Origin of the sequence: Pseudorhodoferax sp. Leaf274 (assembly GCF_001422445.1) — a bacterium.
GTDB lineage: Bacteria > Pseudomonadota > Gammaproteobacteria > Burkholderiales > Burkholderiaceae_C > Pseudorhodoferax.
On the sequence record NZ_LMNA01000030.1, the window covers coordinates 655,682 to 711,854 of the forward strand.

The window sequence follows — 56,173 nt, forward strand, 5'->3', positions numbered from 1 at the left end:
TTCTCGAGCTCGGCGCGGCGCGCTTCGAATTCGGCCTTGGCCGATTCGGTGGCGCGGCGGGCGCGGCCCGAAGGGATCAGGAAGTTGCGGGCGTAGCCATCCTTGACCTTGACGATTTCGCCGAGGTTGCCGAGGTTGACGACCTTGTCGAGCAGAATGATTTGCATGCTCGTGGCTCCTTAGATGCGGTGCTGGTCGCTGTACGGCAGCATCGCGAGGAAACGCGCACGCTTGATGGCCGTGTTCAGCTGACGCTGGAAGAAAGCGCGGGTGCCGGTCAGGCGCGCCGGGATGATCTTGCCGTTCTCGGCAATGAAATCGCGCAGCGTGTCGATGTCCTTGTAGTCGATGTGCTCGACACCGGTCACGGTGAAGCGGCAAAAGCGCTTGCGCTTGAACAGCAGCGATTGGGTGTTGCGCTTGGGACGCTTGTCCTTGTTGTTGAAACGCCTAGGTCCGGCCATGTTGGGCTCCTGATGAATCTGTTGAAACTGGTTGAAACTCTTGCACGTGCAGAACGAGACCCTTGCCAGCGCGCGGGTTGGTGACGAAGCCGGCGAAACGCCAGCTGCTGCCAACTACCTGCTTGCGCATCCGCTCGGCCACGGCACCAAAGGCCACAGCCCTGATGCTTGCCTTGATGTGCCGTGTCTGCCCCGCTTCCTCGACCTGCGACTCGTGTTCCAGCACCAGATCCTGGGCGGGCAAGCCGGCCGGGGTGTAGCGCAGGGCCTTGAGTTCGGCGATCGACGCGGTCAGCAGCAGGTGGTTCATGCCTGCCAGGCCTGCACGCGGCGGCGCGTTGCGTTCTGCTGCGGTGCCGTCCTCAATGCTGGCCGGCGGTCTCGGCCTGCTGGGTCTTGCGGGCTTCTTCGCGCTCGACCGTCTTCATCATGGAAGACGGGCCGGTCTCGGCCTTCTTCAGCTGGACGGTCAGGTGGCGCAGCACGGCGTCGTTGAACTTGAAGGCGTGCTCGAGCTCGCTCATCACGGCCTGGTCGGCCTCGATGTTGACGCACAGGTAGTGCGCCTTCGCCAGCTTGTTGATCATGTAGGCCAGTTGACGACGGCCCCAGTCTTCCACGCGGTGGATCTTGCCGCCGCCGTTGGTGATCATGGACTTGTAGCGCTCCAGCATGGCCGGAACCTGTTCGCTCTGATCCGGGTGGATCATGAGGATGATTTCATAGTGACGCATGGACTCTCCTTAAGAGTAAGAACCCCTCCCCTTGCGGACGACTTCCCCAAGGTTCGGGGCCAAAGCCACCTGCGGCGTCAACTGCAGTGTGGCAAGGCAAAGCCGAGCATTATAGCCCGGACTTGCGAGAGAGCAAACTGGCCGACACGATAGCAGCCGTAGCCGCAGCGACGCCGAACACGCCGGCGGCCGCCGGCTGGATGCCGAACCACAGGCCAGGCCCCGAAAATCCGGTCCAGCCTCGCACCACGGGGTGGTGTGCCAGCATGTAGCCCAGCGTCACGCCGGCACCGGCCAGCATGCCGGCCATCACGCCTGCGCGCGAGGTGCGGCGCCAGAAGATGCCAGCGACCAGCGCCGGAAAGAAGGTCGAGGCCGCCAGCGAGAACGAGGCCGTGACGAGGTACAGGATGTCGGCCGAGCGCCAGGCCGCCACGTACGCCGCCGCCAGCGCCACCATGAGCAGCGCGAACTTGGAGAACACCACGCTGTAGAGCGCGCCCACGCGCCGCCTGCCGCTTTGCAGGTACAGGTCGTGCGCGAAGGCGTTGCCCATGGTCAGCAGCAGGCCGTCGGCCGTGGACAGGGCTGCCGCCAGGCCGCCGGCAGCCACCAGGCCGGCGATGACGTAGGGCAGCCCGCCGATCTCGGGCGTGGCCAGCATGATGATGTCCGCGCCCAGGCGGATCTCGGCGAACTGCAGGATGCGGTCGCCGTTCACGTCGGCCACCGAGACCAGCGCAGGATCGACGCGCGCCCACTGCGCGATCCAGGCCGGCAGGTCGTCGAAGCTCCGGCCCACCAGCCCGCTGAGCACCTCGTGCTTGACCAGCACCGCCAATGCCGGTGCCGCGATGTAGAGCAAGGAGATGAACAGCAGCGACCAGGCCACCGAGCTGCGTGCGCCCGCGACCGATGGCGTGGTGAAGAAGCGCGTGAGCAGGTGCGGCAGGCCGGCCGTGCCCAGCATCAGGCACAGCATCAGCGCCAGGAAGTTCAGCCGTGCCGTGGAGAAGGCGGCGCGCTCGGCCGGCGTGCCATCGGGATGGCCGGCGAACGGTGTGGCCATGGGCGCCACCCCGCCCAGCGGACGCGAGCGTTCCTGCATCTCGGCCAGCGCGCGCGTCCATCGCTCGCGCGCAACCTGCTCGGTCGCAGGCAGGGCGTTGAGCACGCGGCTGGCTTCGCGCAGCGCGGCATCGGCAGCGCCCGCCGCGCGCAGCTGCTGCAAGCGCTGCTGGGCCTGCAGGCGCTCGCGTGCCAGCGCGGCCGGCACGTCGCGCAGCATGGCTTCATAGGCCGCGGCACGGCGCGCGAACTCGGCCACCACGGCCTGCTCGGCCGGCGCGGCAGCCAGCTCGGCCTCGCGCACGGCGATCTGGCCCAGCTGCGGCCCGTAGACGAAGGGCGCGGCCGGATTGCCGAGCTGCTTGTAGGCCAGCCAGGACACCGGGATCAAAAAGGCCAGGATCAGGATCACGTACTGCGCCACCTGGGTCCAGGTCACGGCCCGCATGCCGCCCAGGAAGCTGCACACCAGCACGCCACCCAGGCCGAGCAGGATGCCGATCTCGAACTGCACGCCGGTCAGGCGCGAGGCGATCAGGCCCACGCCGTAGATCTGGGCCACGACGTACGTGAAGGAGCACAGCACCGCCGCCAGCGCCGCCAGCACGCGTGGCCAGCGGCCGCCGAAGCGCTGCGCAAAGTAGTCGGGCACGGTGTAGATCTCGGCGCGGCGCAGGGCCGGCGCGATCAGCAGCGCCAACAGGCAGAAGCCGCCGGTCCAGCCCAGGATGTAGGCCAGGCCGCCGGCCTGGTTGGGCAGCCCCGAGAAGCCCTGCAGGTACAGCCCGCCGGCCAAGCTGATGAACGACGCCGCGCTCATCCAGTCGGCCGCCGTCGCCATGCCGTTGTAGACGGGCGGCACGCTGCGGCCGGCCACGTAGTACTCGCGCGCGTCAGATGTGCGGCAAAAGATGCCGATGCCGGCATACAGCGCCAGGCTGGAGAACAGGAAGATGGCGCCGATCCAGGGGCGCGGCAGGCCGGCGCGCTCGGCCAGTGCCATGGCGGCCAGGAATGCCAGCAGGCACAGCACGTACAGCGCGAAGATGCGGTGCAGCCGGCCATGGGCGGCTGGCGCGGCGGCATCGCGGCCTCGCCGGGCCCACGCATAGACCGCGACGATGGCGATGAAGCCGAACACCGCGCCCTGCGCGCAGAGCCAGTAGTTCAGCGGCCAGCCGGCGACGGTGGTGTCGAGATCGCGGGCGAACCAGGCCGGCCCGAAGGACAGCAGCGCCCACAGCAGCAACAGCAGACCTCGCAGCAATCCGTCTCCTTGCCGCCGCGTGGCATCGCGGCTGTTCTCATCGAAAAAGGGGCGCCCGAAGGCGCCCCGATGGTGCAGCTTGGCGGCCTGACCGTGTCAGCGCGCCAGTTGCTGCCAGGTCGCAACCACCGTGTCCGGGTTCAACGAAATCGACTCGATGCCCTGGTCCGCCAGCCACTGCGCGAAGTCCGGATGGTCGCTGGGGCCCTGGCCGCAGATGCCCACGTACTTGCCCTTGGACTTGCAGGCCTGGATGGCGCGCTGGAGCATGGCCTGCACGGCGGGATCGCGCTCGTCGAAGTCGGCCGCCAGCAGCTCCAGGCCCGAGTCGCGGTCCAGGCCCAGCGTGAGCTGGGTCAGGTCGTTGGAGCCGATCGAGAAGCCGTCGAAGTACTCGAGGAACTCGTCGGCCAGGATGGCGTTGCTGGGCACCTCGCACATCATGATGACCTTGAGGTCGTCCTGCCCGCGCTTGAGCCCATGCACCGCCAGCAGCTCGGTCACGCGGGCGGCCTGCTTCAGGGTGCGCACGAAGGGCACCATGACCTGCACATTGGTCAGCCCCATGTCCAGGCGCACGCGCTTCATGGCCTGGCACTCCATGGCGAACGCCTCCCCGAACTCGGCGCTGATGTAGCGTGCCGCGCCACGGAAGCCCAGCATCGGGTTCTCTTCCTCGGGCTCGTAGCGGCTGCCGCCGATCAGCTTGCGGTACTCGTTGGACTTGAAATCGGACAAGCGCACGATCACCGGCTTGGGCCAGAAGGCCGCGGCGATGGTCGCCACGCCCTCGGCCACCTTGTCGACATAGAACGCCCGCGGCGAGGCGTGGCCGCGGGCCACCGACTCGACCGCCTTCTTGAGGTCGGCATCGACGTTCGGATAGTCGAGGATGGCCTTGGGGTGCACCCCGATGTTGTTGTTGATGATGAACTCCAGGCGCGCCAGACCGACACCCTGGTTGGGCAACTGGCAGAAGTCGAAAGCCAGTTGCGGGTTGCCCACGTTCATCATGATCTTGGTCTTGATCTCGGGCATGGCGCCGCGCTCGACCTCGGTGATCTCGGTTTCCAGCAGACCGTCGTAGATGCGGCCGGTGTCGCCCTCGGCGCAGCTGACCGTCACCAGCGTGTCGCTTTTCAGCCGTTCGGTCGCGTCGCCGCAGCCGACCACGGCGGGGATGCCCAGCTCGCGCGCGATGATGGCCGCGTGGCAGGTGCGGCCACCGCGGTTGGTCACGATGGCGCTGGCGCGCTTCATCACGGGTTCCCAGTTCGGGTCGGTCATGTCGGTGACCAACACGTCGCCAGGCTGCACCTCGTCCATCTGGCTGATGTTGTGGACCAGGCGGACCGGGCCGGTGCCGATCTTCTGGCCGATGGCACGGCCTTCGGCCAGCACGGCGCTGCGGCCCTTGAGCTTGTAGCGCTGCTCGGCCTTGCCGGCCTGCTGGCTCTTCACGGTCTCGGGGCGGGCCTGCAGGATGTAGAGCTGGCCGTCGGTGCCGTCCTTGCCCCACTCGATGTCCATCGGACGGCCGTAGTGCTCCTCGATCACCAGCGCGTACCGCGCCAGTTGCTCGACCTCGGCATCGGTCAGCGAATAGCGGTTGCGCAGCTCGGTCGGCACGTCCACGGTCTTGACCAGCTTGCCGCTGGATTTTTTCTCCTCGGGCGTGGCGAACACCATCTGGATCAGCTTGCTGCCCAGGTTGCGGCGGATCACGGCCTTCTTGCCGGCCTTGAGCATGGGCTTGTGGGCATAGAACTCGTCCGGGTTCACGGCGCCCTGGACCACGGTCTCGCCCAGACCATAGCTGGAGGTGATGAAGACCACCTGGTCGAAGCCGGACTCGGTGTCGATCGTGAACATCACGCCGGCCGCGCCCTGGTCGGAACGCACCATGCGTTGCACGCCAGCCGACAACGCGACCACGTCGTGCGCGAAGCCCTTGTGCACGCGGTAGCTGATGGCGCGGTCGTTGTAGAGGGAGGCGAATACCTCCTTCATCTTGTGCAGCACGTCCTCGATGCCGACGACGTTCAGGAAGGTCTCCTGCTGGCCCGCGAACGAGGCGTCGGGCAGGTCTTCGGCGGTGGCCGAGGAACGCACGGCGAAGCTGGCCTGGGCATTGCCGGCGGACAGTTCGGCGAACGCGTCGCGCACGCCTTTTTCCAGGTCTGCCGGGAATGGCTGGGCCTCGATCCAGTGGCGGATCTCGGCGCCCGCGGCTGCCAGCGCGCGCACGTCTTCGATGTCCAGGGTGGCCAGGCGCTGGGCGATGCGCTGCGTCAGGCCTTCGTGCGCGAGGAATTCGCGGAAAGCATGGGCAGTGGTCGCGAAGCCCGTGGGCACGCGGACGCCCTGGGGCAGCTGGGAGATCATCTCGCCGAGGCTGGCGTTCTTGCCGCCGACCGACTCGACGTCGGTCATTCTCAGGTTCTCAAACGGTACGACCAGGGCGGTCGCCTCAAAGAGTGCAGACATGGGAAAGCTCCAAAGGTTGAAAAACCGTCTGCACGCCGCCCGCAGGACGCCCCGCCGTCAGCAACGTCGTCCATGCCGGCGGCGCAACGTGGTTGTCGTTGCTGTGTGTGCGCGCGCCACATGGTGAAAATCTGGGACATTGGGGCGGCATTGTAGGGGCCAGCCCGGGCATGGCGTGTAGGCCCGGTTCCTGCAAAATGGCCCCGCAGTTTTCTGGAGCACCTATGACGACCCGCACCGTATTCTTCATTTCCGACGGCACGGGCATCACGGCCGAAACCTTCGGCAACGCCATCCTGGCGCAGTTCGACATGAAGACGCGCCACGTGCGCCTGCCCTTCGTGGACACCATCGACAAGGCCCACCAGGCGGTGCGGCAGATCAACCATACGGCCGAGGTCGAGAACCGCAAGCCGCTGGTGTTCACCACCATCGTCAATGTGGAGGTGCTGCAGTTCTTCGAGCAGCACTGCCACGGCATGCTGCTGGACATGTTCGGCACCTTCGTGCGGCCGCTGGAGGTGGAGCTCGGCATCAAGTCGCACCACCGCGTGGGGCGCTTCTCCGACATCAGCAAGAGCCAGGCGTACAACGACCGCATCGCCGCGATCAACTTCTCGCTGGAGCACGACGACGGCCAGAGCGACCGCGACCTGCAGCAGTCCGACGTGATCCTGGTCGGCGTGAGCCGCAGTGGCAAGACGCCCACTTCGCTCTACCTGGCCATGCAATACGGGCTCAAGGCATCGAACTACCCGCTGATTCCGGAGGACTTCGAGCGCAACCACCTGCCGCCAGCGCTGGTGCCGCACCGCGCCAAGCTGTTCGGCCTGACCATCAACCCCGAGCGCCTTTCGGAGATCCGCAACGAACGCCGGCCCAACTCGCGCTATGCGGCGCTCGACAACTGCCGCATGGAGGTCGCCGCGGCCGAGTCGATGATGCGGCGCAGCGGCATCCGCTGGCTCAGCACCACGACCAAGTCGATCGAGGAAATCGCAACCACGATCCTGCAGGAAGTGCGGCCCGAACGGCTCACCTACTGAGCCGCACGCCCACTGGCCTGCCGCGCGAGCCGCTGCAAGGCATCACGTTCTTCCTCCAGAACAGTCTGCTCACGCGCGAGCAGCCAGCCACGCCAGGCCAGGCGGCGCGCCTCTTCCGCCAGCACGCCGCCCGTGGCCCCGGCGATGGCGCCGAGCAGCTTGGTGAAGCGCGTGTGCACTTCGACCAGTCCCGCAGCGTCGCGCTGCAGCGGTGCGAACGCATCGCGGACGAAGTCGGCATCGTCGAGGGCCGGCACGTAGACGCGGTCGCACCGATCGGCCGACGGCGGATCGGACGGCGGCCCGGCCCGGTGCTGCGCCCAGGCGTCGACCAGGACCCGCGTGATGGAGCCACCCACCTGGATGGCGGAGCCGGCGTCGTTCACGGCCGCAGACAACGCCCGCTGGCCGATCTCACTGAGCACCAGCAGCCCGAAACGTGGGTCCTGGAGGAAGCTGCGCTCCGCCCCGACCTCGATGGCACGGCGCAGCGCCGCCTCCTGCTCTGGCGCCAGCACCGCGGCCCGCCCTTGTGCGTCGGCGACCATGGCAAGCACCTGCCCTCGCACGACGAATGCGCCAGGCCGAAGGACCAGCCGGATTTCCCATTGCTGCGCCTGTGCCTGCGTCTGCATGGCCGGCACATCCAGATGTTGCACATAGCCGGTGGCCACCGCACGCAGCGGCATGCCGGGCAGGCCGTGCACCGTCTCCAGCGCCCTGCCGCCCAACGCCGGATCGCGCCAATGGTCGCGCAGGGCCGCACTCGCGGCGGCCTCCACCTGCTGGACCGTATGGCCCATGCGGCCAAGCTGGGAGAGCGTGCGGATCCATCGGATCAGCATCACGATGACCTGCACGACGACTGCGATGGTGACCAGCAGGAGCACGAACCTCCCGGTCGAACCGTAGTAGCCCAAGCCGAGCGCCAACAGCGCGATGACGGCATAGATGAACGCCGCGATGAAGGTGGCCACCGCCGTCTGCGCGTTGTCGTCGCCCATGATCACGCGCAGCGCACGCGGCGTTGCGCTGCCTGCTGCCGACGAGAACGCCTGTACCAGGATGGACAGGGAGAAGGTGCTGACGGTCAGCATGCTGGACGCGATGATGGTCAGCAGGCCTTGCAGGGTTTGCCGCTCCACGTCGGGCAGAACCCCATCGGGCAGTACACCGTTGGCGAGCACGGCCGCCAGGGCCACGAACGTGGCGACCACGCTCCACCACGCCGGCTTGAACCAGAGCTGTTCGCGCAGCCGGCCCCACAGGCGCCAGGGATGAGAAGACATGGTCCCTAGCCTACGACGCTCCAGGGCCCCCGGCTGTAGGAAGGCAGCCACCGCGCCCCTTCCGAGCGCGAGGCACCTGCCGCACTCAGGCGTGGGCCGCCGCCGGGCTGCGGATCAGGTGGTCGAACGCGCTGAGTGCCGCTTTCGCGCCCTCTCCCGCCGCGATCACGATCTGCTTGTACGGCGTGGTCGTCGCATCGCCAGCCGCGAACACGCCGGGCACCGAGGTCTGGCCGCGTGCGTCGACGATGATCTCGCCGTACTTGGACAACTCCACCGTGCCCTTGAGCCATTCGGTGTTGGGCACCAGGCCGATCTGCACGAACACCCCCTCCAGCGCCACCAGATGCTCGGCGCCGGTCGCGCGGTCCTTGTAGCGCAGGCCGTTGACCTTGCCCTCGGCCCCGGTGATCTCGGTGGTCTGCGCGTTGGTGTGCACCGTCACGTTGGGCAGGCTGTGCAGCTTGCGGACCAACACGGCATCGGCCTTGAGTTGGTCGGCGAACTCGACCAGCGTGACGTGGCTCACGATGCCGGCCAGGTCGATCGCGGCCTCCACACCCGAGTTGCCGCCGCCGATCACCGACACGCGCTTGCCCTTGAACAGCGGGCCATCGCAGTGCGGGCAATAGGCCACGCCCTTGTTGCGGTACTCGGCTTCGCCGGGCACGTTCACATTGCGCCAGCGTGCGCCGGTGGACAGGATCACGGTCTTGCCCTTGAGCACGCCGCCGTTGGCCAGTTGCACCTCGACCAGGCCGCCGGGCTCGGTCGCGGGCACCAGCTTGTCGGCGCGCTGCAGGTTCATGATCTCCACGTCGTAAGCACGCGTGTGGGCTTCCAGCGCGGCGGCGAACTTGGGGCCGTCGGTTTCGAGGACCGAGATGTAGTTCTCGATGGCCAGCGTGTCGTTGACCTGGCCGCCGAACCGCTCGGCCGCCACGCCCGTCCGGATGCCCTTGCGCGCCGCGTACACGGCGGCGGCGGCACCGGCCGGGCCACCGCCCACGATCAGCACGTCGTAGGGCGCCTTGGCCGACAGCTTGGCGGCATCGCGCGCTGCGGCACCGGTGTCCAGCTTGGCGACGATCTCCTGCAGCGTCATGTGGCCCGAGCCGAACACCTTGCCATTCAGGAACACCATGGGCACGGCCATGATCTCGCGGTCGTTCACTTCCTGCTGGAAGGCGCCGCCCTCAATGACGGTGGTCTTCACACGCGGGTTCAGCACAGCCATCAGCGCCAGGGCCTGCACCACGTCGGGGCAGTTGTGGCAGGTCAGGCTCATGTAGACCTCGAAGGCGTAGTCGCCGTCCAGCGCCTGCACCTGGTCGATCACGTCCTGTTCGACCTTGGGCGGGTGGCCGCCGGTCCACAGCAGTGCCAGCACCAGCGAGGTGAACTCGTGGCCCAGCGGCAGGCCGGCAAAGCGCAACTGCGTGTTCGTGCCGGTGCGCTGGACGCTGAACGAGGGCTTGCGCGCGTCGTTGCCGTCCAGGCGCAATGCGATCTTGTCGCTGCGCAGGCCTTGGACCGTTTCCAGCAGGCTGCGCATGTCGCGGGCAGTCTCGCTGTCGTCCAGGGAAGCCACCAGCTCGAACGGCTGCGTGACGCGCTCCAGGTAGGCGCCGAGCTGGGTCTTGAGTTGGTCGTCGAGCATGGTGAATTCCTTTGGATATGCGTTATTTGGGGATCGGACGGGCGAAAAAAAGCCGGACGGCATGGCGGATGGCCGCCATGACGCTGTCCGGCTCGTGGGCGCAGCGTGTGCGCCCTGCCGTTGCCGGCTGCTTAGATCTTGCCGACCAGGTCCAGCGAAGGCGTCAGGGTCTTGGCGCCTTCCTTCCACTTGGCCGGGCAGACCTGGCCGGGGTTGGCGGCGGTGAACTGGGCAGCCTTCAGCTTGCGCAGCGTTTCCGAGACGTCACGGGCGATCTCGTTGGAGTGGATCTCCAGCGTCTTGATCACGCCATCGGGATTGATCACGAAGGTGCCGCGCAGGGCCAGGCCTTCTTCGGGGATGTGCACGCCGAAGGCATTGCTCAGTTGGTGCGTCGGGTCGCCGACCAAGGGGAACTTGGCCTTGCCAACGGCGTCGGAGGTTTCGTGCCAGACCTTGTGCGAGAAGTGCGTGTCGGTCGTGACGATGTAGACCTCGGCGCCGGCCTTCTGGAATTCGGCGTAGTTCTCGGCTGCGTCCTCGATCTCAGTCGGGCAGTTGAACGTGAAGGCAGCCGGCATGAAGATCAGAACGGACCACTTGCCCTTCAGGTTCGCTTCCGTCACTTCGATGAACTCGCCCTTGCCGGTGCGGTTCACGAAGGCGGTGGTCTTGAAGGGTTGGACTGGCGTGTTGATCAAAGACATGTTGTTCCTATGAAGGCAGTTGGAAAATTCGCGAAGCCCGAACTTTAACCCTCGTCCCTGGGCCAGGACCAATCGTTTGCCGATATGGCCTGCATTGAAAAAGCCAATGCGCAGGCGCTGCCGGGCGCGCGCTGAGCAGGAACGCCTATCAATGTCACCCGCAGCCACACCACAAACACGGGGGCATTGGTTGGCGCAGTCGTCGCCGCCACAGGACAATGCGCGTCTTGATCCACACCACAGCACATAAGAAGGAACACCCCATGCAAGGCGACCCCCAAGTCATCGCACATCTGCAAGCGCAGCTCAAGAACGAGCTGACGGCCATCAACCAGTACTTCCTGCACTACCGCATGCTCAAGCACTGGGGCCTGACCAAGCTGGCCAAGAAGGAGTACGAGGAGTCCATCGGCGAGATGAAGCACGCCGACAAGCTCATGGACCGCATCTTCATGCTCGACGGCCTGCCCAACCTGCAGGACCTGGGCAAGCTCATGGTCGGCGAGGACGTGCCCGAACTGCTGAACTGCGACCTCAAGATGGAATACGGCGCCCAGGCGACCATCAAGGACGGCATCGCCCACTGCGAAACCGTGCGCGACTACGTCTCGCGCGACCTGCTGCAAGGCATCCTGGACGACACCGAAGAGCACATCGATTTCCTTGAAACCCAGATCGACCTGGTCCAGAAGGTCGGTCTGCAGAATTACCTGCAGAGCCAGATGGGCGAGTTGGACTGATCGCAAAGCATCACGGCCGACGGCGGCCGGATCGACAACGGCGGGTTCTCCCGCCGTTTTTTTTGGCGCTGCGCGGCGCAGCGCCCGCCCGGAGCCACCACCTTCACGCAGCAGCCACACCGTGGGGGTGGCTCTTTTGCGGGGGCCCAGTCGCCATGCTGGCCATCGGCGGTGTCCGCGTCCGACCAGGCGCGTGACGTTGTTGTCACACAACGTCACACTGGCCTTCAGGAATGAGAATAAATATCATCTGCGCGCCTTGTGCCGCCGGTGACCGGCGGCTGCAACTTCCCAGCCCGCCAACCGCTCCTTGCGTCCCCGCCACCGGGGCCGATCTGCGTCAGCCAGCCAGCTCACCACCGCAGATCCATCGGAGCATCCATGTCCTACATCACCAGCCGCAAGCACCCGCGTGCGAGCAGCGCGGCGGCGGCCACCCTGGTCGCCATCGCGCTGCCGGTTGCCGCCCAGAACACGCCGGCCAATACCGCCGGCACGCTGCGCGAAGTCCAGGTCCAGTCGACCACCGAGACCGAGTACAAGCCCGAGCGCGTCTCCTCGCCCAAGTTCACGCAGCCGCTGGTCGACACGCCGCAGACCGTCACGGTCATCAGGAAGGAGGTGCTGCGCGACCAGGCCGCCACCACGCTGACCGATGCGCTGCGCAACACGCCCGGCATCACCCTGCAGATGGGCGAGAACGGCAACACCGCCACCGGCGATGCGGTCTACCTGCGCGGCTTCGACGCGCAGGGCAGCATCTTCGTGGACGGCATCCGCGACGTAGGCACCATCACGCGCGACATGTTCAACATCGAGCAGGTCGAGGTCGTCAAGGGCCCGGCCGGCACCGACATCGGCCGCGGCTCGCCCAACGGCTACATCAACCTGCAGAGCAAGGTGCCGTTCGCCGAGAACGACGCCAATGCCACCGTGAGCCTGGGCAGCGGCAGCCTCAAGCGCAGCACGCTGGACCTGAACCGCAAGCTCAACGAGTCCGGCTCCGCCGCGTTCCGCCTGAACCTGATGGCACAGGACAGCGGCGTGGTCGACCGCGACGAGGTCAAGAACAAGGGCTGGGGCTTTGCACCCTCGCTGGCCCTGGGCCTGGGCACGCCGACGCGGACCTACTTCTCCTACCTGCACATGAACCGGCGCAACCGGCCCGATGGCGGCTTCGTGACGACGCGCCTGCCGGGCTGGTCAGTGACCTCCCTGGGCGGCACGCAGATCCCGGCGGTCGATGAAAGCAACTACTACGGTTGGGCCTCCGACCACGACGACGTGGATTCCGACATGTTCACGGCGCGCATCGAGCACGACCTGGCACCCGGCGTGACAGTGCGCAACATCACGCGCTGGGGCCGGACCAAGCAGGACTTGGTGTTGACCGCGCCGTTCTCCAGCACCGTGATCGCGCCGAACCTCGCCGATCCTTCTACCTGGTTGGTGCGCCTGCTGCCGCAGGGCAAGCTGCAGCGCAACGAAATCCTGGCCAACCAGACCAACATCACGGCAGATCTGAAGCTCGGCGGGCTGGAGCACAGCTTCAGCGGTGGGCTGGAGTTCGCGCGCGAGAAGCAACACAACGGCACCATGGCCGCCAACATCAATGCCAGCAATGGCAGATTGGTCGGCACGGCGTACCAGGCCTATACCAGCCTGTATGCGCCGGACATGGGCCGCCCTCTGGTCACCGTGACACCCAACGGCGCCAGTACCAATGGCGAGGTCACCACCACCGCCGCCTACCTGTTCGACACGGTCAAGCTCAGCCCGGCCTGGCAGGTCAACGCCGGCGTGCGCTGGGAGCACTACCGCACCGAGTACCTGAGCCTGCCCGCCACCGGCACGACCACGGCTCCCGTCAATCTGTCGGACTCCGGCGACCTGTTCACCGGCAAGGTCGGCGCGGTCTACAAGCCAGCGGCCAACGGCAGCATCTACGTTGCCTACGCCACGTCGGCCCGGCCGCCGGGCAGCGATTTCGCGCTCTCGGGCACGGCCGGCAACAGCAACAGTCCCAACATGGATCCGCAGAAGGCGCGTAGCGCGGAGATCGGCACCAAGTGGGATGTGCTGGACAAACGCCTCGCACTGACCGCCGCGCTGTTCCGCACCGACAACACCAACGAAGTCGGCACGCCGGACCCGGTGACCGGCGCGGTCGACCAGTACGGCAAGACCCGGGTCCAGGGCGTGGAATTCAGCGCCATCGGCCAGATCACGCCGGCCTGGCAACTGATCGCCGGCCTGGCCAATACCAGTGCCAAGGTCATCGAGGGCTCGCGGACGGCCACGACCACCGGGGCAGCCGTGCGTTACTCGCCCAAGCTGACCGCCACGCTGTGGAGCACCTACAAGCTACCCTTCGGCCTGACGGTGGGCGGTGGCGTGCGCTACGTCGACACCCAGGCCCGCTCGACCAACGCGGCGGCCGTGGCCTTCGTGCCCGAGGTCCCGAGCTACACCGTGCTGGACGCCATGCTGGGCTACGAGATCAACAAGAACTTCTCGCTGCAACTCAACGTGTTCAACCTGGCCGACAAGTTCTACATCGCGCGCATCAACAACGCCGGCAACCGCGCCACCATCGGCACGCCACGCTCGGCGGTGGTGACGGCCAAGCTGCAGTTCTGAGCCTGGAGCCCACCATGTTGCTGCACGTTCCCGAAGTGCTGGATGCCACCGCCGTGCAGGCCATGCGCGCCGCGTTGGCTGCCGCCGACTGGGAAGACGGCCGCAGCACGGCGGGCGCCCAGGGCGCTGCCGTCAAGCGCAACCTGCAGCTGCCGGCCGGCACGCCACTGGCGCGCCAGCTGGGCCAGCAGATTCTGGCGGCGCTGTCGCGCTCAGCGCTGTTCCACGCCGCCGCCCTGCCGCGGCGCTTCGAGCCGCCGCTGTTCAACCGCTACGAGGGCGGCGGCCAGTACGGCATGCATGTGGACAGCGCCATGCGCCACCTGCCCGACGGCAGCAGCCTGCGCACCGACCTGTCGTGCACGCTGTTCCTGACCGATCCCGATGACTACGACGGTGGCGAGCTCGTCGTGTCCGACACCTATGGCACGCACGAGGTCAAGCTGCCGGCTGGCGACCTGATCCTCTACCCATCCAGCAGCCTGCACCGGGTGGAGCCGGTCACGCGCGGCGCCCGCGTGGGTTCGTTCTTCTGGCTGCAGAGCTTGGTGCGCGACGACACCGAACGCCACATGCTGTTCGAACTGGACCAGACCATCCAGAAGCTCCGCGCACGCGGCGGCGACAGCGACGAGGTGCTGCGCCTGACCGCGCTGTACCACAACCTGGTGCGGCGCTGGGCAGAGACCTGAGCCGGCGCCGTTGCGATACTGGCGGCATGCCCGCAGCCCCACCGCCTGTTCCTGCCGTCGACCGCCTGCCCGCCGGCCTGGCCACCCTGGCCGACCATGAGGCCCACGCGCGCACCAGGCTGGGCGACAAGGCCTGGGCTTACTTCAGCGGCGGCGCGGGCGACGAGATCACGCTGCGTGCCAACCGCACCGCCTGGGACGCGCTGCAGTTGCATCCGCGCGTGCTGCGCCCGCTGCAAGGCGGGCACACGCGAGTGGAACTGCTGGGCCGCACACTGGCCCACCCCATCTTGGTGGCGCCGGTGGCGTTCCAGCGCATGGCGCATGCCGACGGCGAACTGGCCACGGCGCACGCGGCGTCCGCGCTGGGCGCCGGGCTGGTGCTGAGCACCCAGACCAGCACGCCGCTGGAAACCATTGCGGCAGCCATCGCGCACGAGCCGGGCCGCGGCCCGCTGTGGTTCCAGCTCTACCTGCAGCACGACCGCGGCTTCACGCGCGAGCTGGTGCAGCGTGCCGAGCGGGCCGGCTACGAGGCGTTGGTGCTGACCGTGGATGCCCCCACCAGCGGCGCGCGCGACCGCGAACGCCGCGCCGGCTTCCAGGTGCCACCCCATGCCGCCGCCGTGCATCTGGCGACGTTGCCGCCGGCGCCGCCTGTCACCCTGGCCCCAGGCCAGAGCGCAATGTTCGACGCCTTGCTGCAGTACGCCCCCACCTGGGACGACGTGCAGTGGCTGCAATCCATCAGCCGGCTGCCGGTGCTGCTCAAGGGCGTGACGCATGCCGACGATGCGCGCCAGGCGGCGGCGCTGCAGGTGGCCGGGCTCATCGTCTCCAACCACGGCGGCCGGACGCTGGACACGATGCCCCCGACGGCAGCGCTGCTGCCCCCCATCGTCGATGCCATCGGCACCAGCCTGCCCGTGCTGGTGGACGGTGGCATCCGCCGCGGCACCGATGTGCTGAAGGCCATGGCGCTGGGCGCCCGCGCCGTGCTGGTCGGGCGGCCAGTGGCCTGGGGCCTGGCCAATGCCGGCGCTGTGGGAGTGGCCCATGTGCTGCGCCTGCTGCGCGACGAACTGGAGATCGCCATGGCCTTGTGCGGCTGCGCCAGCCTGGGCGACTGCAGCCCGCACATGCTCTGGCGCCCCACCCGGTAGAGCCCCAAAGCCCCACACCGCACGCGCCTTCGCACCAATAAGTTTCACAAATGCGATGAATTCGTATTTATAATCGCGGGCAACACTTACCAGCCAGCCACCAACCCGCCTTCACCGCCATGATCGTCTGTGTGTGCAACCGGATCTCCGACCGCGAAATCGTCCGCCATGTGCGGGCCGGTCTGAGCTTCGACGACATCCAGCTCGAACTGGGCGTGGCCACGCAATGTGGTCGGTGCGAAGGATGCGCGCGCGAGGTCGTCGACCAATGCAGCCGCATGCATCCCGTCGCGGCCTTGCACAGCGCCACCGGGCCCGATGACCGCGGTCTCGACGCCCCGGTTCCCAAGCTCGCCAGCAGCATCACGGAAGGCGTTGCATGGAACTGTTCTCTCTCGGCGGCAGCCTGATCCTGGTCGTCGGCTCGGCCTGGTGGATCTTTCGCAGATAGGCCCTGGCCGCGACACTCCCTTCAGCGCGTTTTTCCATGAGGCGCCGGCTCGGCGCCTGCTTCGGCATTTGTCCTTTTCACTATGGCTTCCAGCACCTATCCCGAACGCAGTGGCCTGAGCCGCAACACGGTCATCGTCGGCAGCGTGATCGCCTTCCACGCAGCGGCCCTGTGGGCGCTGCAGAGCGGCCTGCTGGTCCGTGCCGTCGAGGTGATCGTGCCGGTGGAGATCCTGTCGCAGTTCGTCGAGCCGCCCAAGCCCACCCCGCCACCACCGCCCCCGCCGGCCCCGCCGACGCCGCCGAAGGTGCAAAAGCCCGTGGTCAAGCCCAAGGCGCCGACGCTGCCACCGCCGCCGCAACCCCAGGCGATCCAGGATCCCACACCGGCACCGGCGGCTCCCACCGGCGTGGTCGCGCCGCCGGCGCCGCTGCCGCCCATCGAGCAACCGGTCGCACCGGCCCCCGAGCCGCCGCCGCCCGCCCCTCCGGCCCCGCCCAAGATCCAGCTGCCTTCCAGCGACGCCAGCTACCTGCAGAACCCCAGCCCCGTGTACCCCGCCATCAGCCGGCGCCTGGGCGAGCAGGGCAAGGTGCTGGTGCGCGTGCTGATCGGCACCAATGGCCAGCCGGAGCGCGCGGAGATCAAGCGCTCCAGCGGCTTCGACCGGCTCGACCGCTCGGCCATCGACTACGTCATGAAGTGCCGCTATGTCCCCGGCAAGGTCAACGGCGTGGTCCAGGCCATGTGGTACGAAGCGCCGGTCAACTACGTCCTCGAATAACTTTCTTCTTTCCTTCTGGAGTAACGCATGGAATCGCATTTCGGCCTCGCCAACGTCTGGCAACAAGGCGACATCGTGACAAAGGGTGTGGCCATCATGCTGCTCGTCATGTCGCTGGCGTCCTGGGTCGTGATCCTGATCAAGACGCTGGACATCATCCGCTACAAGAAGATGGCCAACGCCTCCGACGGCTTCTGGCACAGCGAGGACTTCGCCACCGGCATGGCCAAGCTGGGCAAGGATCCAAGCAACCCCTTCCTGAGCCTGGCAGAGGAAGGCCGCGAAGCCACCGCCCACCACCGCAACACCAAGGCGCACCTGCACGACACGCTGGATGTCAGCGACTGGATCACGCGCACGTTGCGCAACAGCATCGACGCCACCACGGCCCGCATGCAATCCGGTTTGGCGATCCTGGCCTCGGTGGGCTCCACCGCCCCGTTCGTGGGCCTGTTCGGCACGGTGTGGGGCATCTACCACGCGCTGCTGGCCATCGGCCTGTCGGGCCAGTCGACCATCGACAAGGTGGCCGGCCCCATCGGCGAGGCGCTGATCATGACGGCGCTGGGCCTGGCAGTCGCCATTCCGGCCGTGCTGGGCTACAACGCGCTGGTGCGCGGCAACAAGTCGGTGCTGAACAAGCTCAACAGCTTCGCCCACGACCTGCACGCCTACTTCGTGACCGGCGCCCGCGTGGCAACGGGCGGCACGGCCAACGTGGTGGCCATGAAGAAGGGAGCCTGAGATGGCCTTCGGCACCCAGGACGACGCCGATGAGGTGATGAACGAGATCAACATGACGCCGCTGGTCGACGTCATGCTGGTGCTGCTCATCATCTTCATCATCACCATCCCGGTGATGAAGCACGCGGTGAACATCGACCTGCCCCGCGCCAGCAGCGAGCAGGAGGACGCCAAGCCGGAGACCGTTCGCCTCTCAGTGGCCGCCGATGGCGGCTACTACTGGAACGAGACGCGCATCACCGACGAGGAACTGCTACCCCGCCTGCAGGCCGAGGGCGCCAAGGAACCGCAGCCGGAGCTGCATATCCGCGGCGACCGCGAGGTGCGCTACGAGCGCGTGGCCCAGGCCATGTCGGCCGCGCGCCAGGCCAACGTGCGCAAGATCGGCTTCATCACCGAACCGAAACCCTGATGGCACGGGGGGCGAAAAATACTTCGCCCCATTTCTTGACTTCGAATTGCGAATTGTTATCATTAACTCCATCGCAAGTTGACCAAGGGACCGACACCATGCACGCAGCCACCCATACCCTGATGTCCGGCAACGCCGCCGCGCTCCAACGTTTTGCCGCTGCGGGCATGCCGCAAGTCAGCGCAGCCGATGCCCTGGCGGTCGACAGCCACGAGTTGCTGCGCGGCCACAAGGCCGTGGAGATCAAGCACAACGGCGCCATCTACCGCCTGCAGACGACCAAGCTCGGCAAGCTGATCTTGACCAAATAGGTTTCATCGTGGGGCGACTCCAAGACTGGCTTCCAGTCTCCAAGGGTCGTTTTTGCCAGCCACCGGGCTTTGCCCCGCCAGCCACGCATTTTTTTCCACGCACGAACGACAAAGCCGGCCACATGGGCCGGCTTTTGTTTTGGTGGCGGATGCGCTTACAGGCCGATGGCAGCAATGCCGGCGCGGGCGATCTGCGCGTCTTCGGTCGACTTCACGCCGCTTACGCCCACGGCACCGAGGCAGTTGCCGTCCTTCAAGATGGGTACGCCACCTTCCAGCAGGCCCTTGAGATCCGGCGCGCTCAGGAACGCGGTCCGCCCGCCGTTGACGATGTCCTCGTACACCTTGCTCTCACGGCGGCCCAGCGCGGCGGTATTGGCCTTGGCGGGGGCGATGTGGGCCGACACGGCGGGTGCCCCATCGAGGCGCTGCAGCCACAGCAGGTGGCCGCCATCGTCGACGATGGCGATCGTCACGGCCCAGTTGTTCTTGAGCGCCTCTGCCTCGGCGGCGGCTGCGATCGCCTTCAGGTCGGAGAGTTCGAGAAAGGACTTGGTTTTCATGGTGCTCTTTGCAAAGGAAAGACGGCGAGCATAAACAAAACCGGGTCCCCTGGAGGCGGGGCCGCGCCCCGGAAATTCCCCTCGGGCAATAAGGGTGGACCCCGCAGTGGTATTGCGGCCTGGCCCTTGAATCTCCCTAGAATTCCCGCAACTGCCGATCAAGGCAATGAGGAGTCCATTCATGACCAATCAAGTACGCACCTACGACGCCGGCTACGGCGGCTTTGAAGTTTCCCAGGAGCAGCGCAACAAGGTGCTGCGCAATACCTACTGGCTGCTGGCGCTGAGCCTGTTGCCGACGGTGCTGGGCGCCTGGGTCGGTGTGTCCACGGGCATCACGGCTTCGCTGACCGGCGGCCTGGGCCTGATCGTGTTCCTTGGTGGCGCATTCGGCTTCATGTTCGCGATCGAGAAGACCAAGAACTCGGCAGCCGGCGTACCGGTGCTGCTGGGCTTCACCTTCTTCATGGGCCTGATGCTGTCGCGCATGATTGCGATGGTGCTGGGCTTTTCGAACGGCGCCGAACTCGTCATGACGGCCTTCGGCGGCACCGCAGGCGTCTTCCTGGCGATGGCCAGCCTGGCCACGGTGATCAAGCGCGACCTGTCGTCCATGGGCAAGTGGCTGTTCGTCGGCGCCATCGTGCTGCTGGTCGGCGGCATCGTGAACGTGTTCGTGGGCTCCACGGCCGGCATGATGGCCTTGTCGGTCGCGGCCATCGGCATCTTCAGCGCCTTCATGCTGTATGACCTCAAGCGCATCATGGACGGCGGGGAGACCAACTACATCAGCGCCACGCTGGCCCTGTACCTCGACCTGTTCAACGTGTTCCAGAGCCTGCTGGCCCTGCTGGGCATCATGGGCGGCGAGCGCGACTGAGCCCCGCTCCTGCGTTCAGCGAAAGGCCCTTCGGGGCCTTTTTCTTTGGGGCGCAATTTGCATTCAATGTCAGGCGTACCTGTGCCGATAATGAACACATCCCTTGTCCGAGGCCGCCCATGTCTGCACGTCTTCTCGCCATCCTGAGCGTTGCCTTGTTGCTGGCGGGCTGTGAGATCCCGGGCGTCTATCCCGATCCCAAGGTGATGGCGCGCGAGGCCGACGCCAAGGCCACGGGCGGCGGCTGCCGGCATGCGCTGCGCTCGCTGGAAGACTGCTACACGCTCAACCCCAAGGCGCCGCGCGCGGCCATCTTCGCGGGCTGGCGGGAGATGGACCAGTACATGCGCGAGAACAAGATCGAGGGCGTGCAGGCCGTCATCCCCTCGCCCAAGGCCGAGACCACGGAGGAATCGGTGGCCAGTAGCCCGGAAGGCAAGGCAGAGCGCCGGGGCGCACGCGGCTCCTGATCCTTTGCCCTAGCGCGGCGCCAGTTCGAACTGCGCGATGCTTTCCACATGCGCGGTGTGCGGGAACATGTTCACCGCACCGGCCGCCGCACAGCGGTAGCCGGCCTCGTTCACCAGAATGCCGGCGTCGCGCGCCAGCGTGGCAGGGTTGCAGCTGACGTAGACGATGCGCTGCGGTGGCTGCCAGCCGGAGCGCTCGGGACCCTGCCGAAGCTGTGCCAGGGCCTGCACCAAGGCATGCGCGCCTTCACGCGGTGGATCGACCAGCCATTTCTGCGCAGTGCCATCGGCCACGAGTTGCTCGGGCGTCATTTCGAACAGGTTGCGCGCGGCAAACCGCGTCGGCGCAAGGGGGCCGTGGACGCCGCGCGCGGCCGCATTGCGCTGGTAGTTGTCGCGCGAACGGGCCACCAGGGCCTCGCTGCCTTCGATGCCGAGCACCTCCCGCGCCTGCGTGGCCAGCGGCAGGCTGAAGTTGCCCAGGCCGCAGAACCAGTCGATGACGCGTTCGTCACGCTGCACGGCCAGCAGGCTCAATGCCCGGTGCACCAGCACGCGGTTGATGTGGGCATTGACCTGCGTGAAGTCGGTGGGCCGGTATGGCATCTCGATGCCGTACTCGGGCAGGCGGTAGCTCAGTTGCGGCCCGTCGGCGTCCAGCAGGTGCACGGTGTCCGGCCCCTTGGGCTGCAGCCACCACTGCACGCCGTACGTTTGCGCGAACGCACGCAGCTGCGCAAGGTCGCCTGCGCTGAGCGGCTCCATGTGGCGCAGCACCAGTGCCGTCACATCCGCGCCGACGGCCAGTTCGATCTGCGGCAGCGTCTCGCGCGCATCCATGGCGCCGATCAGGGCACGCAGCGGCAGCAGCAGCGCGCTGACATGCGGGGGCAGCACGCGGCATTCGCGCATGTCGGCCACGTAGCGGCTCTTGCGCTCGTGGAATCCGACCAACACCTCGCCCTTCTTGCGCACATAGCGCACCGACAAGCGGCCGCGGTCGCGGTAGCCCCAGGCCGGGCCCTCGATCGGACGCAGCACGCGCTCGGGCCGCAGGCGGCCCAGATGCCACAGGTTGTCTTCGAGCACGCGCTGCTTGACGGCGACCTGCGCCGAAACATGCAGGTGCTGCATCTTGCAGCCGCCGCATGCGCCTGCGTGCAGGCCGAAGTGCGGGCAGGCCGGCTGCACGCGCTGTGCGGATTCGCGCAACACCGCCGTCAGGCTGGCATGCTCGAAATGGCTCTTCTTGCGGTGGACGTTGGCGAGCACGCGCTCGGTCGGCAAGGCCCCCTCGATGAACACCACCTTGCCGTCCGGGCGGCGTGCAACCCCCTGCGCCTCGAGATCCACCGCATGCACCTCCAGCCAGGGCGGTGGTGGGGCTGCATCGCTGGATGCGTCTGGGGCAGCGGCAAGATCGTGGGGAGAAGCGTCGGACATGGCCCGATTGTCTCAGGCCGTCCTCCCCGACCTGCAACTACAGCAGTGCGTCCTTGTCGACGCCGTTGCGCCCCAGGTGTTGCTTGAGCTTGCGCAGCGCTTCGTTCTGGATCTGGCGCACACGCTCGCGCGTGAGGTTCAGCCGCTCGCTGAGCGTGTCCAGCGTTTCCGGCTCGCGGTCGTGCAGCCCGAAACGCCCATCCAGCACCTCGCGCTCGCGCGCAGACAGGGCGCCGATCCAGGTCTCCAGCAGTTGCTCGACCTCGTGCGAATGGGTGATGCTGGACGGATCGGGGGCCTGGTCGTCGGTCAAGGTGTCGGCCAGCGTGCCGCCCTCGTCGGAGCGGTCCAGCGACGCGTCGAGCGAGCGTGGCGTCTCGGCCAGCGCCAGCAGATCGGCGACCTCCTGCACGTCGCGGCCGAGCAGCGAGGCCACGTCGTCCACGCGCACGCCTTCGGGACGGATCGCCTGGAAGGCCGCATCGTTCTCCAGGGTACGCCTTGCCCGCAGCACCTGCTGCAGCTCGCGCACCACATGCACAGGCAGGCGGATCACGCGGCCCTGGTTCATCACCGCACGCTCGACCGACTGGCGGATCCACCACGTCGCATAGGTCGAGAAGCGAAAGCCACGCTCGGGCTCGAACTTGTCGATGGCGTGCATGAGGCCCAGGTTGCCCTCCTCGATCAGGTCGCTCATGGGCACGCCGCGCCCCAGGTAGTTCTTGGCGATGCTGACGACCAGCCGCAGGTTGTGCTCGATCATCGACTGGCGCGCGTCGAAGTCGCCGGCGCGCGCGCGCGTTGCCGTGTCGAACTCTTCCTGCGGCGTGAACAGCGCGGTGCGCCGGACATCGCGCAGGTACATGGTCAGGATGTCGCTGGACTCGCCTTCGAGCGGCACGTCGTCCAGCAAGGCCGCCCGTTCGCCGGACGGCGGCATCTCCGACGCGGGGGACGACGCCTTCAACGCATCCGGCTCGGGGGCTGGGCTGGATGCGTTGCGCTTCTTCATGTCATGGAGCCGGGCGTGGCGGCAGGTACTTGAGCGGATCGACAGGCCGGCCCTGCCGCCGGATCTCGAAATGCAGCTTCACGCGGTCGGCGTCGCTGTTGCCCATTTCAGCCACCTTCTGGCCCTTGCGCACGGTCTGGTCTTCCTTGACCAGCAGCGCCTGGTTGTGGGCATAGGCCGTGAGGTAGGTGTTGTTGTGCTTGAGGATGATCAGGTTGCCGTAGCCGCGCAGGCCGGCACCGGCATAGACCACCTTGCCGTCGGCTGCGGCCAGTACGGCATCGCCGGCCTTGCCGGCCAGGTCCACACCCTTGTTCTTGGCTTCGTCGAAGCCTCCGATCATGGTGCCCGAGGCAGGCCAGATGAAGGCCATGTCGTCGCTGCCACCCGTCGAGGCCACGGCCGGCGGTGCAGCGGGAGCGGGTGCAGGCTCAACAGCCGCCGGTGCAGCCGGCGCCGCCGCCGTGCTCGCGGCCGGCCTCGGGGCGCTGGCCGACCCGGCCGGGCCCAATGGCGTCGCCTGCGCACTGCTGGTCGGCGCCACGGGCCGCGTGACCACACCGTTTTCGGCCACATGGGCGCCCGGCGGCACCACGCGGAACACCTGGCCCACCTCGATCAGGTTGGGGTTCTCGATGTTGTTCCAGCGCACGATGTCGCGCCAGTTCTGTCCGGTGTCCAGGCCGATGCGGATCAGCGTGTCGCCCGGCTTGACCGTGTAGTAACCCGGCTTGCCGGCATTCGGATCGACCGGCCTTGCGGGCGCCTCCGCCGGCGCCGTCGCGATCTGCTCGCCCGCGCTGGTGCCGCGGCTTTCCACCGGTGCGCCCCGCACAGGCACATTGCGGCTCGCGCACGCACTCAGGGCCAACGCCACCATCAGCGCCACCACCCCGTGCCATCGCCGCCCTTCGCCCACCACCATGAACACACTCCGTTTAAGCAACGCCGGATTTTAAAGGCACGAAATGAACGGCCTCCAGCAACTGCTGGCGCAGCCCCTGGGCCGTGCGGTCGATCACCACCAGCGCCTGCTGCCCACCCTGCCCCGCGACAGGCGCGACCAGGCGCCCGCCCACGGCCAGCTGGTCCAGCCACGCTTGCGGCACGGCCTCGCCGCCGGCCGCGGCGATGATGGCTGCATAGGGCGCACCCTTGGCATAGCCGGCCATGCCGTCGCCGAACAGCAGGTGCACGTTGGGCAGCCGGAACGGGCGCAGATTCTCGCGGGCTCTCTCGTGCAGACCGCGCAGTCGCTCGATGCTGTAGACCTCGCGTGCCAGCAGCGACAACACGGCCGCCTGGTAGCCGCAGCCCGTGCCGATCTCCAGCACGCGCGCGGGCTTGCCTTCGCGCGCGAGCTCGGCGCCCAGCAGCAGTTCGCACATGCGCGCGACCACGTTGGGCTTGGAGATGGTCTGGTTCAAGCCGATCGGCAGGCTGGTGTCCTCGTAGGCCTGGGCCACGAGCGCGCTGTCGATGAAGCGGTCGCGCTCGACCGTGCCCATGGCCGCCAGCACCGCTTGCGACTGCACGCCGCCCGTGGCCAGGCGGCGCACCATGCGCTGGCGCATGGCACTGAAATCGGCGCGGGCCGGCGGCAGGGGAGCGGATGGCAGCACGGCAGCGCGCGCGCGCGTGGGCGCAGCCGCTGGCGCCGGGCCGGTGTTCAAGCGTGCGGGAAAGCTCGGGCGCGTGGCCATCACACGGCGGAACGCGACCCGCCCGACACGCCGGCGAGCAGGTCCGCCCAGTGCGCCAGCCGCGGATGGTCGGTCAAGTCCACCTGCAAGGGCGTGATCGACACATGGCCCTGGGCCGTGGCGTGGAAGTCCGTGCCGTCGGCACCGTCCTTGGCTGCGCCGGCACCGCCGATCCAGTACATGGTCTCGCCGCGCGGGCTGTCCATCGTGATCACGCGTTCGGCGGCATGGCGGCGGCCGAGGCGGCAGACCTTGGCCGGCTTGAGCTGGTCCAGCGGCCGGTTGGGAATGTTGACGTTGAGCAGCCAGGGGGCGTCGTCCACGGCATGCCGCTGCATCAGCTGCAGCACCAGCGCTCGGGCCGTGGCGCCGGCAGCATCCAGGTGCTGCCAGCCCTTCTCGGTCTGCGAGAACGCCACGGCCGGAATGCCGAACAGGTAGGCCTCCATGGCCGCGCCCACCGTGCCCGAGTAAATGGTGTCGTCGCCCATGTTGGCACCGTTGTTGATGCCGGAGACCACCAGGTCGGGCCGGTACCCGAGCAGCCCGGTGAGCGCGATGTGCATGCAGTCGGCCGGCGTCCCGTTGACGTAGCGAAAGCCGTTGGCGCCCTGGTGCACGTAGAGCGGCGCGTTCAGCGTCAAGGCGTTCGACTTGGCGCTGTTGTTCTGTTCGGGTGCGATGACCTCGACCTCGGCGACATCCTTCAAGGCGTCGTACAGCGCGGCGACACCGGGCGCCTGGTAACCATCGTCGTTGCAGATCAGGATCTTCATGGGCATGGCTCGAAGTGCGCGCATTGTAGGGTTGCACGGGGCCGGCACCAGGCGTCTCCCGGGGGACAAACCACCGAGCAGCCCGCTGCACGCGCCGCCTATCATGCAGCCCCATCTGTCAAGGCTGAACCCAAGGAGACACGAGATGCAAGCATGGTTGTGCGAGAACCCAGTGGGCGTGGATGCATTGGTCTGGAAGGAACTGCCGACGCCGCAGCCCGGCCCTGGCCAGGTGCTGGTGCGCATCCATGCGGCCAGCCTGAACTTTCCCGATCTGCTGATCGTGCAGAACAAGTACCAGATGAAACCCGAGCTGCCTTTCGTGCCCGGCTCGGAGTTCGCGGGCGTGGTCGAGGCCGTGGGCGAAGGCGTGCGCAACGTGGCGGTCGGCCAGAACGTCGCCTGCCTGGCCGGCACCGGCGGCTTCGGCACCCATGCGCTGGCGCAGGCCGCCACCTGCATGCCGCTGCCGGCCGGTTTTCCGCATGTCGACGCAGCGGCTTTCATCATGATCTATGCCACCTCGCACCATGCGCTGGTGGACCGCGCGCAACTGAAGGCCGGCGAGACGGTGCTGGTGCTGGGTGCGGCCGGCGGCGTGGGCACCTCGGCGATCCAGATCGCCAAGGCCATGGGCGCGCGTGTGATCGCCGCGGCATCCAGCGAAGAGAAGTGCGCGCTGTGCCGTTCGCTGGGTGCGGACGCGACCATCAATTACAGCGAGGACACGCCTTCGGGTAGACTGCGCGAGGCCATCAAGAAGCTCACCGACGGCAAGGGTCCCGACGTCATCTACGACCCGGTGGGCGGCGACTTCGCCGAGCCGGCGTTCCGCTCCATCGCCTGGCGCGGCCGCTACCTCGTGGTCGGCTTCGCCTCGGGACCGATCCCGTCGCTGCCACTGAACCTGGCCTTGCTCAAGGGCGCGTCCATCGTCGGCGTGTTCTGGGGCGGCTTTGCCCGGCAGGAGCCCAAGGCCAGTGCCGCCGCACTGGCCGAACTGGCGCAGTGGTACGCACAGGGCAAGATCAAACCAGTGATCGACAGCACCATGCCCATGTCCGAACTGAAGGCCGCTTACGCCCACATGGGCTCGCGCGGCGTCAAGGGCAAGCTGGTGCTGGTGAACCCCGCAGCCTGAACGTTCAGGGCGCGCCGAGCCGCGCGCCGAAGGCCTCTGGCCGCAGCGGCCTGTCGAACAGGTAGCCCTGCGCAAAGGTGCACTGCAGGTGCCGCAAGCGCTGGGCGATGGCCTCGGTCTCCACGCCCTCGGCCAGCACCGACAGGCCCAGGCTCTGCGCCAGCGAGATGATGCCGCGCACGATCGCGGCGTTGTCCGGATCGTCGATCAGGTCGCAGACGAAAGAACGGTCGATCTTGATCTTGTCGAACTTGAAGCGGCGCAGGTAGGCCAGGCTGGAATACCCGGTGCCGAAGTCGTCCATCGACAGCTTGGTGCCCAGCGCCTTGAGCCGGCGCAGCGTGGCCATGACCGCGTCGCCATCGTGCAGCAGCACGGTCTCGGTCAGCTCCAGTTCGAGCCGGTCCGGCGCGATGCCCGAGGCCACCAACGCGTCCTCCACCTGCTGCAGCACCACGCCGCGCTGGAACTGCCGTGCCGACAGGTTCACCGCCATCATCATCTCGGTGTGGCCGGCGTCGTGCCATTGGCGCAGCTGCTGCGTGGCGGTCTTGAGCACCCAGCCGCCCAGCGCCTCGATCAGGCCGCAGTCCTCGGCAATCGGAATGAACAGGCCCGGCGGCACGGCGCCGCGCTCGGGATCGTCCCAGCGGCACAGCGCCTCGGCGCCAACGATGCGCCCGCTGGCGAGGTGCACCAGGGGTTGGTATTCCAGCCGCAGCGCCTGGTTGTCGATCGCGCGGCGCAGCGCGGCCTCGATCTGGAGCCGGTCGATGGCGGCCTCGTTCATCAGCGCGCTGGCGAACTGGTAGGCCGCGCGGCCCTTGCGCTTGGCGGCGAACATGGCGGCATCCGCCCGCCCGAACAGCGTGTCGAAGTCGCCCCCATCGCTGGGGAACATGGCGATGCCGGCAGAGACCGAGATGTTCACCGGCAGGTCGCCCAGCACCACCGGCTGGCCCAGCAGGTCCATCAGCGCGCGCACGGCGTGCGCCGCCTCGGTCGTGCCATGCACGCCGGGCAGCAACACCATGAACTCGTCGCCGCTCAGGCGGCCGACCATGGTGCGCTCACGCGCCTGGCCCAGCAGGCGCGCGCCGATCTCGCGCAGCAACTGGTCGCCCACGCTGTGGCCCAGCGAGTCGTTGAGGTTCTTGAAGTTGTCGACGTCGATGACGATCAGGGCCACGCGGTCGTTGTTGAGCTCGGCATGCTTGAGCGCCAGGCTGGCCTGCAGCGTGGCCTGGGCGCGGTTGGGCAGGCCGGTGATCACGTCCTTGCTGGAGAGGTAGGCGATCTTCTCCTCGGCCGCCTTGCGCGAGCTCAGGTCGGAGAAAGCCGCCACGTAGTGCGTGATCTCCTCGGTGCTGCGCTGGCGCAGCGCCGACAGGCTCAGCCACTGCGGATAGACCTCGCCATTGCTGCGCCTGTTCCAGATCTCGCCGCTCCAGCGGCCCTGCCCGGCCAGCACGGACCACATCTGCGCATAGAACGCCTTGTCGTGCTGCCCGGACGCCAGGAACTTCGGGTCGCGCCCCAGCACCTCTTCGGCCTGGTAACCGGTGATCTCGGAGAACGCCGCGTTGACCATGATGATGCGGTTGTCCGCGTCGGTGATGATGATGCCGTCGGTGCTCTGCTCCAGCACGCGGCCGGCCAGTTCCAGCTTGGTTGCCGCGATGCGCTGGTCGGTCACGTCGCGCCGCACCACCAGCAGATGCAGCCGCTGGCCGCGCCGGCCGAAGGTCGGCACACGGATGACGTCGTAGTAGCGCAGGTTGCCGTGGCCATCGTCGCTGGCCTCTTGCACATGCGAGATGCGGCCCGATTGCCAGGTCGCCTCTTCCGTCAGCGCGCTGTGGTCCATGTCGATGGCGGCCGGACGGCTGGGTTCGACCACCTCCAGGCTGCTCGAACTGCGGCCGTCCTGCTCCGCCAGGCCCAGCACGGCGCGCGCGGTCGGGTTGGCCAGCAGCCAACGGCCATCGCCATCCTTGAGATAGACCATGTCCGGCAGATGGCGGAACACCGATGTCAACAGCTTGTCGCGGTCGCGCAGCTGGCGGTGCGATTCCGAATGCGCGGTGATGTCCAGGCCCAGGCACCAGCGCTTGCCGTCCGGCCCTGCCAGGCCGTCGACCGAGGACCAGGCGATGCGCCGTTTGCCTTCGGCCTTGCTGGTCAAGGTCCACTCGAGCCCGCGGAAATGCGGGCCCTGGGCCACGATGTCGGCTGTCTTGCGGGCCAGGTACAGGGGTTCGGGATAAAGCAGCTGCAAGGCCCCCGGATTGCCCACGATCTCGGCTGCGCTGTAGCCGGAGCAGCGCTCGCATTCGCGGTTCCAGTACAGCACCGGCACCTCGGCACCGAAGTCCATGCAGCAGACCATGACGGGCAGGTTGTCGAACACCGAAACCAACTCGGCCGGCATGCCTTGCGCATCCGGCGCCTCTGCGCCTTCATCGACATAGAAGTGGTCCGCCGCCAACGCGCCCTCGATGGCAGGCTCGCCCAACGGATCCACGCTGCTGCTCACACTGGTTCTCCCCTGTGCCTGTGCGGCCACGGCCGATCGACCGCGAGGCACGCGAAACAACGGCACACCCTAGCACATCTGCACGCGGCGCAGGCCAAGTTGGCTGCTTGCTGTTGCAGCGAATGCGCGGTTGCTCGTCGCCATGGCCCCCAGAGCCGCCGGTCAGTCGGCCCCAAAGTGGGGCCCAGCGTTGTCTCAAGACAAGGCAAAAAAAATGCCTGACCCTTGAAAGGTCAGGCATCTGGCCGCTGGGCCTGCATCAAGCAGGCTTCCTGGCAATTCTGTGGGGTGACTGATGGGGCTCGAACCCACGACAACCAGAATCACAATCTGGGACTCTACCAACTGAGCTACAGCCACCACGGAAGCTCAGCATTATAGCCCAGCTTTCAACACTCACTGCGCCGGTGTTCCGGCCGGCGCGGCAACGTCCATGCGCACCTTCAGACGCTCCTTGAGCAGGTTGTAGTAGGCCATCGTCTCGGCCGCACCCCAGGTCTGGGCGTACTGCTGGCGTACCTGTTCCGCCGCCTCTGCCGGCAGGGGCCGCGACGGCGCGATCTTGTCCACGCGGACCACCGCGTAGCCCTGATCGCCCAGATCGACGCCCAGCAGTGCCGGCAGCGCAGCGGGGTCGGCGCGCAGGGCGGCGTCGATGAGCTTGGCCGGGAACTGGTGCGTGTCGTCACGGGCGATGGTCACGGCCGCCGGCAACTTGGCCTTCTCGCCCTGCGTCTTCCATTCGGCCAATTGGGCTTCGCCCTTCTGCTTGGCGAGCTCGGCCGCGCGCTGCGCGGTCCAGCGCGCCTTGACCTGCTCGTGCACCTCTGCCAGCGCCTGCGTGCGGGCCGGGCTGTACTCGACCACGCGCGCGGAAACCAACTGGTTGGTGCCGGTCTCGACGGCTTCGGTGTTGCGCTTTTGCTGCGTGGCGTCGGATGAGAACACGGCCTCTAGCAGGCGCGCATTCGCCAGAGGGCCAGTGGCACCGGCTGGTGGCACGGGCGAGACGGTGGCCGTCCGAATCTGAAGCTTGAGCTTGTCGGCCACGGGCTTCAGGCTGTCGGACTGCTCGTAGACCGTGTTGGTGAAGGCCTCCGCGGTCTCCGCGAATTGGCGCTGCGCCTGCTGGGACTTGAGGTCTGCCTCCAGCTGCGTGCGCATCTCGGCGAAGCTCGGCACCTTGGGCGCGCGGATGTCGGTCAGCTGGATCACGTGGTAGCCGAAGTCGGACTCCACCACGTCGCTGATGTCGCCCTTCTTGCTGAGGCCGAAGATCGCATCTGCGATGGGCTTGTCGATGGCGCTACGGGCCATGAAGTCCAGGTCGCCGCCGCTGGCCGCGGAACCGCTGTCCTCCGAATTCTTGCGTGCCACGTCGGCAAAGCCGGCCGGGTTCTTGCGGACCTCTGCCAGCAACTGCTCGGCGCGGGCCTTGGCCTTGGCGCGCTCTTCGGCCGGAGCGTTCCTCGACGCATTGACGAGGATGTGGCTGGCACGGCGTTCTTCCTTGCCGGCCAGTTGCGCGTTGTTCTGCTCGTAGAAGGTCTTGAGGTCGTCCTCGTTGACCACAGTGTTCTTCTTCACCGCGTCCAGGTCCAGCACCACGTACTCGATCTTGGCCTGCTCCGGCGCCTGGAACTGCGCGACATGGTCCTTGTACCAGGCTTCCAGTTCGGCCTCGGTCGGCTTGAGCCCGGCGCTGAAATCGCTGGCCGCGAACTGCGCCACCTGCACTTCACGCCGCTGCAGGAAAGCGCCGAAGGTCGCGTCCGCGGCAGCGGCCACACCGATCGCCGATTCGCCCACCCCAGCCATGACCTGGCGCGTGGAGATCTGCCGGCGCGCGTTGGCCTCGAACATCTCGGGCGTCATGCCCTGGGCCCCCACGAGCAGGCGGTAGCGCTCCACGTCCAGGCTGCCGTCCGGCTTGCGCAGGCTGGCGATGGCCGGGTCTTCCTGCAGCGCGCGCGCCAGGCGGCCGTCGGTGGTCACGAGCTTGGCGTCATCGGCCGCGGCAGCCAGCACGCGGTCGCGCACCAGCCGCTCCAGCGTGGCGTACTTGGCTTCGGGCGAATCCAGCAGGCGCGGATCCAGGTTGGGCGACTGCGCCAGCATGCGCTGCACCTCGTTGCGGTGCGCGTTGTCCCATTCGATCTGCTTGATCTCCGAGCCGGCCACGCGGGCCACCACATGCCCGCCTTCGTTCATCCGCGTATAGCCTTCCAGTCCGAAGAACACAAACGACGGGATGATCAGAAGGAACAGCAGCCCCATCATGATCTTGGTGTGCTGGCGGACGAAATCGAACATGAAAGTGGTCTCGCAGAAAAACGAAAGGCGAACGGATCGTTCGCCTTGGCCGAGATGGATGGTGGGTGCTGACGGTCTCGAACCGCCGACCTACGCCGTGTAAGAGCGCCGCTCTACCAACTGAGCTAAGCACCCCACCTGCAAACGGGTCCGATGGATCAGTTCAAGGCGTCCTTCAACGCCTTGCCCGGACGGAACTTGGGAACCTTGGCAGCCTTGATTTTAATCGCCGCACCGGTGCGGGGATTTCGGCCCGTGCGGGCAGCGCGCTTGCCAACGGCGAAGGTACCGAATCCCACCAGCGACACCGTGCCACCCTTTTTCAAGGTCTTCTTGACCGCCTCGATGGTCGACTCCAGCGCGCGCGTGGCGGCAGCCTTGGAGATGTCGGCGTTGTTGGCGATGTGTTCGATGAGTTCAGTCTTGTTCACGAAGTGTCCCTCACTTGGGTTGTGTGGTCGGATTCGACACGAAATGTTTCCACGGCCCGCACGAGAAGCGGCGCGCATCTGGCGGGGGGAGTGGACACGAATTGTTGCGGCGTCGGCGATGCCGCTACCGCCTCGAAACAGGCTCGCAAGCCCTGGTCTCTCAGGCGGCGCGGACGCGGATTCTAGACGCATTTGGGGTGGCGCCAAGATGCCCTGCGCTCACCCATATCCACCAAATTGCAAGCGTGCTCAGAGGGCCTGCGCGATGGCGCGGCCCAGGTCCGATGTCGAGGCCTTGCCACCGATGTCCGGCGTGCGGGGCGCCCCGCTACCAGGCTCCAGCGCGGCCTCGATGGCCTGGAGCACGGCGTCGTGCGCGTCCTTGTGACCCAGAAATTCCAGCATCATCGCGCCGCACCAGATCTGGCCGATCGGGTTGGCGATGCCCTGCCCCGCGATGTCCGGCGCAGAGCCATGCACGGGCTCGAACAGCGAGGGCGTGGTGCGGTCCGGGTTCAGGTTGGCGCTCGGTGCGATGCCGATGGTGCCGGTGCAGGCCGGACCCAGGTCGGACAGGATGTCGCCGAACAGGTTGGAGGCCACCACCACGTCGAAGAAGTCGGGCCGCTGCACGAAGTGCGCGGTCAGGATGTCGATGTGGAACTTGTCCAGCTTCACGCCCGGGTAGGACTTGGCCATCGCGGCCACGCGCTCATCCCAGTACGGCATGGTGATGGCGATGCCGTTGGACTTGGTCGCGCTGGTCAGGTGCTTCTTGGGCCGCGACTGGGCCAGCTCGAACGCGAACTTGAGCACGCGGTCCACGCCATGGCGCGACATCACGGTCTCCTGCATGACGATCTCGCGCGGCGTGCCCTCGTACATGCGCCCGCCGATGGAGGAGTACTCGCCCTCGGTGTTCTCGCGCACGATGTACATGTCGATCTCGCCGGGCGCGCGGGCGCTGCCGTCGCGCCGCACCACGGGCGCCACGATGCCGGGCATCAGGCGCGCGGGCCGCAGGTTGATGTACTGGTCGAACTCGCGGCGGAACAGCAGCAGCGAGCCCCACAGCGACACATGGTCGGCGATCTTCTCGGGCCAGCCGACGGCGCCGAAGTAGATCGCGTCGTGGCCGCCGATCTGGTCCTTCCAGTCGTCGGGCAGCATCTTGCCGTGCTTCTCGCAGTAGTCCCAGCTCGAGAAGTCGAAGTGGTCGAACTGCAGGTCGATGCCGAAGCGGCTCGCGGCCGCCTCCATCACGCGCAGCCCCTCGGGCATGACTTCCTTGCCGATGCCGTCGCCGGCGATCACGGCGATGCGTTGCTTGCTCATGTCGGTTCCTTGTGTCGTCGCGTCAGCGCGCGTGCGCCCGGATCTCGGGAATGGCCTTGCGCAGGTAGTAGCCCATGGACCAGGCCGTCAGCACGGCGGCGATCCAGATCAGCACGATGCCCCACAGCGCGGTGTCGATGAAGCCGAACAGCCGGCCGTCGTAGAGCAGGAAGGGGATGGCCACCATCTGCACCGTGGTCTTGAGCTTGCCGATCATGTGCACCGCCACGCTCTTGGACGCACCGATCTGCGCCATCCACTCGCGCAGCGCCGAGATCGCGATCTCGCGGCCGATGATGATCAGCGCGACGAACACGTCGGCCCGGTTCAGGTGCACCAGCACCAGCAGGCTGGCGCAGACGAGGAACTTGTCGGCCACCGGATCGAGAAACGCGCCGAAGGCCGAGGTCTGGTTGAGCTTGCGCGCGAGGTAGCCGTCCAGCCAGTCGGTGGCCGCGAACACCACGAACAGCACCGTGGCGATCAGGTTGCAGGTGGCCACCGGCAGTGGCAGGTAGAACACCCCCACGATGATGGGGATCGCGATGATGCGCGTCCACGTCATGATGGTGGGAATTGTCCAGAACATGGCGGGCATTGTGGCATGCGGCCGAACGCCCTTTTGGCGCCGGCCGCCTGCTCAGTGCAAGGCTTTGTAGATGCGTTCGGCAAGCTCGCGCGAGACGCCTTCGACGGTGGCGATGTCGTCCACGCTGGCCGCCGCCACGCCGCGCACGCCGCCGAAGCGCTGCAACAGCCGGGCCCGGCGCTTGGGGCCGATGCCGGGGATCTCCTCGATGCGGCTGCCGCCCGTGCGCACCTTGGCGCGCGCCGCGCGCATGCCGGTGATCGCGAAACGGTGGGCCTCGTCGCGGATCTGCGCGACCAGCATCAGCGCAGCCGAATCGCGCGCCAGCTGCGCCTTGGGCCGGCCGTCGGCGAACACGAGTTCTTCCAGGCCGACCTTGCGGCCTTCGCCCTTCTCCACGCCCACGATCAGGCCGATGTCCAGGCCCAGCGCCTGGAACACCTCGCGCGCCATCGACACCTGGCCACGGCCGCCATCGACCAGCACCAGGTCGGGCATGCGGGCCTTGGACGGCGGCGGGGCCGCCTCCTCGGCCTGCGGCTCGGCGGCCACGGCTTCGGCCGCAGCCTGCGCGATGGCCTGGGGCGAGAACTTGGCATAGCGCCGCGTGAGCACCTGGCGCATGGCGGCGTAGTCGTCGCCACCGGTGATGCCCTCGATCTTGAAACGCCGGTACTCCGAGCTCTGCATCCTGTGCTGCTGGAACACCACGCACGAGGCCTGCGTGGCCTCGCCTGCCGTGTGCGAGATGTCGAAGCACTCGATGCGGAACTGCTCCAGCGCATCCGGCGCCATGTCCAGCGCCTCGACCAACGCGCGCGTGCGCGCCTGCTGCGAGCCCTCTTCCGCGAGCAAGCGGGCCAGCTGCAGCGCTGCATTCTTCTCGGCCATCTCCAGCCACTGGCGGCGCTGCTCGCGGGGCTGGTGCTGGGCGGCCACGCGCTGGCCGCTGTCGGCCGAGAGAGCCGCAAGCAGGTCCTTGGACACGGCCTCGCTCGTGATCAGCAGCGGCGGCACCGCCACGCCCGTGTAGTGCTGGGCGATGAAGGCCTCGAGCACCTGCACCTCGACCGGCGCGGCGGCCTGGGCATCGCTCTCGGCCTCGGCCGCGTGCAGCGCCACGGCATCGTCCACATGGCTGGGGAAGTACGGCCGGTCGCCCAGGTGGCGGCCACCGCGCACCATGGCCAGGTTCACGCAGGCGCGCCCGCCGTGCACCTTGACGGCCAGGATGTCGGCGTCCTTGTCCGAGCCCGTGTCCACCGACTGCTGGTGCAGCACGCGCGACAGCGCGCCCATCTGGTTGCGCAGCTCGGCGGCCTGCTCGAACTCCAGCTTCTCGGCGTGCGCCATCATGCGCTGCTCCAGGCCCTGCAGCACCTGCTGGGTCTCGCCGTCGAGGAAGCGCTCGGCATTGCGCACGTCCTCGGCGTAGTCGCTGGGGGCGATGTAGTGCACGCAGGGGCCCGAGCAGCGCTTGATCTGGTAGAGCAGGCAGGGCCGCGTGCGGTTCATGAAGACCGTGTCCTCGCAGGTGCGCAGGCGGAACACCTTCTGCAGCAGCAGGATGGACTCCTTGACCGCCCAGGCATTCGGGAAGGGGCCAAAGTAGCGGTGCTTCTTGTCCACCGCGCCGCGGTAGTAGGCCACGCGCGGGAAGTCGGTGGGCGCGGTCTGGCGCGAGGTCGAGAGCTCGGTCGGTCCGGCCCCGGTGATCTTGAGGTAGGGGTAGCTCTTGTCGTCCCTGAACAGGATGTTGTACTTGGGGCCGAGCGCCTTGATCAGGTTGTTCTCGAGCAGCAGCGCCTCGGCCTCGGAGCGCACCACCGTGGTCTCCATGCGCACGATGCTGGCCACCATGTGGCCGATGCGCGTGCCGCCGTGGGTCTTCTGGAAATAGCTGGAGACGCGCTTCTTCAGGTCGCGCGCCTTGCCGACGTAGAGCAGCTGGTCGGCGGCGTCGAAATAGCGGTACACGCCCGGCAGCGCGGGCAGCGCGGCCACCTGGGCGAGCAGTTCATCGGAATGCATGGCCCTATTGTGGCCATGCACGGACATCGCCCCCCACGCTCCCCGCTGCGAGAGGTTCGCGGCCGCCCGAGGGGACGCGCGCTTGCTTGGGGCGGCCCGGCGCTGCGCTCACTCCGCTTCGATCCGGGCGCTCTTGACCACCTCGGCCCAGCCGGCCAGGTCGGCCTTGACCTTGGCGCCCAGCTGCGCCGGGTCCTGGAAGTCGGCCGTCGCGCCCTGCTCCTCGGCCTTCCTGCGGAACTCCGGGCTCTGCACCACCGCGCGCGCATCGGCGACGAGCTTGTCGACCACGGCCTTGGGCGTGGCGGCCGGCGCGAACAGCGCGAACCACGAGGTCGCGTCCACCTTGGGCAGGCCGGCTTCGGCCGTGGTCGGCACGTCGGGCAGGCTGGGCAGGCGCTGCTTGCCCGTGACCGCCAGCACGCGCAGCTTGCCGGCCTGGATGTGCGGCATGAAGGGCGGGGCCGTGCCGAAGGTCAGGTCCACCTGCCCTCCCAGAAGATCCTGCAGCGCCGGGCCCGTGCCCTTGTAGGGCACGTGGACCATCTTGACGCCGCCCTGCTGCTCCAGCATGGCGCCCGTCACATGCTGCAGCGAGCCGTTGCCCGACGAGGCGTAGTTGAGCTTGCCCGGGTTGGCCTTGGCATAGGAGATCAGCTCGGCCAGCGTCTTCACGGGCAGGCCCTCGCGCACCACGATGATCTGCGGCGCCGAGATCACGTTGGCCACCGGCTGGAAGTCGGCCTGCTCCCACTGGTGCACCCGGGTCAGGTGCGGAGAGATCACGTGGTAGCCCGAGTACTGCATGAGCAGCGTGTAGCCGTCGGCTGGCGCGCGCTTGACGATGCCGGCCGCGATGGCCCCATTGCCACCGCCCTTGTTGTCCACGATCACGGACTGGCCCAGCACCGGCGTGAGGGCCTGCGCCAGCATGCGCGCCGACAGGTCGGTCGTGCCGCCGGTGGCCGTGGGCACGACCATGGTGATGGGTTTGTGGGGATAGGCCTGTGCCAGCGCCGTGCCGGCGGTGAGGGTCAGCGCAGCCAGCGCGAGGAGCGAGCGACGAACGCAATGCATGGGGAACGGTCTCCTTGTCAACATTCAATCCACCTGGGCGCCGGTTTCCTTGACCACGCGCGCCCACTTGGGCAGGTCGGACTGCACCAGCGCCGCCAGCTGCTGGGCCGAGCCCTTGAACGGCTCGCAGCCCACGCCGGCGAGCTTGTCGACCGTCTCCTTCTGGTCCAGCGCGGCCGCCACGGCAGCCTGCAGCCGCGCGACGATGGGCGCGGGCGTGCCGGCCGGCGCGAACATGGCGTACCAGGGCGCCTGGCCGAAGCCCTTGAGCGTCTCGCCGATGGTGGGCACCTCGGGCAGCGCGGCCACGCGCTTCGCGTTGACCACGCCCAGCACCTTGAGCTTGCCGCTCTTCACGAGGCCGATGACCGAGGGCAGGCTCTGCACCGACAAGGGCACCTGGCCGCCCGCCACGTCGGTCGCCGCCGCGGCCGAGCCCTTGTAGGGCACGTGCTGCAGCTGGATGCCGGCGGCCTTCTGCAGCATTTCGCCGATCAGGTGGTTCAGCGTGCCGTTGCCGGCCGAGGCGATGCTGTACTTGCCCGGCGCGGCCTTGGCCAGCGCGATGAGTTCGGCCACGTTGTTGGCGGGGAAGGACGGGGTGGCCACCAGCGTGTAGCCGGCGGTGGCGATGGGCGCCACCGGCGTGAAGTCCTTGACCGGGTCGAAGCCCGGGCTCTTGTACAGCGCCGGGCCGATCACATGCGCACTGTCGGCCGTCACCAGCAGCGTGTAGCCATCGGGCTTGGCGCGCGCGGTGTTGGCCGTGGCCAGCGTGCCGCCGGCACCGGGTTTGTTGTCGACCAACACGCTCTGGCCCAGCTGCTCGGACAGGCGCTGCGCCAGCACGCGCGCGATGGCGTCGTTGGCGCCGCCGGCCGCCTGCGGCACGATCAGCGTGATGGGCTTGCTCGGGTAGGCGTCCGAAGCGTGCGCGCCGATCGCGCACAGCGCCAGGCCCGACAGCAGCAGCCGGCGGCTCAGGAAGGAAAGAGGCATGTTGGTCTCCTGGTGTTGTCAAAAACGTTCAGGCGCGTGCCAGGGCGCGGGCGCGTGTCGCCTCGAAGTCCGCCGGCACGGCGTGCAGGTCGAGCCGGCGGCCGGCCTTGACGATCTGGCCCGGCAGGTCGTGCCCGATCAGCGCGGGCAGGCGCTGGGCTGCCGCGATCAGCAGCGCCAGGTCCACGCCCGTGTCGTAGCCCATCAGTTGCAGCGCGTGCACGATCTCCTCGCTGCAGACGTTGCCAGACGCGCCGGGTGCGTAAGGGCAGCCACCCAGGCCGCCCAGCGAGGTGTCGTAGCACTGCACGTCCGCCGCGATGCCGGCCAGCACATTGGCCAGGCCCATGCCGCGCGTGTTGTGGAAGTGCAGCGTGAACAGCACGCCGGGCCAGCGCGCCCGCGCCTGCGCGGCCAATTGCCGCACCTGGGTGGGGTAGGCCATGCCCGTGGTGTCGCACAGCGTGATGCCGGCCACGCCCAGGTCGGCGAAGCGCTGCACCCAGCCGAACACGGCCTCGGGCGCCACATCGCCCTCCATCGGGCAGCCGAACACGCAGGACAGCGAGATGTTGACCGGCACGCCCGCCGCCTGCGCCGTGCCGATGACCTGGGCCAGCGCAGCGAAGGACTGTGCCTGTGTCATGCGCAGGTTGGCCAGGTTGTGCGTGGCGCTGGCCGACATGACCAGGTTCAACTCGTCGGTGCGGGCCTCGATGGCGCGCTCTGCCCCGCGCACGTTGGGCACCAGCGCGGTGTAGACCACGCCCGGCGCACGGGCGATCTCGCGCATCACGATCTCGGCATCGCGCAGCGCGGGGATGGCGCTGGGAGAAACGAAGGACGTGACCTCGATCTTCGACAGCCCCGCCGCCGACAGCACGTTCACCAACGCGATCTTGTCGGCGGTCGGCACGAAGGCCTGCTCCATCTGCAGGCCGTCGCGCATGCCGACCTCCTGGATGTGGATACGGCGGCCTGCGCCATGCCAGATGTCCTGAGGGCTCATGCAATCACTCCCTTGCTGCGCAGCAGCGCGATCTGCTCGACCGTCAGCCCGGCCTCGGCCAGCACCGCGTCGGTGTCGTCGCCCAGGCCTGGCGCGCTCGTGCGCACGCGGCCCGGCGTGGCCGACAGCTTGGGCACCACGCCCGGCACGGTGATGCGGTCGCCGCTGCGCGTGGTCTGCTCCAGCAGCATGCCGCGCGCGCGGTAGTGCGGGTCCTCCGCGATGTCGCGCGCGGTGTAGACCTTGCCGGCCGGTACGCGCGCCGCGCCCAACTGGTCCAGCACCAGCTGCACCGTGCGCCCGGCAGTCCAGGCGCCGATGGCTGCGTCGATCTCGGCGACGCGCGCCACGCGGCCCGCGTTGTCGGCCAGGTCGGGCGCCGTGGCCAGGTCGTCGCGGCCGATGGCGGCCATCAGGCGCTTGAAGATGCTGTCGCCGTTGCCGGCCACCAGCACCCAGCCGTCGGTGCAGGGGTAGGCATTGCTCGGCGCGATGCCGGGCAGCGCACTGCCAGCCGCCTCGCGCACGGCACCGAAGGCGCTGTACTCGGGGATCAGGCTCTCCATGCAATTGAACACGGCCTCGTGCAGGGCCACGTCGATGACCTGCCCCTGGCCGCCATTGACCTTGCGGTGGTACAGCGCCGTCAGCACGCCGATGGCGCCGTGCAGCGCGGCCAGGGTGTCGCCGATGGAGATGCCGCAGCGCACCGGCACGCGGCCCGGCTCGCCGGTCAGGTGGCGCAGCCCGCCCATGGCCTCGCCGACCACGCCGAAGCCGGGCATGTCGCGGTAGGGGCCGGTCTGGCCATAGCCCGAGATGCGCAGCATGACCAGGCCCGGGTTCAGGCGGTGCAGCTCCTCGGGCGACATGCCCCAGCCCTCCAGCGTGCCGGGGCGGAAGTTCTCGATCAGCACGTCGGCCTCGGCGATGAGCCTGCGCGCGATGTCCTGGCCTTCGGCCTGGCGCAGATCCAGCGCCAGCGAGCGCTTGTTGCGCGACTGCACCTGCCACCAGACGGACGTGCCGTTGCGCAGCATGCGCCAGTTGCGCAGCGGGTCGCCGCCGCCGGGCGCCTCGATCTTGACCACGTCGGCACCGAACTCGGCCAGTGTCTTGCCGCAGAAGGGGCCGGCGATCAGCTGCCCCATCTCGACCACGCGCACGCCGGCCAGCGCCAGCGGCGTCTGCGCATTCGTCTCCATCGATTCCTTCTCCTGCTGTTCCGGTGTCTGGACCGGCGCGCATCATCCGCCAAGCCCGCGCCGGCGCAAAACCCCGATGTGCGAAGCCGCCATCGCAATCCGGCATGGCGGCTACGATCGCGCCCCATGAAGCTGGACCCGGTCTCCTTGCGCCTGTTCGTCGCCGTGATGGAAGAAAGCGCCATTGCGCGGGCCGCTGCGCGCGAGCACATCGCCCCCTCGGCCGCGAGCCGGCGCCTGGCCGAACTGGAGCAGCAGCTGCGCGTGGAACTGTTCGCGCGCAGCAACCGCGGCATGCAGCCGACCGACGCCGCCTGGGCGCTGCTGAACCTGGCGCGCGGGGTGCTGCACGACCTGGACGGCATCGCGCTGCAGATGCGCGAGTACGGCAGCGGACTGCGCGGCCAGGTGCGGCTGGTGGCCAACATCTCGGCCATCACGCAGTTCCTGCCCGGCGAACTGCAGCGCTTCATGGCCAGGCACCCGGGCGTGCAGGTGCAGTTGCAGGAGCAGATCAGCACTGCCATCGCGCGCAGCGTGGCCGAGAACGCGGCCGACCTGGGCATCCTCAACGAGGGGCCTTACGGCGCCCACCTGCGGCTGCTGCCCTACCGCGAGGACGAGCTCGTGCTGGCCGTGCCGGCCGGCCATGCGCTGGCGCGACGCAAGTCGGTGCGGCTGGCCCAGGCACTGTCCTACGAGCTCGTGTCCACCCACCCGGGCAGCGCCATCCACCACCAGCTGCAGCGCGCGGCCGCCGAAGCCGGCCTGCCGCTCAAGCTGCGCATGCAGGTCTCGGGCTACGACGCGCTGTGCCTGATGGTCGCGGCCGGCATGGGCCTGGGCGTGCTGCCGCGCGGCAGTGCGCAGATCTACCAGAGCGCGCTGTCGATCCGGCTCGTGGCGCTCGACGAGGCCTGGGCCCGGCGCCGGCTGGTGCTGTGCCTGCGCGCGGACGAACAGCCCGCCGGCGCGGCGCGCTTGCTGGTCGAGCACCTGCAGGCCGGCGCGGGAGTGGTGCCATGAAGTGGGACATCCTGTGCCGCGTGATCGACAACCACGGCGACCTGGGCGTGTGCTGGCGGCTCGCGGCCGACCTGGCGCAGCGTGGCGAGCAGGTCCGCCTGTGGTGCGACGATGCCAGCGCACTGGCCTGGATGGCGCCGCAGGGCCAGGCGGGCATGCAGGTCCACCCCTGGCCCGACGCGGCCCCGCGCGACGGCCTGGGCGCGGTCGTCGTCGAGGCCTTCGGCTGCGAGCCGCCTGCGGCTTGGCTCGAAGCCTTCGGCCAAGGAGACCGGCCTCCCGTCTGGGTCAACCTGGAGTACCTGTCGGCCGAAGCCTATGTGGCGCGCTGCCACGCCCTGCCCTCGCCCTTGATGTCGGGGCCGGCGGCCGGCCGCACGCGCTGGTTCTACTACCCTGGCTTCACGCCCGGCACAGGCGGCCTGCTGCGCGAAGCGGACCTGCTGCGGCGCCAGGCGGACTTCGACGCGCAGGCCTGGCGCCGCCAGCAGGGCGTGGTGGACGACGGGCTCGTCGTCTCGCTGTTCTGCTACGAGCCTGCGGCGCTGCCGGCGCTGCTGCAGCGGGTCGCCGAGGCGGGCGGGCAGTTGCTGGTCACGCCCGGACGGGCGGCAGCTGCCGTGCGCGCCCTGCCCCTGCCGGCGGGCCTGCGCACGCACTGGCTGCCGCCACGGCCCCAGCCGGCATTCGACGCGCTGCTGTGGGGCTGCGACCTGAACGGCGTGCGCGGCGAGGATTCCCTGGTGCGCGCGCTGTGGGCCGGCCAGCCCTTCGTCTGGCAGATCTACCCGCAGGACGACGGCGCCCACCACGAGAAACTGCAGGCCTTCCTGGACTGGCTGCAGGCCCCGCCCTCGCTGCGCGCGTTCCATGCCGCATGGAACGGTCTGGCCGCGCCCGACCTGCCGCCACTGGTGCCCGCCTTGCTCGACGAATGGCGCGCCTGCGTACAGTCCGCCCGCCAAAGCCTGCTGGCACAGCCCGACCTCGTCGGCCAGTTGATCCCATTCGTCACCGAAAGGCGATAAAATCGCGGGCTTTGCGAAATTTCAAGAAGGAGTTTCGCAATGGAATTTCGCAATTTTCGACGCAGCCCACAGAGTTCAGGGTTGCGCCCCGGGGCCATATCGGGCCGGGCAACCAACCTCTCCGTAGAACGCTTATGAAGATCGCTCAAGAAATCCGCGCCGGCAACGTGATCATGCACGGCAAGGACCCGATGGTCGTGCTGAAGACCGAATACAGCCGCGGCGGACGCAACTCGGCCACCGTGCGCATGAAGCTCAAGAGCCTGATCGCCAACTTCGGTACCGAAGTGGTGTTCAAGGCCGACGACAAGATGGACCAGATCGTGCTGGACAAGAAGGACTGCACGTACTCCTACTTTGCCGACCCGATGTATGTGTGCATGGACACCGAGTACAACCAGTACGAAGTCGAAGCCGAGAACATGGGCGACGCGCTGAACTACCTGGAAGACGGCATGCCGCTGGAAGTGGTGTTCTACGACGGCAAGGCCATCTCGGTCGAACTGCCCACCAGCGTCGAGCGCGAAATCACCTGGACCGAGCCGGCCGTCAAGGGCGACACCTCGGGCAAGGTGCTCAAGCCCGCCAAGATCTCCACCGGCTTCGAAGTGCCGGTGCCGCTCTTCGTCTCGCAAGGCGACAAGATCGAAATCGACACCCGCACGGGCGAGTACCGCAAACGCGTCTGAGCCGGCCGGCTCTCCCCAACAAGAAAAGCGCCCGCGGGCGCTTTTTTGTTGCCTGCGCCAATCGGCGCAGGCTTGTGCGGCAACGCTCAGCGCTTGAGCAGCACCTTCAGCACGTTCTGCATGCGCCGCGCGGTGCCGGCCTCGTAGGGGCTGGCCAACACCTTGGCCGCGTCCTGGGCCCAGGTTTCCGCGGGCGACGGATCGTTGCGACGCGTCAGCAACTGCAGCTGCAGCATGCGGCGGGCCGACACCTGGTCGGCCGGCGTCGGTGCGTCGGCCGCGATCTCCATGCGCAGCAGGGCTTCGCGGGCGGCATTCGCATCGCCGGCCGGCGCCGAGATGCTCTGCACCCACTGGCCGCGCACGGCCGGCGTCACGCCGTGGCCGAGCGCCTGGGCGGTCGGCACCTGGTCGGCAGCGCGCTGTTCCCAGGCGCCGAGCAGGCCGGTCAGCACCTCGCCGTGGGCCTGGGCCGCCAGCTTGCGCAGCGCAGCCTGGGCGTGCTCCAGCGCCTCGCGCTGGGCCCGGAAGGCGGTGTCGCCCAGACGTGGACCGCGTTCGGGACGCGGGCCGCGGTCGTCGCGGCGCGGGTCGAAGCGTTGGTCGCCAGGGCGGCCACGGCTGCCGTCACGGCCACCATCGCGGTCGCCGAAGCGGCCACGCGCCGCGGGCGCGGGCTGCGCACGCTGCATGCCGGGACGGTCGTCGCCACGCATGGCGACGACGGGTTTGCGCGGCGCGGGGGCCGGTGTGGGCGCAGGTGCAGGTGCAGCCCCGTCAGCGGCGGGTGCATCCGCATCGGCGGCAGGGGCGTCCCCAGCCTCGGGAGATGGCGCCGGAGCAGCAGCGGCCGCATCGGCAGGGGCGGCTGCAGCAGCCTGCGCAGGCGCCGCCGCGGCAGCAGCCTGCGCTGCCGCCTGGCCACGCGTGGCAGCTTCCAGCGCGGCGATGGCGCCGCGGATCTTCTGGGCGTCGCCCGTGGCGTTGGCGGCCTCCAGCGCGCGCGATGCATCCAGCACGGCACGGTCGACTTCGCTCAGCGCGGCGGCGGACTTCTCGCGCTCCTGCGTCTTGCGCTGGAAGGCTTCGTCCAGCGGCTTGCGGAAGGCGTCCCAGAGCTTCTGCTCGAACTTGCGCTCCAGCGGCACGCTCTGCGCTTCGGACTGCCAGCGCTGCTGCAGCGCCTTGACGGCGTCGATGCGCAGCTGCGGCGCTGCGCCCAGTTGCTTGGCCTCTTCGATCAGGCCATGGCGGCGTTCCACACTGGCCTTCTGCGCCTGCTCGAGCGGTGCGGCGGCTTCGCGCAGCGCCTGCTTCCACTGGTTCTGCAGCTCGACGAACGCCTTCTCGCCCAGGTGGCCGGCATCGCGCCAGCGGTTCTCGAACTGGTGCAGGCCGCGCGACAGGTCCTTGAGGTCGGTGCTGGCCGCGTGCGCCGCACCCCAGGCCTTGAGCTCTTCCAGCAGGGCCAGGCGCTGGGCCTTGTGCTCGGCGGCTTCGGTCTTGCGCTTGTCCAGCCAGTCCTCGACGACCTTGTGGGCCGCATTGCAGGCCTCGTCGAAGCGCTTCCACAGCGCGTGGTTGGCGGGGCCGCCCTGGTCGGTCTGCTTCCATTGCTCGCGCATCTGGCGCAGGGTTTCCTGCATCTTGCGGCCGCCCAGCGCATGGCCCTCGGGCCGCTTGAGCAGGCCTTCGGCCTTGATCACGAGCTCTTCGCGCAACTGATCGGCGCGCCAGCGCTGCCAGCCTTCGAGTTCACCGGCCGACACCAGCGCGGTGTGGACCTCGGCCTCGAGCTTGTCGCCGACATGGCGGCCATGGTCCTTGAGCACGGCACGCAGCGCGGTCGCAGCCGCACTGCTGGCCTTGCCATGGCCTTCGGCCACTTCTTGCTGCAGCTTGGCCAGGGCCTCGTTGACGCGCGCCTCGGCCTGCTCGCGCAGGGCCGGGTCGACGGCGGGCCGCGCCGGCTTGGGCGCCGCAACCGGTGCGGCCACGGGCTCGAGCACTTCGCCACGCGCCAGTCGCAGGGCATCGGCCCAGACGCGCACAGGCGGCAGCGGTGCCTCGGCGTTCTCGGAGGCCACGCGGGCCTGCTCCAGCGAGGCCTGGAAGGCGTCCCAGACCACCAGCAGCTGGGCCTTGGAAGCGTCCAGCAGCGGCGGGAACTTGCCGTCCACACTGGCCCAGTTGGCATCCTGCGCCAGCGTGTCGGCCTGTTGCTGCCAGGCGGCAACGTCGGTGCGCAGCGCTTCCAGCGCGGCCTGGGCATCCTGCCAGGGCTTGGTGGACAGCACCTCGATGCGCTGGGCCAGGAGCACGGCGGCCTCGCGCTGCACCTGCACGCGGTGCTGCAGGTCCTCGATGCCGCGCACGCGCTCGGCCAGCTGCGTCTTGAGCGCGGACAGGGGTTCCTTGGACAGCGGAGCGCCGGCCTTGGCGGCGTCGCGCTGCCAGGCCATGGCGTCGGCGATGTTCAGGCGCGGCAGCTCGAGCAGGGCCTGGGCCTTGGCGGCCCATTCGGCCGCAATGGCTTCCTGGCCACGTGCACGCTTGATCTCGTCGAGCTTCTCGCGCAGCGGCTTGGCGGCGCCACGGTCGCGCACGCTGAGTTCCTGGAACACCTGCTGGATCAGCTCGGCGTCCGGGTTGCCGGCCAGCCAGTCGCGGATGCGCGCGGCGCGCTCACCAGAGGTCGGCGCGGTGAAGGCGCCCCCGGTCAGCGCGTCCAGCGCCTGGGAGTCATGGGATTTGGAAGGAGTCGTTGTCACCACGGGTGTTCTGCGAAAAGAAGCGGCCGCCTCGGCGAACGGGCGGCCGCAGGATCCATAGGGGGCACACCGGTCGGCGCGCCAAGCCCGCCATTTTCGCTGCTTTTGCGCCGGTGGCCGAGCTTCAGGGTTTCACGGGGTCGCCAGCTCCAGTTCCGCGCGCGGCGCCCAGTCCTTTTCGGACGCCACGGTGCGCGGCGCGCCGAGGAACAGGCGCTCCAGCGGAACCTGCTGCGCGGCCAGGTAGTCACGCACGGCCACGCTGCGCTGCACGGCCAGGTTGCGCACGGATTCGTCCGACACCTGCATGTCTGCCAGCAGCAGCGCCTCCATCTCCGGCACGGGCAACTCCTTGGCCACGCCCAGCGCGCTGCGCGGCTTGTCGGCCAGTTCGGCGCGGGCGTAGAGCGATTTCAGCAGGCTCGGGTACTCCTCGGCGCCGACCTCGGTCGGTGGCGCGCCGACGCCCTGCGCGGGCAAGGGCTGGCCCGCGGCCACGACCTCGCGGCGCTTTTCGGCCTGCACCATGCGCCCCAGCCGCGCGCGCTTGAGGGCTTCGCGCTCCGCCTGCGGACTGGCGGTGCCGATCACCGAGAGCTTGAGCCCCGGCCGGTCGGTCAGCGCACGGGCGACCTTGTCGAGCTGCTGCTCGGCCGCCTTGTCGAGCGCGGCGACACCAGGGGCGAAGTCCACCTTGCCGAGCTCCTCGCCGCCGCCTCCGAAGGCGCTGGCCAGCAGGCTGAACGGCGCCGTCACCGCCTTGAGGATGAGGTTGCCGAGGATCTTCAGGATCACCGGACCGATGCTGAACTGCGGGTCGTTCAGAGAGCCCTGGATCGGCAGGTTCAGGTCGATCACGCCGTGCCGATCGGCCAGCAGGGCTGCGGCCAGGCGCACGGGCAGGCTGGCCGGCGCGCCAGGCACCGGGTCGCCGAAGGTCAGCTGGTTCAGCACCAGGCTGTTGCTCGCCGTCAGCTGGCCGTTGGGCAGCACCTCGTAGTGCAGGTCCACGCTCAGCTTGCCGCGCTGGATGCCGTGGCCGGCGTATTTGACGGAGTACGGCGACAGCGGCGGCAGTTCCAGGTCGCGCACCTTGGCGCGGATGTCCAGCGCGAGTGGCTTGGCCAGGGGGTTGAGCTTGCCCTCGATCTCCAACGAGGCCGTGCCCTCGGCGCGGCCGCGCAGCGTGAGGTCGGCCATGGCCGGCTGGCCGCCCGCCGCGCCGGCAGAATCGAAGGCACTGAGCCGGCCCTGCAGCTCGGTCAGGTTGGCGGTGTAGTTGGGCTTGACGAAGCGGTCGGAGAACAGCACGCGGCCGCCCTGCACCTGGATCGGCCCGAAGCGGATGTTGGGCGACGGTCCCGGCGGCGCTGCGTTGGCCGTGGCCTGCTCCGGCGCGGCCTTGACCAGGTCCTGCAGGTTGATGCGGCCGGCCTCGTCGACGATGACGCGCGCATAGAAGTCGCCGAGGGCGGTCTCGTTGACAGCCAGCGTGAGCGCCGCGCCAGGCGCCATCTCCAGCGCCAGGCCACGCAGGCGCAGGGTGTTCCAGGTCAACAGGTCGCGCCCGATGGCGGCCTGCGCGGTGCCGCCGGCGCCTTGCTGGGCGCGCAGGTCGTCGATGCCCAGGTCGCCCGCCACGCGCAAGGCCGGGCCGCCGCGCTGCGCCGCATAGCGCAGGCTGCCCTTGAAGCTGGTGTCTGCGCGTTGCAGCCGCACGTTGAGTGCGTCGCCGAAGTAGGGTTCCAGCGCATGCAGCGGCAGTTGCTGCAAGTCGAGGTCGGCCTGCAGCTCCATGGGTTCCAGCGCCAACTGGCCGCGCAGCGACAAGCGGCCGGGCGTGGTCTTGCCGGCGGCGACGGCCGCCGACAGCTCGACGGGCACCGGGCGGTCGCGCCGGTCGAGCTGCAGGGGGCCGGTCCGCAGCCTGAGCGCGGAAATGGCCAATGCGACCGGCCTGACGGTCGATGCGTCGGCATAAGCCAGTGCACCCTCGTCCAGTTCCAAGGCACGCAGGCCCACGCGCCACGGGGCGGCCACCGGCGCCGGTGCGGGTTCGGAACGCGCCGGTACCAGCCAGTCTTCGAACATCCAGCGCCCCTGGGCATCGCGCGCCAGCGCCAGGCGCGGCCGGTCCACCTGCACGCGGCCGATGTCCACCGACCGGTTGACGACGTCGACGCGGGCGTCGCGCACTTCCAGCTTGCGGATCTCGGTGGGTTCGGCCGTGGCCAGCGCCAGTTGCGCGACGCTCAGTTGCTCGACATGGAGCATCAGGCTGCCCTCGGCCTTCCAAGCCAGCGCCAGGCGCGCCGACAGGTCGCCCTTGAGGCGGGGTCGGAGCGCGGCGGCCAGGTAGGGCGCGCCCAGTTCCAGCGGCGCGTTGTCCAGGGTGGCCTGCAGATCGGCGGCCTGGTCTGTGGCGCTGCCTTCGAAGCGGAGCGTGGCCGAGCCGCCGATCCGGGCCGAGCCCTGCAGGCGCAAGGGTTGCGCGAAGGGATAGGCCATGTATTGCAGCGCCAGCGTGAGCTGCGCCACCGACAGTTCGGCAGGCGGCCCGCCGGGCGCCGCCAGTTGGTCGCGCCAGGCGATGCTTCCGCCTTGCAGCGAAGCCTTGTCCAACACCACCGACCAGGCGGGCGCCGGTGCCACGGGCTCGGCGACCGGTGCGGCCCCTGCGGTGGCCGTGGTAGCGGGCAACAGGTTCAAGCGACCTGCGCCATCGCGCTCGACGCGCAGCCGCGGCGCATCGACCTCGAGCGAAGCCAGCCGAAGGACGCGCTGCAGCGGGCGCAACTCCGCCACATCCAGCGCGATGCGCTCGACCTGCAGCAGCTCGCCGCCGCTGGCGTCCTGCAGTTGCAGGCCATGCAGGCCCAACTGGCCCCTGAGGACCACCGAGGCCGCCGGTGTCTGCTCGAACTCCAGTGCCAGGTCGGCCTCCAGCACCCCGGCCTGCAGCTTCACGGGCAACCCCTGAGGCCAGTAGGCCAGGTAGGGTTGCACGTCCAGGCCACGGATGGCGAAGTGCGCCGCCGTCTTGCGCGAGTCCAGGAAAGGCGTGCTCTGTGCGGACGAGTCGAACGCGCTGCCGTTGATCTTGAAGGCCAGCCGCGGCTGGGTCTGGACCTCACGGTCGGCCGGCAGGTTGCTCAGGAAGGGCAAGCCGAGCTGCAGCGCGCTCAAGCTGTGCAGGCGGCCCACCACGTCGTCCTGGAAGTTGACTGCGCCATCCGTCAGCGCCACGTTGTAGAGCGCGAACTTCGGCGGCGCTCCGGGCGGCTTGTCCGAAGGCGCCGAAAGGCGCGCCAGGATGTCGTCGATGTCGTAATGCCCTGGCGACTGCTGGCGCAGTTGCAGCCGCGGCTGGCTCACTTGCAGCGCGTCGAGCACGGGCGCCAGCCGCCAGACCGAAGCAAGCGCTGCGTTGGCGTAGACCTGGGCGATGTGCAACTGGTCCGCTGCGCCGTCCTGGGTGCGGATGGCCACGTCCTGCAAGGTCAGCTCCAGGCTCCACGGGCGGAACTCCACCTTGCCGATATGAGCGCTGCGGCCCAGCGCCTCGCCGATGGCGCGCTCGGCCTGCGGCTTCAGCAGCCACGGCACCCACAGCATGCCGGCGCTCCAGAAGAAGGCCGCCCCCAGGAGCACCAGGGCCAGGCGTTGCAGCCGGATGGGAAGACGGGAACGGAGCGCTGCGAACATGCCGGCATCCTACTGCGCCGGCCCCAACGAGAAAGCCCGGCGCCAAGGTCATCCTGGACGCCGGGCCGGGCAGCGGACTCATCGTCTTTCGCCACCGTTTTCGCAGGCTGGAGGTCAATGTCCTGCCATGCGGTGAAGGCAAGGTATTGCCTCCAGGGGGTTCCGGGGCTGCAGCCCTTGGCACGAGTGCCGCAGAACCGCTCCTACCGGTTGAATGCTCGCTGTCAGGCAAGCGCTTTCACTCTAGTCGCGCAGTCCAGCTCTGGCAAAGCGGCCGTTTCAATGACAAAAGTGTCTGCCATTGATGTACTTGTGTTGACACAAACCGCCTATCGCACCCACTTTCAAAATTTCCATGAAGAATAACGAATTGAACTCATATGCTTGACTTGTTATTAAAGCCACTTCTAGAATCCGCCAGCCCCAACAGGGGCCCCTGGGGTTTTCCCGTAGTGCCTACAAGGCCAAGAGTCGCTTCCTTCTGCAGGAACGCCGCGATTCCGGACATGGACCCCGTCCGATCGACAAGCCTTCCGCCCAGCCCCGCGCCGTGGCGGCGGGCTTCTGAGAGAAGGAAGGCTATGGAGCTTTTACAGAACATCGCGCAGGGACTGAGGACGTTTGCGTCCGACGTCGCCCAAGGGTTCTTCGAGATCACGCACAACGGCTTTGCCCTGCTGGGCCTGGTCGTCGTGGTGTGTGCAGGCACCGCACTGGCACGGCCCGACCTGCGCCAGTCCGCAGAGGTCGAGTTGATGGGCTGGCTGCAGGAGCGCCACATCGCCACGACCGAAGCCGCCTGGCAGCCGTCCGAACCCGGCGCGATCGAACGGGCCACGGCCACCAATCCGGCAGAGTTGCCCAAGCAGCAAGCTGCGGTGGCGTTCTGGCTCAGCAAGAAGTACCGTGTCGCGCCCGAGCCCTTGGGCGCGCTGGTCGCAGAAGCCTACGATGTGGGCCGTCAGACCAAGCTCGACCCGACGCTGATCCTGGCCATCATGGCGGTCGAGTCCGGCTTCAACCCGTTTGCACAGAGCACCGTGGGCGCCCAGGGCCTCATGCAGGTCATGACGCGGGTGCACACCTCCAAATATGAACGCTTCGGCGGGGCCCTCGCAGCCTTCGACCCCGTGACGAACCTGAAGGTCGGTGTCAAGGTGCTGCAGGAGTGCATCGCCCGTGCCGGGTCCGTCGAGGGTGGCCTGCGGCACTACGTCGGTGACGGGCTCGGCGAACAGGGCCAAAACTACGCAATGAAGGTCCTGGCCGAACATGCCCGGCTGTTCCAGGTCGCGACCGGCCGTGCCTTGCCACCGCCCGAACCGCGCGCGATCCCGGCCGCTGCGCCTGCCGAGGGACCGCAGATCGCGCCTGTGCAGACCAAGGCCGACGACACGCTGCTGTCGCTGTCTCAGAGCGCTTCCTGATGCGGTCGGCCGGGCCGATGGCTCGGCTACACTAGCGCCCGTACGCAACTGGCGATAGGCAACGGTCAAGCGCAGACCGCATGCTGACGTGGAACCGCCGGACTTTCATTAGCTCCTCGACAACCACTGGGAAGCGTACCGCAGGATCCTCGTGATCCCTCGCGTTCCGCCGTTCGCCTGGGCAGCCCTTGTACTGATACAAGGCCATACCTCTGAGGACTGCCATGTACGACCGCAACATCCTGATCGAACAAACCGACCCCGAGCTGTACGCCGCCATCCTGGCCGAGAACCGCCGCCAGGAAGACCACATCGAGCTGATCGCCAGCGAGAACTACGCCTCGCCTGCGGTCATGGCCGCACAAGGCTCACAGTTGACGAACAAGTACGCCGAGGGCTATCCCGGCCGCCGCTACTACGGCGGTTGCGAGTATGTGGATGTGGCAGAGCAATTGGCCATCGACCGGGTCAAGCAACTGTTCGGCGCGGACGCCGCCAACGTGCAGCCGCACTGCGGCGCCTCGGCCAACCAGGCCGTGTTCCTGGCGTTCCTCAAGCCCGGCGACACCATCATGGGCATGAGCCTTGCCGAAGGCGGCCACCTGACCCATGGCATGGCGCTCAACATGAGCGGCAAGTGGTTCAACGTGGTCAGCTATGGCCTGAACGCCAGGGAAGAGATCGACTACGACGCGATGGAGCGCCGCGCGCACGAGACCAAGCCCAAACTCATCATTGCCGGGGCTTCCGCCTACAGCCTGCACATCGACTTCGCGCGATTCGCCAAGGTGGCGCGCGACGTGGGCGCGATCTTCATGGTGGACATGGCGCACTACGCCGGCCTGATCGCCGCAGGCGTCTATCCCAACCCTGTTCCGCATGCCGACGTGGTGACTTCCACGACGCACAAGAGCCTGCGCGGCCCGCGCGGCGGCATCATCCTGATGAAGTCCGGGCACGAGAAGGCGATCAACAGCGCCGTGTTCCCGGGCCTGCAGGGCGGTCCGCTGATGCACGTGATTGCCGCGAAGGCGATTGCTTTCAAGGAAGCCCACGCTCCGGAATTCAAGGCCTACCAGCAACGCGTTCTGGACAACGCCCGCGTGGTCGCCGAGACGCTGACCTCGCGTGGCCTGCGCATCGTCAGCGGCGGCACGCAGAGCCATGTGATGCTCGTCGACCTGCGCGCCAAGGGCATCACCGGCAAGGAAGCCGAGGCCGTGCTGGGCGCCGCCCACATGACCATCAACAAGAACGCCATTCCCAACGACCCGGAAAAGCCGATGGTCACGAGTGGCGTCCGCGTCGGTACGCCTGCCATGACCACGCGCGGCTTCGGTACGAACGAAGCCCATGCCACGGCACACCTCATCGCCGATGTGCTGGACAACCCGCGCGACGAAGCCAACCTGGCCCAGGTGCGGAGCAAGGTTGCCGCTTTGACACAGCGCTTTCCGGTCTACCGCTGAGCACACCGCGCAGTAGCCCGCCATGCGGTGTCCTTTCTGCGGCCACGCCGAAACCCAGGTTGCGGAAACCCGGGTTTCGGAGGATGGCGACTTCATCCGCCGGCGCCGGCGCTGCGCCGGTTGCGACAAGCGATTCACCACCTATGAGCGCGCCGAAGTCAGCTTTCCCGCGGTGGTCAAGAAGGACGGCCGGCGCACCGAGTACTCACCTGCCAAACTGCGTTCGTCTTTCGCACTGGCACTGCGCAAACGGCCCGTCAGCACCGAGCAAATGGATGCGGCCATCGAGCGGGTCGAGGAAAAGCTGCTCAACCTGGGTGTGCGCGAGATTCCATCGCAGTCCATTGGCGAACTCGTGATGCGCGAGTTGAAGAAGCTCGACAAAGTCGCCTACGTACGGTTCGCAAGCGTCTACCGCAGCTTTGCCGACATCGAGGAATTCAAGACTTTGGTCGACGAAGTGAAACGCTGAACGAATTCTCGGAATCGTATGCAAAGCTATCCAGCGTGAACTTTGCGCGTTGTTTGTAAGCAATTGCATCTCTAGACTGCCCTCATGCCATTTGCATTGAGAGGCTGTCATGACCTTATTCCTTCTGCCCATTGGCGCGCGACGCGCCGTTGTCGGCATGACCTTGGTCGAAACCATGGTCTGCCTGCTCATCGTGGGCGTGCTGGCCTCGCTGGCCGGGCCAGCGTTCCGTGACATCCTCTTGCGCCAACGCATTGCGACGGTGCGCAGCGATCTGACCACGGCGATGCAGTGGGCGCGCTGGGAAGCATTGCGGCGCAACGCGCCGGTCGTGTTGCAGCGGCGCAGCGACTGTGCGGCGCTGCTCCGGACGCCAAACGATTGGGACTGCGGTTGGGACGTGGTCAGCGCCGCTTCGGGAGAGGCGCAGACGTTGCAAACGTTCGTCCCGCCTTCCGGCGTGCGGCTGACCCATGCGGGCGGCGGCAGCATCTTGGAGTTCGGTCGCAACGGCATGCCCACCTTGGTGGCCCACAAATTCATCATCGGTCACACGGCCGAGGCCGCTTCGTCGACCACCGTCCTGTGCATCAACCGCACCGGACGCGTGCGCACAGCCGTCGGGACGACCACATGCTGAAGCCCGCCTGTTCAGCACACCAGGCAGGCATCGGCCTGGTGGAGTCGCTGGTCGCCATGCTCGTGCTGTCGGTCGGCGTGGGCGCCCTCGCCTGGACGCAGGCACGGCAACTGGCAGATGGCCGCGATACCGCCGCCCGCAGCATGGCCGTTCTTCTGACCGAAGACCTGGCCGACCGCATGCGCTTCAACCGCGGCGCTGCCGCGGACGGCAGCTACCAATTGAGGTGGAGCGAGCATCCGCCATCGGCAGATTGCCGCAGCGCGCCCTGCTCCAGCGCCAGCCTGGCGCGCGCCGACCTCTTTGCGTGGCGAGAGGCCCTGGCGCAGGCGCTGCCCGGCAGTGACGCGCAAGTGTTCATCGCTGGCGAGACCCGCCGCCAAATCGGCATCGCCATCTCGTGGGCCGCGCCGGCTACGGCCCAGCCATTGCCGCCTATCGGCATCGCTTGCCCACCACAGAGCAACTGCCATGTCACCTACGTCCCGATCTGACAGACAGGGCGGCCGCATGCTGCTCGAACTCATGGTGGCGCTCGGACTGGGCATGGGGGTCTTGCTGGCTGCCCTGGGCACCCTGGCATTCGTGCAAGCCAGTGCCGCCGTCCATGGCGACGCGCTGCGGCTGCAGCAGCGTGCAGACATCGCGCTGCGCGACATCGGCCGCCAACTGCGCCAGGCTGGCGCCATCGACCTCATGGACAACGGCGACGGAACGGTGCGCTTCAGCAGCGTATTCGACGGACATGCCGCAAGCGGCTACGCCATCCAGGGAGAAGACGGCCGGCAAGGCAAGCCCGACATCTTGAGCGCCAGCCACCAGGACGATGGCGAGGCACGCGATTGCCTTGGCAACCGCCCGGACGCCGCGGCGCAGGGCATTCGGATGGACAGCCGCTTTTCCGTCGCCGATGGCAGCCTGCGCTGCCTGGGCGCCCATGCTGCCAGCGGCAGCCAGGTGATCGTGGACGGCGTCGAAGACTTCCAGGTGCTTTATGGCATCCGATCGGCGGGTGCAGGCGGAACCCAGTTCCGGTTCGTCGACGCCGACGGCGTTGCCGGGCACTGGGGTGACGTGGCTGCCGTCCAGGTGTGCCTGCAGCTGCGCAGCGAAAGCCACCACCCGCAGGCAGCCGGCGTGCGCAACTGCCAAGGCCGTGACCAAGCGGCAGACGGACGGCTGCGCCGCGTGGCGTACGCAACGTTCAGTCTGCGCAACCTCCACTGATGCCATGAAACGCTCCCTGCAACACCGCGGCATCGCCCTGCTCGGCGTGATGGTGACGCTGGTGCTCGCCGGCCTGGCGGTGCTGGCCAGCGCACGCGCCGGACTGCTGCACGAGATGATGGCCGGTCACCAGGCCGACCGCTTGCGCGCACAGGCCATGGCCGAGGCCCTGCTTCTGGATGCCGAAGCCGACATCCTCGGGCGTCGCGGCGATGCGCCCTGCCGCCCCAGTGCCGTGGAACCGCAGCGCACCGCGCCCGGCTTCGTCGGCTGCCGGGAGCGAGGAACCGCATCGGTCGCAACGGCGCCGTACTTTCCCCAAAGCACCGAAGAGTTCGAAGAGGTGCGGGCCCTGCTCCAGGTCAGTGCAGCCGTGCCCTGCCGCGACGGCATCTGCGCGCCCACCAGCCTGGGGGCCATGGCCCGCACCGGGGAGTTGCCGCCAGCGCTCGGTGCCCGTTACGGACAGTTCACCCAATGGAGCCAACCCACGGTGGGGGACGCACCGCCCGAGCGCGGCGTACGCGGCTGGTACTGGGTCGAGATCTTCCAGTTCCGCGGCGATGGGACCGCGCCCGCTGCCCTGCAGCATGTCCTGCCAGACCCGGCGCGCCCGTTGGTCTACCGCATCACCGCGCTGGCCGAGGGGCACAAGCCTGGCACGCAGGTGGTGCTGAAGAGCCTGTTCGTCCCCTATCCCAGGAGTCAGCTGCAATGACCACGCCGATGCTTCGCGCCTGTGCCGCCTTCCTCATGGCGCTGGCCGCCACGGCAGCCGCCGAACCCACGGCCAGCGCCGTCGCAGCCGCCTCGGGAAGCGCGGCCCAGGGCCGGCAGGTGTTCGTCGGGTGGTATGACGCCTCGACCGGCACAGGGGATGTACAGGCACTGGACAGCCCTGCAGCAACGCATCCACGCTGGAGCGCTGCGGCCCAACTGCAGGGCATGTCGCCTACCTCACGCACCTTGGTCAGTGCCGGCGCGGAGCGCAACAGCGCCGGATGGAATGCATTGGCAGACCAATACGGCGCACTCCCATTGGGCGCAGTGCGCAATGCGAACCTGTGGTTCCTGGCGGGACGGGCCGGCGCAGCCCCGCGCAGGGCCATGGTCTACGCAGGCGCCAGCGACGGCCTGCTGCACGGCTTTGCCGCTGATGACGGCAGCGAACAGTTGGCCTACGCGCCGCGCCGGTTACAAGGCCGGGCCGGCGCCGGCTCCGTATCCGTCGATGGCCCTGTGTTCGGCGGCGAGGCGCCGGTCGGACCGCAGGGCGAGCTGCGCAGCCTGCTGATCGCCGGGCTCGGCGCAGGTGGACGCGGTTTCGTGGTGCTGGACGTGAGTGCACCCGACCGCTTCGCCTCGGCACGCGCGGCTGACCTCGTCGTGGCAGACACGACCGATGGCGCCGATGCCGACATCGGCCAACTGCACGCCCCTGCCGTGCTCGATGACGCAGACACCAACCGCGCCCGCCATGTCGTGCAAATGGCCAACGGCCGTTGGGCGCTGGTGATCGGCAACGGCTATTTCAGCGGTGCAGG

Annotated in this window: 51 protein-coding genes, 2 tRNA genes and 1 riboswitch (2 of these 54 cut by a window edge); of the genes, 24 read left to right on the top strand and 29 right to left on the bottom strand. The window is 68.2% G+C overall.

Features of this window, described 5'->3' with window-relative positions; translation table 11 throughout:
* The 6 genes from rplI to ppsA form a co-directional block, all read right to left on the bottom strand.
* A protein-coding gene (gene rplI, locus ASF44_RS29770) for a 50S ribosomal protein L9 (RefSeq protein WP_056902862.1) crosses the window boundary here: on the bottom strand, positions 1-167 show its 5' end (the start). 286 nt of this gene lie to the left of the window's left edge; only the first 167 of its 453 coding nucleotides appear in the window; it begins with the start codon at positions 165-167; the stop codon falls past the left edge of the window.
* Between the two features lie 12 nt (positions 168-179).
* Positions 180-464 carry a 30S ribosomal protein S18 gene (gene rpsR / locus ASF44_RS29775; RefSeq protein WP_056186748.1) on the bottom strand — a complete coding sequence of 95 codons (285 nt, stop codon included), beginning with the start codon at positions 462-464 and terminating at the stop codon, positions 180-182.
* Positions 451-774 (bottom strand): primosomal replication protein N, encoded by a 324-nt coding sequence (gene priB / locus ASF44_RS29780; protein ID WP_056902863.1) that lies wholly within the window; start codon positions 772-774, stop codon positions 451-453. Before priB ends, rpsR begins: the two co-directional genes overlap by 14 nt.
* Positions 775-826: 52 nt before the next feature.
* On the bottom strand, positions 827-1,198 hold the full coding sequence (gene rpsF, locus ASF44_RS29785) for a 30S ribosomal protein S6 (protein ID WP_056672744.1): 372 nt from the start codon (positions 1,196-1,198) through the stop codon (positions 827-829).
* 109 nt (positions 1,199-1,307) lie between these two features.
* The gene (locus tag ASF44_RS29790) at positions 1,308-3,533 is read right to left on the bottom strand and encodes a VC_2705 family sodium/solute symporter (protein ID WP_156374758.1); all 2,226 of its coding nucleotides are present in this window, start codon (positions 3,531-3,533) and stop codon (positions 1,308-1,310) included.
* 96 nt (positions 3,534-3,629) lie between these two features.
* Positions 3,630-6,020: a phosphoenolpyruvate synthase gene (ppsA, locus tag ASF44_RS29795; protein ID WP_056902864.1), complete on the bottom strand. Its 2,391-nt coding sequence runs from the start codon at positions 6,018-6,020 to the stop codon at positions 3,630-3,632.
* A gap of 224 nt (positions 6,021-6,244) precedes the next feature.
* On the opposite strand from ppsA, the gene ASF44_RS29800 reads away from it, so the two are divergent.
* Positions 6,245-7,066 (top strand): pyruvate, water dikinase regulatory protein, encoded by an 822-nt coding sequence (locus ASF44_RS29800; protein WP_056902865.1) that lies wholly within the window; start codon positions 6,245-6,247, stop codon positions 7,064-7,066.
* On the opposite strand, the gene ASF44_RS29805 is transcribed toward ASF44_RS29800, so the two are convergent.
* The 3 genes from ASF44_RS29805 to ahpC all read right to left on the bottom strand — a co-directional run bounded on the left by ASF44_RS29805 (position 7,060) and on the right by ahpC (position 10,722).
* The gene (locus ASF44_RS29805; RefSeq protein WP_056902866.1) at positions 7,060-8,355 is read right to left on the bottom strand and encodes a DUF2254 domain-containing protein; all 1,296 of its coding nucleotides are present in this window, start codon (positions 8,353-8,355) and stop codon (positions 7,060-7,062) included. The two genes, ASF44_RS29800 and ASF44_RS29805, sit on opposite strands and share 7 nt — an antisense overlap.
* Positions 8,356-8,440: 85 nt before the next feature.
* Positions 8,441-10,015, bottom strand: a complete 1,575-nt coding sequence (ahpF, locus tag ASF44_RS29810; RefSeq protein WP_056902867.1) for an alkyl hydroperoxide reductase subunit F — start codon at positions 10,013-10,015, stop codon at positions 8,441-8,443.
* Positions 10,016-10,146: 131 nt separating this feature from the next.
* Positions 10,147-10,722: an alkyl hydroperoxide reductase subunit C gene (gene ahpC / locus ASF44_RS29815; RefSeq protein ID WP_056902868.1), complete on the bottom strand. Its 576-nt coding sequence runs from the start codon at positions 10,720-10,722 to the stop codon at positions 10,147-10,149.
* 263 nt (positions 10,723-10,985) lie between these two features.
* Between ahpC and bfr the strand changes: the two genes are divergently transcribed.
* The 9 genes from bfr (at position 10,986) to hemP (ending at position 18,659) form a co-directional block, all read left to right on the top strand.
* A complete protein-coding gene (bfr, locus tag ASF44_RS29820) occupies positions 10,986-11,462 on the top strand; it encodes a bacterioferritin (RefSeq protein ID WP_056902869.1) in 477 nt (158 codons plus the stop codon).
* 381 nt (positions 11,463-11,843) lie between these two features.
* On the top strand, positions 11,844-14,102 hold the full coding sequence (locus ASF44_RS29825) for a catecholate siderophore receptor Fiu (RefSeq protein WP_056902870.1): 2,259 nt from the start codon (positions 11,844-11,846) through the stop codon (positions 14,100-14,102).
* A 14-nt stretch (positions 14,103-14,116) separates the two neighbouring features.
* Positions 14,117-14,794, top strand: coding sequence for a Fe2+-dependent dioxygenase (locus tag ASF44_RS29830; RefSeq protein WP_056902871.1), 678 nt, complete (start codon positions 14,117-14,119; stop codon positions 14,792-14,794).
* A gap of 26 nt (positions 14,795-14,820) precedes the next feature.
* Positions 14,821-15,957: an alpha-hydroxy acid oxidase gene (locus ASF44_RS29835; RefSeq protein WP_082525132.1), complete on the top strand. Its 1,137-nt coding sequence runs from the start codon at positions 14,821-14,823 to the stop codon at positions 15,955-15,957.
* 119 nt (positions 15,958-16,076) lie between these two features.
* Positions 16,077-16,367 (top strand): bacterioferritin-associated ferredoxin, encoded by a 291-nt coding sequence (locus ASF44_RS29840; protein WP_056902873.1) that lies wholly within the window; start codon positions 16,077-16,079, stop codon positions 16,365-16,367.
* 123 nt (positions 16,368-16,490) lie between these two features.
* Positions 16,491-17,192 carry an energy transducer TonB gene (locus ASF44_RS29845; protein WP_056902874.1) on the top strand — a complete coding sequence of 234 codons (702 nt, stop codon included), beginning with the start codon at positions 16,491-16,493 and terminating at the stop codon, positions 17,190-17,192.
* A 27-nt stretch (positions 17,193-17,219) separates the two neighbouring features.
* Positions 17,220-17,936: a MotA/TolQ/ExbB proton channel family protein gene (locus ASF44_RS29850; protein ID WP_056902875.1), complete on the top strand. Its 717-nt coding sequence runs from the start codon at positions 17,220-17,222 to the stop codon at positions 17,934-17,936.
* Between the two features lies 1 nt (position 17,937).
* Positions 17,938-18,348 (top strand): biopolymer transporter ExbD, encoded by a 411-nt coding sequence (locus ASF44_RS29855; protein WP_056902876.1) that lies wholly within the window; start codon positions 17,938-17,940, stop codon positions 18,346-18,348.
* A gap of 98 nt (positions 18,349-18,446) precedes the next feature.
* Positions 18,447-18,659: a hemin uptake protein HemP gene (hemP, locus tag ASF44_RS29860; RefSeq protein WP_082525133.1), complete on the top strand. Its 213-nt coding sequence runs from the start codon at positions 18,447-18,449 to the stop codon at positions 18,657-18,659.
* A 155-nt stretch (positions 18,660-18,814) separates the two neighbouring features.
* On the opposite strand, the gene ASF44_RS29865 is transcribed toward hemP, so the two are convergent.
* The gene (locus ASF44_RS29865) at positions 18,815-19,222 is read right to left on the bottom strand and encodes a heme-binding protein (protein ID WP_056902878.1); all 408 of its coding nucleotides are present in this window, start codon (positions 19,220-19,222) and stop codon (positions 18,815-18,817) included.
* Between the two features lie 181 nt (positions 19,223-19,403).
* Here ASF44_RS29865 and ASF44_RS29870 point away from each other — a divergent pair, with 181 nt between their 5' ends.
* Together ASF44_RS29870 and ASF44_RS33030 are read left to right on the top strand one after the other, a co-directional pair.
* Positions 19,404-20,102: a Bax inhibitor-1/YccA family protein gene (locus tag ASF44_RS29870; protein WP_056902879.1), complete on the top strand. Its 699-nt coding sequence runs from the start codon at positions 19,404-19,406 to the stop codon at positions 20,100-20,102.
* Positions 20,103-20,221: 119 nt separating this feature from the next.
* A complete protein-coding gene (locus tag ASF44_RS33030) occupies positions 20,222-20,572 on the top strand; it encodes a hypothetical protein (RefSeq protein ID WP_056902880.1) in 351 nt (116 codons plus the stop codon).
* A gap of 9 nt (positions 20,573-20,581) precedes the next feature.
* Here ASF44_RS33030 and rlmD read toward each other — a convergent pair whose 3' ends face one another.
* The 5 genes from rlmD to surE form a co-directional block, all read right to left on the bottom strand.
* Positions 20,582-22,015, bottom strand: coding sequence for a 23S rRNA (uracil(1939)-C(5))-methyltransferase RlmD (gene rlmD, locus ASF44_RS29880; RefSeq protein ID WP_056902881.1), 1,434 nt, complete (start codon positions 22,013-22,015; stop codon positions 20,582-20,584).
* A 37-nt stretch (positions 22,016-22,052) separates the two neighbouring features.
* Positions 22,053-22,958, bottom strand: coding sequence for an RNA polymerase sigma factor RpoS (gene rpoS / locus ASF44_RS29885; RefSeq protein ID WP_082525163.1), 906 nt, complete (start codon positions 22,956-22,958; stop codon positions 22,053-22,055).
* Positions 22,959-23,031: 73 nt separating this feature from the next.
* Entirely contained in the window at positions 23,032-23,955 is a 924-nt protein-coding gene (locus ASF44_RS29890; protein WP_056902883.1) for a peptidoglycan DD-metalloendopeptidase family protein, read from the bottom strand.
* 13 nt (positions 23,956-23,968) lie between these two features.
* On the bottom strand, positions 23,969-24,733 hold the full coding sequence (locus ASF44_RS29895; protein ID WP_056902884.1) for a protein-L-isoaspartate(D-aspartate) O-methyltransferase: 765 nt from the start codon (positions 24,731-24,733) through the stop codon (positions 23,969-23,971).
* The gene (gene surE / locus ASF44_RS29900) at positions 24,733-25,509 is read right to left on the bottom strand and encodes a 5'/3'-nucleotidase SurE (protein ID WP_056903076.1); all 777 of its coding nucleotides are present in this window, start codon (positions 25,507-25,509) and stop codon (positions 24,733-24,735) included. Before surE ends, ASF44_RS29895 begins: the two co-directional genes overlap by 1 nt.
* A 145-nt stretch (positions 25,510-25,654) precedes the next feature.
* On the opposite strand from surE, the gene ASF44_RS29905 reads away from it, so the two are divergent.
* Positions 25,655-26,650 (top strand): NADPH:quinone oxidoreductase family protein, encoded by a 996-nt coding sequence (locus ASF44_RS29905; RefSeq protein ID WP_056902885.1) that lies wholly within the window; start codon positions 25,655-25,657, stop codon positions 26,648-26,650.
* A gap of 4 nt (positions 26,651-26,654) precedes the next feature.
* On the opposite strand, the gene ASF44_RS29910 is transcribed toward ASF44_RS29905, so the two are convergent.
* The 12 genes from ASF44_RS29910 to ASF44_RS29965 form a co-directional block, all read right to left on the bottom strand.
* Positions 26,655-29,186: a bifunctional diguanylate cyclase/phosphodiesterase gene (locus ASF44_RS29910; protein ID WP_056902886.1), complete on the bottom strand. Its 2,532-nt coding sequence runs from the start codon at positions 29,184-29,186 to the stop codon at positions 26,655-26,657.
* Between the two features lie 284 nt (positions 29,187-29,470).
* Positions 29,471-29,546, bottom strand: a tRNA-His gene (locus ASF44_RS29915).
* Positions 29,547-29,582: 36 nt separating this feature from the next.
* Positions 29,583-31,499 carry a SurA N-terminal domain-containing protein gene (locus ASF44_RS29920; protein ID WP_056902887.1) on the bottom strand — a complete coding sequence of 639 codons (1,917 nt, stop codon included), beginning with the start codon at positions 31,497-31,499 and terminating at the stop codon, positions 29,583-29,585.
* 59 nt (positions 31,500-31,558) lie between these two features.
* A tRNA-Val gene (locus tag ASF44_RS29925) sits at positions 31,559-31,634 on the bottom strand.
* 23 nt (positions 31,635-31,657) lie between these two features.
* Positions 31,658-31,930 (bottom strand): HU family DNA-binding protein, encoded by a 273-nt coding sequence (locus ASF44_RS29930; protein WP_056672701.1) that lies wholly within the window; start codon positions 31,928-31,930, stop codon positions 31,658-31,660.
* A 249-nt stretch (positions 31,931-32,179) separates the two neighbouring features.
* A complete protein-coding gene (locus ASF44_RS29935) occupies positions 32,180-33,265 on the bottom strand; it encodes a tartrate dehydrogenase (RefSeq protein WP_056902888.1) in 1,086 nt (361 codons plus the stop codon).
* A 22-nt stretch (positions 33,266-33,287) separates the two neighbouring features.
* The gene (pgsA, locus tag ASF44_RS29940; RefSeq protein WP_056903077.1) at positions 33,288-33,854 is read right to left on the bottom strand and encodes a CDP-diacylglycerol--glycerol-3-phosphate 3-phosphatidyltransferase; all 567 of its coding nucleotides are present in this window, start codon (positions 33,852-33,854) and stop codon (positions 33,288-33,290) included.
* Between the two features lie 51 nt (positions 33,855-33,905).
* Positions 33,906-35,885, bottom strand: coding sequence for an excinuclease ABC subunit UvrC (gene uvrC, locus ASF44_RS29945; RefSeq protein ID WP_056902889.1), 1,980 nt, complete (start codon positions 35,883-35,885; stop codon positions 33,906-33,908).
* 108 nt (positions 35,886-35,993) lie between these two features.
* Positions 35,994-36,962, bottom strand: coding sequence for a tripartite tricarboxylate transporter substrate binding protein (locus ASF44_RS29950; RefSeq protein WP_056902890.1), 969 nt, complete (start codon positions 36,960-36,962; stop codon positions 35,994-35,996).
* A gap of 24 nt (positions 36,963-36,986) precedes the next feature.
* Entirely contained in the window at positions 36,987-37,961 is a 975-nt protein-coding gene (locus tag ASF44_RS29955; protein WP_056902891.1) for a tripartite tricarboxylate transporter substrate binding protein, read from the bottom strand.
* A gap of 28 nt (positions 37,962-37,989) precedes the next feature.
* Complete coding sequence (locus ASF44_RS29960; RefSeq protein ID WP_056902892.1) at positions 37,990-38,970, bottom strand: hydroxymethylglutaryl-CoA lyase; 981 nt, start codon at positions 38,968-38,970, stop codon at positions 37,990-37,992.
* Positions 38,967-40,175, bottom strand: coding sequence for a CaiB/BaiF CoA-transferase family protein (locus ASF44_RS29965; protein WP_056902893.1), 1,209 nt, complete (start codon positions 40,173-40,175; stop codon positions 38,967-38,969). Before ASF44_RS29965 ends, ASF44_RS29960 begins: the two co-directional genes overlap by 4 nt.
* Positions 40,176-40,301: 126 nt before the next feature.
* Between ASF44_RS29965 and ASF44_RS29970 the strand changes: the two genes are divergently transcribed.
* The 3 genes from ASF44_RS29970 (at position 40,302) to efp (ending at position 42,918) form a co-directional block, all read left to right on the top strand.
* Positions 40,302-41,201 carry a LysR family transcriptional regulator gene (locus ASF44_RS29970; protein ID WP_056902894.1) on the top strand — a complete coding sequence of 300 codons (900 nt, stop codon included), beginning with the start codon at positions 40,302-40,304 and terminating at the stop codon, positions 41,199-41,201.
* Positions 41,198-42,229, top strand: coding sequence for an elongation factor P maturation arginine rhamnosyltransferase EarP (earP, locus tag ASF44_RS29975; protein ID WP_056902895.1), 1,032 nt, complete (start codon positions 41,198-41,200; stop codon positions 42,227-42,229). The genes ASF44_RS29970 and earP overlap by 4 nt, the downstream gene beginning before the upstream one ends.
* Before the next feature lie 134 nt (positions 42,230-42,363).
* Positions 42,364-42,918, top strand: a complete 555-nt coding sequence (gene efp / locus ASF44_RS29980; RefSeq protein ID WP_056902896.1) for an elongation factor P — start codon at positions 42,364-42,366, stop codon at positions 42,916-42,918.
* Positions 42,919-43,004: 86 nt separating this feature from the next.
* On the opposite strand, the gene ASF44_RS29985 is transcribed toward efp, so the two are convergent.
* Both ASF44_RS29985 and ASF44_RS29990 read right to left on the bottom strand, forming a co-directional pair.
* The gene (locus tag ASF44_RS29985) at positions 43,005-45,689 is read right to left on the bottom strand and encodes a DUF349 domain-containing protein (protein WP_056903078.1); all 2,685 of its coding nucleotides are present in this window, start codon (positions 45,687-45,689) and stop codon (positions 43,005-43,007) included.
* Positions 45,690-45,821: 132 nt separating this feature from the next.
* Positions 45,822-49,394, bottom strand: coding sequence for a DUF748 domain-containing protein (locus ASF44_RS29990; RefSeq protein ID WP_056902897.1), 3,573 nt, complete (start codon positions 49,392-49,394; stop codon positions 45,822-45,824).
* 581 nt (positions 49,395-49,975) lie between these two features.
* On the opposite strand from ASF44_RS29990, the gene ASF44_RS29995 reads away from it, so the two are divergent.
* The 8 genes from ASF44_RS29995 to ASF44_RS30030 all read left to right on the top strand — a co-directional run.
* On the top strand, positions 49,976-50,821 hold the full coding sequence (locus tag ASF44_RS29995) for a lytic transglycosylase domain-containing protein (protein WP_056902898.1): 846 nt from the start codon (positions 49,976-49,978) through the stop codon (positions 50,819-50,821).
* Positions 50,822-50,855: 34 nt separating this feature from the next.
* A riboswitch (ZMP/ZTP riboswitch) is annotated at positions 50,856-51,011 on the top strand.
* A gap of 34 nt (positions 51,012-51,045) precedes the next feature.
* A complete protein-coding gene (gene glyA / locus ASF44_RS30000) occupies positions 51,046-52,290 on the top strand; it encodes a serine hydroxymethyltransferase (RefSeq protein ID WP_056902899.1) in 1,245 nt (414 codons plus the stop codon).
* A 22-nt stretch (positions 52,291-52,312) separates the two neighbouring features.
* A complete protein-coding gene (gene nrdR, locus ASF44_RS30005) occupies positions 52,313-52,762 on the top strand; it encodes a transcriptional regulator NrdR (protein WP_056902900.1) in 450 nt (149 codons plus the stop codon).
* A gap of 109 nt (positions 52,763-52,871) precedes the next feature.
* Positions 52,872-53,402, top strand: coding sequence for a GspH/FimT family pseudopilin (locus ASF44_RS30010; RefSeq protein ID WP_056902901.1), 531 nt, complete (start codon positions 52,872-52,874; stop codon positions 53,400-53,402).
* Entirely contained in the window at positions 53,396-53,896 is a 501-nt protein-coding gene (pilV, locus tag ASF44_RS30015; RefSeq protein WP_056902902.1) for a type IV pilus modification protein PilV, read from the top strand. The genes ASF44_RS30010 and pilV overlap by 7 nt, the downstream gene beginning before the upstream one ends.
* 16 nt (positions 53,897-53,912) lie before the next feature.
* Positions 53,913-54,629, top strand: a complete 717-nt coding sequence (locus tag ASF44_RS30020) for a PilW family protein (RefSeq protein ID WP_056902903.1) — start codon at positions 53,913-53,915, stop codon at positions 54,627-54,629.
* Between the two features lie 4 nt (positions 54,630-54,633).
* Positions 54,634-55,347, top strand: coding sequence for a hypothetical protein (locus tag ASF44_RS30025; protein WP_056902904.1), 714 nt, complete (start codon positions 54,634-54,636; stop codon positions 55,345-55,347).
* Positions 55,348-55,382: 35 nt separating this feature from the next.
* Positions 55,383-56,173 carry the beginning of a pilus assembly protein gene (locus ASF44_RS30030; protein WP_162243888.1) on the top strand. The gene runs 922 nt beyond the window's last position, so the window shows 791 of its 1,713 coding nt (coding positions 1-791); the start codon lies at positions 55,383-55,385; its stop codon lies beyond the right edge, outside the window.

What these genes read in the sequence shown, in the direction of transcription:
- ASF44_RS29965 (WP_056902893.1), bottom strand. Translation starts at nt 40,175, where the DNA reads ATGGAGACGAATGCGCAGACGCCGCTGGCGCTGGCCGGCGTGCGCGTG.
- ASF44_RS29995 (WP_056902898.1), top strand. Translation starts at nt 49,976, where the DNA reads ATGGAGCTTTTACAGAACATCGCGCAGGGACTGAGGACGTTTGCGTCC.
- ASF44_RS29960 (WP_056902892.1), bottom strand. Translation starts at nt 38,970, where the DNA reads ATGAGCCCTCAGGACATCTGGCATGGCGCAGGCCGCCGTATCCACATC.
- bfr (WP_056902869.1), top strand. Translation starts at nt 10,986, where the DNA reads ATGCAAGGCGACCCCCAAGTCATCGCACATCTGCAAGCGCAGCTCAAG.
- pgsA (WP_056903077.1), bottom strand. Translation starts at nt 33,854, where the DNA reads ATGTTCTGGACAATTCCCACCATCATGACGTGGACGCGCATCATCGCG.
- earP (WP_056902895.1), top strand. Translation starts at nt 41,198, where the DNA reads ATGAAGTGGGACATCCTGTGCCGCGTGATCGACAACCACGGCGACCTG.
- priB (WP_056902863.1), bottom strand. Translation starts at nt 774, where the DNA reads ATGAACCACCTGCTGCTGACCGCGTCGATCGCCGAACTCAAGGCCCTG.
- rpoS (WP_082525163.1), bottom strand. Translation starts at nt 22,958, where the DNA reads ATGCCGCCGTCCGGCGAACGGGCGGCCTTGCTGGACGACGTGCCGCTC.
- ASF44_RS29840 (WP_056902873.1), top strand. Translation starts at nt 16,077, where the DNA reads ATGATCGTCTGTGTGTGCAACCGGATCTCCGACCGCGAAATCGTCCGC.
- ASF44_RS30020 (WP_056902903.1), top strand. Translation starts at nt 53,913, where the DNA reads ATGCTGCTCGAACTCATGGTGGCGCTCGGACTGGGCATGGGGGTCTTG.
- ASF44_RS29970 (WP_056902894.1), top strand. Translation starts at nt 40,302, where the DNA reads ATGAAGCTGGACCCGGTCTCCTTGCGCCTGTTCGTCGCCGTGATGGAA.
- ASF44_RS29870 (WP_056902879.1), top strand. Translation starts at nt 19,404, where the DNA reads ATGACCAATCAAGTACGCACCTACGACGCCGGCTACGGCGGCTTTGAA.
- hemP (WP_082525133.1), top strand. Translation starts at nt 18,447, where the DNA reads ATGCACGCAGCCACCCATACCCTGATGTCCGGCAACGCCGCCGCGCTC.
- ASF44_RS29950 (WP_056902890.1), bottom strand. Translation starts at nt 36,962, where the DNA reads ATGCATTGCGTTCGTCGCTCGCTCCTCGCGCTGGCTGCGCTGACCCTC.
- ASF44_RS30010 (WP_056902901.1), top strand. Translation starts at nt 52,872, where the DNA reads ATGACCTTATTCCTTCTGCCCATTGGCGCGCGACGCGCCGTTGTCGGC.
- efp (WP_056902896.1), top strand. Translation starts at nt 42,364, where the DNA reads ATGAAGATCGCTCAAGAAATCCGCGCCGGCAACGTGATCATGCACGGC.
- ASF44_RS29990 (WP_056902897.1), bottom strand. Translation starts at nt 49,394, where the DNA reads ATGTTCGCAGCGCTCCGTTCCCGTCTTCCCATCCGGCTGCAACGCCTG.
- ASF44_RS33030 (WP_056902880.1), top strand. Translation starts at nt 20,222, where the DNA reads ATGTCTGCACGTCTTCTCGCCATCCTGAGCGTTGCCTTGTTGCTGGCG.
- ASF44_RS29850 (WP_056902875.1), top strand. Translation starts at nt 17,220, where the DNA reads ATGGAATCGCATTTCGGCCTCGCCAACGTCTGGCAACAAGGCGACATC.
- ASF44_RS29845 (WP_056902874.1), top strand. Translation starts at nt 16,491, where the DNA reads ATGGCTTCCAGCACCTATCCCGAACGCAGTGGCCTGAGCCGCAACACG.
- uvrC (WP_056902889.1), bottom strand. Translation starts at nt 35,885, where the DNA reads ATGCATTCCGATGAACTGCTCGCCCAGGTGGCCGCGCTGCCCGCGCTG.
- pilV (WP_056902902.1), top strand. Translation starts at nt 53,396, where the DNA reads ATGCTGAAGCCCGCCTGTTCAGCACACCAGGCAGGCATCGGCCTGGTG.
- rpsR (WP_056186748.1), bottom strand. Translation starts at nt 464, where the DNA reads ATGGCCGGACCTAGGCGTTTCAACAACAAGGACAAGCGTCCCAAGCGC.
- ASF44_RS29805 (WP_056902866.1), bottom strand. Translation starts at nt 8,355, where the DNA reads ATGTCTTCTCATCCCTGGCGCCTGTGGGGCCGGCTGCGCGAACAGCTC.
- ASF44_RS29855 (WP_056902876.1), top strand. Translation starts at nt 17,938, where the DNA reads ATGGCCTTCGGCACCCAGGACGACGCCGATGAGGTGATGAACGAGATC.
- ASF44_RS29895 (WP_056902884.1), bottom strand. Translation starts at nt 24,733, where the DNA reads ATGGCCACGCGCCCGAGCTTTCCCGCACGCTTGAACACCGGCCCGGCG.
- ASF44_RS29920 (WP_056902887.1), bottom strand. Translation starts at nt 31,499, where the DNA reads ATGTTCGATTTCGTCCGCCAGCACACCAAGATCATGATGGGGCTGCTG.
- surE (WP_056903076.1), bottom strand. Translation starts at nt 25,509, where the DNA reads ATGAAGATCCTGATCTGCAACGACGATGGTTACCAGGCGCCCGGTGTC.
- ASF44_RS29935 (WP_056902888.1), bottom strand. Translation starts at nt 33,265, where the DNA reads ATGAGCAAGCAACGCATCGCCGTGATCGCCGGCGACGGCATCGGCAAG.
- ASF44_RS29830 (WP_056902871.1), top strand. Translation starts at nt 14,117, where the DNA reads ATGTTGCTGCACGTTCCCGAAGTGCTGGATGCCACCGCCGTGCAGGCC.
- ASF44_RS29955 (WP_056902891.1), bottom strand. Translation starts at nt 37,961, where the DNA reads ATGCCTCTTTCCTTCCTGAGCCGCCGGCTGCTGCTGTCGGGCCTGGCG.
- nrdR (WP_056902900.1), top strand. Translation starts at nt 52,313, where the DNA reads ATGCGGTGTCCTTTCTGCGGCCACGCCGAAACCCAGGTTGCGGAAACC.
- ASF44_RS29905 (WP_056902885.1), top strand. Translation starts at nt 25,655, where the DNA reads ATGCAAGCATGGTTGTGCGAGAACCCAGTGGGCGTGGATGCATTGGTC.
- ASF44_RS29890 (WP_056902883.1), bottom strand. Translation starts at nt 23,955, where the DNA reads ATGGTGGTGGGCGAAGGGCGGCGATGGCACGGGGTGGTGGCGCTGATG.
- ppsA (WP_056902864.1), bottom strand. Translation starts at nt 6,020, where the DNA reads ATGTCTGCACTCTTTGAGGCGACCGCCCTGGTCGTACCGTTTGAGAAC.
- ahpF (WP_056902867.1), bottom strand. Translation starts at nt 10,015, where the DNA reads ATGCTCGACGACCAACTCAAGACCCAGCTCGGCGCCTACCTGGAGCGC.
- glyA (WP_056902899.1), top strand. Translation starts at nt 51,046, where the DNA reads ATGTACGACCGCAACATCCTGATCGAACAAACCGACCCCGAGCTGTAC.
- rpsF (WP_056672744.1), bottom strand. Translation starts at nt 1,198, where the DNA reads ATGCGTCACTATGAAATCATCCTCATGATCCACCCGGATCAGAGCGAA.
- ahpC (WP_056902868.1), bottom strand. Translation starts at nt 10,722, where the DNA reads ATGTCTTTGATCAACACGCCAGTCCAACCCTTCAAGACCACCGCCTTC.
- ASF44_RS29800 (WP_056902865.1), top strand. Translation starts at nt 6,245, where the DNA reads ATGACGACCCGCACCGTATTCTTCATTTCCGACGGCACGGGCATCACG.
- ASF44_RS29865 (WP_056902878.1), bottom strand. Translation starts at nt 19,222, where the DNA reads ATGAAAACCAAGTCCTTTCTCGAACTCTCCGACCTGAAGGCGATCGCA.
- ASF44_RS30025 (WP_056902904.1), top strand. Translation starts at nt 54,634, where the DNA reads ATGAAACGCTCCCTGCAACACCGCGGCATCGCCCTGCTCGGCGTGATG.
- ASF44_RS29825 (WP_056902870.1), top strand. Translation starts at nt 11,844, where the DNA reads ATGTCCTACATCACCAGCCGCAAGCACCCGCGTGCGAGCAGCGCGGCG.
- rlmD (WP_056902881.1), bottom strand. Translation starts at nt 22,015, where the DNA reads ATGTCCGACGCTTCTCCCCACGATCTTGCCGCTGCCCCAGACGCATCC.
- ASF44_RS29835 (WP_082525132.1), top strand. Translation starts at nt 14,821, where the DNA reads ATGCCCGCAGCCCCACCGCCTGTTCCTGCCGTCGACCGCCTGCCCGCC.